Genomic DNA, 57,671 nt, shown 5'->3' with positions numbered 1-57,671 from the left:
GTCATCTTCGGCACCCTGATGATTCCGCTGGTGCCGTTGGTCGCCGGAACGATCGGGTTGAGTGATCACCAGACCGGGCTCTGGGCCGGGGCCTCGGTGCATGAAGTCGCACAGGTCGTGGCTGTCGGCGGCACGGTGAGTTCGACGGCACTCGCCGCCGCAGTCATCGTCAAGCTCGCCCGCGTGCTGATGCTGGCTCCTGTGCTCACCGTGGTCGGGCTCTGGCGCCGTGTCGGCACCCGTCGCGCAGCAGCGACCGGCCTCGCGGCGTCTGACGAGAGCCCGACTGGCCGGGGCATCCGCCAGACGCATCGGCCACCCATCATGCCGCTCTTCGTCGCAGGGTTCATCGCCATGGTGGCGATACGGTCGCTCGGCATCGTGCCGCCTGCAGTGGTGGCCGCTGCGAGTGTGGCGCAGTCGGTGCTGCTGGCTGCGGCGATGTTCGCCTTGGGCGCAGGTGTGAAGATCAGCATGTTCCGACGCATCGGGCCGAAACCCTTCATCCTCGCGGTGATCGCCACCCTCGTCGTCGGCGGCATCGGGCTGGGAGGGGTGCTGCTGTTCGGATGATCGCGTCTGTCTGCGTGGCGGTCAAACGGAGCCGTCGAGCTTGGCCAGCTGCGCCAACACAGTCTCGGGCACCGCATCAACCGGCACGTGACTGAACCTGAAGCTCTCGCCGTCGGCCAGGCGATCGGGCTGCGCGTCGGGCGAAGCCCAGTAGGCGTCGGCGACGACCTGTGCACGGGCAGACTCCTCAGCGGTGCCGTCAGCGGTGAGCAGGCCGAGCCCGCCGTCATGATCGTGCAGCAGCAGCAGCCAGCGGTTGTGATCGGCCACGTTGAACACCGGCGTCCAACGATGGGGATCGCCGGATTCGGGCGCATCGCCCGGGCCCTGCCAGCGATCGTCGATCAGCAGTGCGGCGAACGGCACCGTCTCAAGGCCGTGCAGCCAGTTGGCGTAGTAGGCCGCGTAGTTCTCGACCATTTCGGCGGTGAGCACGGCGGCATCATCGTGCCCGGCCGCCTGATGTGCCACACCGAGCCAGACGCGCGGTGACGGCAGCCGAATGATCAGGGGGGCTCCTGCGGTCTTGGCGATGATCGAGGCGAGCTCGGCGGCATCGTCCCGAAGCGCATCGTCGCCGGCCATGGCCTTGAAGGCGTACCCCGGGCGGCTGCGCTCCGCAAGCCGCTGCCGCAGTCGCAGGTCGGTCTTGAGCCGGTGCGCGACGAACCCGCCGAGGTCGAACACAATGGCATTGGAATGCATGAGGCTCTGCGCCTGGTCGAGCAGACTGGCGAGTTCCAGGGGGTTCTCCCACGGCACCTCGCGGCCTTGGATGAGCACGGCCTGTGCATAGTCGAGACTATCGAACACCGCGGGTGTCGGTCGCGTGCTCGCCGCAGGGCTGAGCATGGCGGTGAGATCGGTGGTGGGCATGAGAACCTCCTGGCTGAGAAGTGCGGGGCTCGTGAGAGCGGGTGAGATGCGAGAGATGCGGCGCCGACCGGGACGCCGGCGCCGCATCCGGATGCCTGCGTGCGTCGCAGGCGCACGGCAGGCGTCAGCGCAGCCGATGCTGGTGATCGTCGTGCCGGTCTTCGAGTTCGCCGACGCGCGCTTTGAGCTCGGCGATCTCGAGATCTTTCGGGTCTGGCATCAGAATGATCGGCAGATCCTCGACCTTGGCGACGATGCGCTGCGGGCCCTCATTCGTGAAGTGCGTCGCAACCAGCTCGTCGGTGTCATCGCCCCACGAACCGTAGTAGAGCAGATCTTCGGCGGGCCCTTCGGTGACGAACTCCTCGACGAACTCGTGGTAGGGCCTGCCTCGGCTGATGCGTGCGGCTCGCTCGGCGTCTCGCAGCCGCTGCGTCTCGGCGACGTCGATCACGAAGTTCGACGGATCCCAGGCGACCTTGTAGATCTCGGTGGCGACCTTCGGCGAGATGCGGTCGAGTTCGAGATCGGCGATCACCATCTCTGGCTCGCGGTCGAGCGGGTCGCCGTAGCCGCCGCCGGTGCCCTGACTGATCATGTAGAGCTCGCCGTCTTTGGCGATGTCGAACTGCAGACCCATGTGACTGGTGGAGTAGTCGGCACCTTCGAACGGCTGCTCGTTCATGACCTTCTCGATCGAGAGATCGAACTTCGAGGGATCCTTGCGCATGATGTCGTAGACGTTCACGCCCTTGACCCGACTGAGCGGATAGGTGTTGCAGCCGTAGCCGCCGAACGACCCCGAGATCGAGGGGAACTTGGCACCCGAGGTCACCGTCATGAAGCCCCACATCGGGGTGTTCTCGGCAGCGACGATCATCTCGTAGCCCATGCCGCCGCGGAACTTGCCGAAGCCCTGATTGTCTCGCACGATGCGCTTCGACACCAGCTGCATGAACGGCACCTCCTCTTCCATGACCTCCTGCTCGGCCGTGTCGGCCATCGCGCAGAACAACGGTGAGACGGCATCCTCCCCGTCGCGGAACGCCTTGGCCCCGCCGCCCATGCCGTTCAGATCGGCGCAGAGATTGCCCACCTGATCCCCGTGCTGGGTGACTCCACCCCAGAGGAACGTGTTGATCTGGTTGAACCACGGCGCGATGACGTTCGAGTACTTCTCGGGGGTCGAGAACTGGATCTTCGCCCACGGATTCTGCAGGGCCGAGAACGCGCGGAACGACGCCTGCAGAGACTGGCCCATTGGTGCGTCGTAGCCGGCATCTGTCCAGGTGTGCTCGTCCGAGATGATCTCGATCGGCGACATCGATGAGGTCGACCTCGGCAGATCAGGCCACCAGAAGGCCAGAATCGCCTGCATCATCATCGATTTGACCGAGCAGAGCGGAGAGTTGATCGCTCGGTTGAGAATCTCCGACCCGCTGCCTCGCAGATCGACGGTCATCTTCTCACCTTTGATCGTGATCTTGGCCGAGACCTTGAGCAGCACGTTCTCACGCAGGGTCGAATCCATGAACTGGTTGAATCGCACCGTGCCGTCGGGCAGTTCGCGGATGCGTCGACGCACCTCGGTCTCGACATCCTCGACGGTGAGGCGCAGCGCCCCGACGAATTCCTCGGTGCCGACCTCCTCGATGATGCGATCGACACGTTCGATGATGCGATTCACCGAGCCGATCTTGACCTTCAGGTCGGCCAGCTGCAGCTTGGGATCACGCACGGAGTGCTGCAGGAAGGTGAGCAGATCGCGACGCAGCTCACCACGCTCGACGATCTTGAACGGTGACATGCGCAGGCCGTCGTCGAAGGGCGTCTGCGATCCCGACGGCATCCCACCCGGCTCACAGGCGCCGTTCTCGCCCTCATGAATCGTGGCGGCGACCCAGGCGATGATCTTGCCGTCACGCATGATCGGGCTGATCATCGACTGGTCGGTGTTGTGCACGTTGCCGTAGCGCGCGTCATTGTGGATGAAGCCGTCGCCCGGGTTGATGCCGACGGTGGGCTCGTCCTTCCAGTACTTGTTGATGAAGCGGATGGGGTGGTGCAGAATCGCCGAGAATGCGATCACCCCGTGACACGAGAGGTAGGCCACGTCGCCCTCGGCCGTGTAGATGGCCGTGGTGAGGTCACCCCACTTGGCGCCGGGTGCGGCGCCGGTCGCCTCCATCATCTCGAAGCCCTCGTCGAGGGCTCCGGCGATGCGCTTGCGGATGCGGTCGACGCGCAGCGGATCGATGCCACCGTCGATGCACCGGTCTTCGAAGTCGGTGCGATCGGTGATGTGGTGCGAGCGCATGATCTCGGGGTCTGGGCCGAGAAACAGGGTGGTCTCGTCCATGAACTGGTCGACCCACTTTTGCTCCTGTTCGCTCAGTTCGCGTTTGGGACGCTGCGTGGTCGTGCTGGGATCGTTGATGATGGTCATGATCGGCCTTTCGCGTTGTTCGTCGAGACGGTGACGGATGCCTTCGCATCGCCATGCAGGAACCAGACCGCACCCTGCGGTGTCGGCTCGAGTCGCCAGTCGGCCTCGACGAGATAGGAGGTGTTCTCAGTGGTCACCAGGGCAGGGCCGTGGATCACGTGCTCGTGGGTCAGGGCAGACGCATCGTAGATCGGCGTCGACACGGGCTTCGACTCACCCACGAAGTGCATGGTGCGTTCGCCCACCGGCTGAGCCTCGGTGCGTTCGCCATCCCAGATCAGCGAGTCGAACTCGACGCGATCACCGTCGACGTACGAGGCCACACGAAGCGTCTGCACACGGATGCCGGCCTCGGGCGCCTGCGAGCCCGCGCCGTAGCGCAGACCGTAGATGTCCGAGAAGGTGCGAATGAGGTGCAGCACGTCAGCGACGCCGTGAATGCGGGTGATGTCGAACGACACGGCGGTGGTGACGAGCTGATTGCCGTAGCGCAGATCCATCTCGAGGCGATGCCTGACCTGATCGGGTGAGACTCCCTGGCGTCTCAGATCTGCCAGACCCTGCCGCTCCAGCGTTTCGACGATCTCGTTGAAGCCCTCGTAGTCGTCGTACAGCCCGCGTGACGATGCGTTGTAGAGCACGATGTGCACGCCCTTCTCATGAAAGTGCAGCTGCTTCATGTTGCCGGCGCCGCAGGCTGAGAAGACCGATGCGAATGGCGGCGCGAGCACCCGATTGATGCCGGCATGTCGGGCGACGCCGCACGCGTGCAGCGGACCATTGCCGCCGTAGGCGAGCATCGTGAAGTCTTCGGGAAGATACCCGCGCACGCGAAGCTCCTTCGCGATGCCGATCGCCATCTGCTCGTCGACGGCGTCTTTCACGACCTTCGCGGTCTCGATGACGTCGAGGTCGAGGTTGTCAGCCAGCTCCTCTTCGAACGCGAACTCGGCCCGGCTGCGATTGAGCTTGATGTAGCCGTTGGCGTAGTTGTCCGGATCGAGATAGCCCAGCACCAGGTCGGCGTCGGTCACGGTGGGCTTGAGCCCGCCGCGATCGTAGCAGGCGGGGCCCGGGTTCGAGCCCGCCGACTCCGGGCCGATCTTGACGGCCTGATAGATGCGGTCGAAGCTGGCGATCGAGCCGCCGCCGGCACCCAGGGTGAGCAGATGAATCATCGGCACGCTGACCAGCCAGCGATCGATCGTGGGCTGAAAGTCATAGTGCTTGACGCCGCCCTCGGGGATCAGCCCGATGTCGAACGAGGTGCCGCCCATGTCAGTCGTGATGATGTTGCCGATGCCGGTGGCCTCGGCCAGACCCTCGCCCGCACCGACCCCGGCGATCGGGCCCGAGTGAATCGTCTGCAGCGCGTCGGTCGAGTTGGTCTGCGCCATGCCGCCCGAGTTGTGGATCACGAGCATGGGCTTCTCATAGCCGGTGTCGCGAAGGTTGCCCGAGAGCTGCCCCATGGCGTGAAACATGATCTCGTGCAGAAAGCCGTCGATGATCGTCGACGTCGAACGCACGTACTCGCCCTTGCGGCCAGAGACCTGGTGACCGAGCAGCACGGGAATCGCCCCCAGCTGGTGCGCGGGAAACTCCTCGAGAATGATCTCCTGAATCTTCCGCTCATGAGTGGGATTCTCGGTGGCGTTCACCAGCGATACGACGATCGCCTGCGCGCCGGCGTCGACCAGTTCACGCACCTGCGTGCGCACGTCATCCTCATCGAGGGGCACCACGACTCGGCCCGCCGAGTTCACCCGCTCGCGCACCGAGCGAATCAGGCCGCGTGGCACCAGCGGCTCTGGCCGCTCGGCGCCGGGCAGATTCTGCTGCGCCGACGGGTCGAGGCCCTCGCCGTATCCGCGCCCTCTCGAGAGCGGAATGGTGTCTTCGAACCCGTGCGTGACCAGCGCTGCCACGCGAGGGCCCTTGCGCTCGATGAGCGCGTTGGTTCCCAGCGTGGTCGCATACCGCACTGAGTCGACCTCTTTGAGCACTCGTGCACGGTCGAGACCGGCGCGCTCGCAGGCCAGGTCGAGCGCGGAGTTGAATCCGAGAGCCAGATTCTGATGGGTGGTGAGGGCCTTCGCCTCGACATACTTGTCGTCCCAGACGAAGAAGCAGTCGGTGAAGGTTCCTCCGATGTCAACCGATACGCGTTTCATGCTGCACCTCCCTGTGAAGCGTGACTGTGCCGTGCGCCCTCGGGCTCGCTGCCGTCATCGGGGCCATAGGTGATCACCTGTTCGGGGTCGACGCCGCGGGCCTGCCACTGCTCGCGCAGCGAGTCGATGTCCCACAGCATGTCGACCGTCGGCGGGTGACCCGGCGGCAGGTACTCGGTCTCGAGCTGCACACCGCACGAAGGGCAGTAGTACTCGAGAATGCGGCAGTAGGTCGGGTCGGGAGCGAAGGTGAACTCGTATCGCTCGGGATCGATGATCGACTGGTGAATCTCACGCGGGTCGCGGTCGTAGACGAGCGTTCCCTCTTTGTAATTGCCCCGGGCATCGCCCAGGCTCTGCTCGCAGACACGACACTCCCATAATTCGGTGTCGAGGTTGATGCGCAGGTACTCGGTCATCGGCACTCGCATGGTGAATCTCCTTTGATTCGTGGATGGTTGATGGTGAGACGGTCAGGCGCTCGGGGTGGTGTCGGTCAGCAGCAGGTCGCCTGCTGTCGTGACGCGAAAGTCCCAGCCCTTGAGCACCCGTGCGGTGAAGAAGGGCCCTTCGACGATTGCCGGTCCCGACGCTCGCGCGCCGGCCGGCTGATCGACCAGCGTGTAGACGGGAACCTCGTCGACGCGATCGGCGGTCGAACGGATGGTGCGGTGCGCGGTCGGCACGGCATCCACCGGCTCGCCTGCGCTGTCGGGCGCGATGTGCACGTGGGGGAGCTCATGCGTGGCGGTCAGCGTGAGCGTGGTCTGTGTGTTCGGCTCAGGAGCGATCTCGTCACCGGGCGCATATGCCGATGAGCTCGGCTGCTCGCCGTCGCGCTCGACGCTGATCACGCTCTCGATCGTGCAGTCTTCGAGGTCATGGCCCTCTTGGTAGAGATCGCGACGTGCGCGGGCGAGCATCTCATCGTACTTTGCCCTCACGGCGTCGGCGCTGCCGTCATCGATGACGACTTCGTAGGATTGCGAAACGTCTGAGAAGCCGATGCCGAACGCAGAGAACACCGCGGCGAGCTTCGGGACGAGCACCTGACGCACGCCGTTGATGCGAGCGGCGCCGGCGGCACTCATCGGGCCGGCACCGCCGAACGCGGCGACGGTGGTCGTCGACGCATCGGTGATCGCATCGGCGAACGACGCGGCGATCGCTTCGAAGTAGGCGTGCTCGGCCTGTACCAGCGCCTCTTCGAGCGAGATGCCGAGCGGGTCGGCGATCGTCTTGCGAATCACCGCTGCTGAACGCTGCGGGTCGAGCGTGAGAGCCCCGTCGAGGTAGGTGTCTGCGTCGAGCACACCGAGCAGCAGGTTCACATCGGTGATCGTCGCGTGCTCGCCGCCGAAGCCGAAGCAGGCAGGGCCGGGAGCTGCCCCGACGCTGCGAGGGCCGACCTGGATGCGCCCGTCGACCACGGCGATGATCGAGCTGCCGCCCACACCCGCAGACTGCACGTCGCTGAGCGGAAACGACACCTCGACTCCGCGCACCTCGCCGCGCCTGCGCGTGGCGATCTCGGCGTTCTCGACCACGCCGACATCGGTCGTGGTGCCGCCCACGTCGATCATCAGCACGGTCTTGAGGTCGTAAGCCTCTGCCAGTGCCTTGGTGCCCTCGAGACCGCCACGCGGCCCCGACGAATAGGTCTTGAGCGCGACCGACTTGGCCACTCGTGACGAGGCGCCGTCATTGCGATAGATGAGCAGGGGGTTGCGCACGCGGTGCCCGCGCAGCCGATGCTCGGTGTTGTAGAGAAAACGCTCGATGGTCGGGTGCAGAAAGCTGTTGATGATGCTCGACCACACGCGCCGCGGGTGGTCACGGTCTGCTGCGAAGTCAGACGAGTAGAGCACGGGCACCGAACCGAGCAGATGCCGGGGAAACGCGCGCAGCAGCACGCTGCGCACGCGACGCTCCTGTGCCTCGCCGTCTGAGACCAGGCCGACGACCAGTCGCGCCGCTCCCTGGGTGGTCAGCCGGTTCACGACCTGCACGAGACCTTCGGCGAGTTGCTCGTCGTCGACAGCGGTGTCGATGACGGCCGTTCGGCCGCCGACCAGTCCCGAGAAGAGGTCTCTCTCGACCTCGGTGCGGTTCATCTGGTCGACGAGGGCGTCATCATCGGTGATCAGGCCGATCTTCGGACCCTTCCGCTCGACCAGGGCGTTGGTGCCCTGTGTCGTCGAGTAGCGAACGTGGCGTGCACCGCTGAGAAATCCGGCCAGGTCGGTCACTCCGGTGGCCTCTCCAGACACCTTCTCAATGCCGTCGAACAGGCACTGCGACAGATCGAACGGAGTGGTCAGCGTCTTCGTGTACGAGACGCGGTCGCCATCCCAGACGCAGATGTCGGTCAGAGTGCCGCCATTGTCGATATTGATGAGTCGTCCCATGTGAGCTCCTTTGCTCAGATCAGATGTTGCGCGATGCCCGGGCAGACCAGGGATCGCTGTGAACCAGTGTCGACAGCTGCCGCAGACGGCGAGTGTCCGATTTTGAGACGACTTCGCGTCTGACGCCTCGGACCACCTCTTGTTCGCTGTCTCTGCGCCGTCTGCGTCGAGCTCTGTCCGAGACTGTCTCGGCTCATCACCGCTGTCGTGCAGCGGAAAACAATACGATCCGGGCGCGAGCTTTCGAGATGGGGACACGCCTGCCTAGGCTGCAAGGCAGCACGATGTGGACGAAGAAGTCCCAGGACGAAGGAGTCCAGAATGCCGGTACAGCAGCCGATCACCAGCAGCGCCGTCGCGCACACACACCGTGGGTCGCATGCGGCGAGACACACCCGTGGGCCTGACACGGTCGAGTTCGTGCTCGCATCATGGCGACGCTCGCAGCAGGCCGGTGTCGAACGCACCGCAGAGGGCGCCCCCTACCTCGGGGTCATCGACGAGTCGCGTCTGCTCTCGTGCTCGCAGCCGGTGCTGCACCGGCTCACCGAGTCGGTTGCAGAGCTCGGGCTGAGCGTGGCGCTGAGCGACGGCTCGGCTCGCGTTCTCGCCCGATTCGACACCGATCGACGCACTGCCGAGGCCCTCGATGCGGTGGAGCTCGCCCCAGGGTTCGACTACAGCGAGGCGCAGGTCGGCACCAATGGCGTCGGCACGGTGCTGGCGTCTGGCCGCGGGGCGCACATCACCAGCACGAATCACTTTCAGAATCAGTTCGTCAACTTCACCTGTTCCGGTGCGCCGATTCGTAACCCGCTCACCGGCCGCATCGACGGCGTGCTCGACCTCAGCGGCGTCGTGGACGACTCGTGCGTCTTCATGCACTCGCTCGTGCACTCGGCCGCACGTGAGATCGAGCAGGCGCTGCTTGACGATCGCAGCGTGGTGCAGCGTACGATCTTCGATGCGTTTCTGCTGACCGATGCGCGCGCGGCGACCACCGTGCTCGCTCACGGGTCGAGCGTCTCAGTGGCGAACGCTCGTGCACACCTGGAGTTCGACGCCGACGATCAGCAGGCGATTCGAGCTCAGCTCGATCTGCTGCTCGAACGCGGTCGTGACGAACAGCTCGAGGTCACATTGGCTCGGGGTGATCGGGTTCGTCTGCAGGTCACGGTCGTGCACGTCGCCGGTCGTGCAGTTGGAGTCGTGGCACGGGTGCGCCGCGTGAGCACGAGACCGAGAGCCGTCATCACTGCGCAGCGCGAGCCGATCACGTCAGCCGGCGCACAGCATGCGGGTGCGCACGAAGAATCGCTGCTGCTGCGTTCGCCGAGCGCGAGCACACTGAGCACCACACCCGCGATGATTCAAGCCTGCACCGAGCTGGCAGCGGCCCTCGCCGCGGCGACGCCGGCCATGGTGATCGGAGAACCCGGAACCGGCAAGCTCTCGATGCTCAAAGAGCTCAGTCGTGAGGTGCCCGAAATCGTGCACACGATGGTGGTCACTCCGCATGAGCTGGCAGCGGGCGACGAACGCGATCTGCACGTCGCACTGAGCGCGATCGAGGGGCGAGCGCTGGTGGTCTTCCGTTCGGTCAACGAACTCTGCTCGACGGGCGCTCGGCGGCTGATCAGCCTGCATGGGCGGGTTCAGCGCGGCGATTACGGCGAGGTTCAGCTGGCAGCTACCTCGGCCCCGGTCGACTTCGCGACGCTCCAGCCCGATGTGCGTTCGGTCTTCGACGCCTTCGACTTCTCGGTGACCGCTCTGGCGCTGCGCCAGCGGCGCGATGACATTCCCCGCATCGTCGAGCGGATGCTCGCGGAGCGCTGGCGCGGTCGGCCGCGTGTGGTCGAATGGACCGCTCTGCGCGCACTGGGCGCCTACATGTGGCCGGGAAACCTGCACGAGCTCGAGCAGGTGATCTCGCACGTGCTGCGTGTGCGACCGAGCGGCAGCATTCGTGTCGATGACCTGCCCGTCGAGTGTCTGCAGCAGGGAACGCGCACAGCCGGCGAGCTGGAACGTGCCGAGCGAGACACCATCATCACCGTGTTGCGCAGCGTGCAGGGCAACCGGCGTCGGGCTGCCGAGCATCTCGGCATCTCGCGTTCATCGCTCTATCGCAAACTCGAGGCCTACGGCATACGTGGCGTCTAGGCTTCTGCAGCGGGTGCTGAGAGCTCATGGCGCAGCTCTTGGCCGAGGGCCTGAGCCTCTTGCCTCAGCAGGTCACCGATCCAGGCGCCCCGCTCGCCGCTGAGCCGCTGTTCGATGCCGGTCACTGAGAGGGCCCACTCCGGTCGGCCCTGCGCGCTCAGGACTGCGGCGCCGATGCCGTAGCTGCCGTTGACGATCTTGCCGGGATTGAGCGCATAGCCGCGACGTCTGGTCTCAGCCATCTGCTCGTGCACGGTGTCGAGGTCGAAGGCTGTCCCGTACGCTTCGCGCTCGTCTGCGCTGGCGGCGAGCATCTCATCGGCCTCAGCGTCTTCGAGTCGAGCGATGACGGCCATGCCCGCGCTGGCGACCCCCAGGGGAAAACGCGAACCGACCTGCAGAACGAACGAGCGGATCGGGAATGCGCCCTCTTCGCGGGCCAGGCAGACGGTGAAGGCGCCTCGCCGCACCGAGAGAAAAGCGCTCTCTTCAGTCAGATCGGCGATGCGGCGCAGATGCGGTCGGGCTCGTGCCTCGACCTGCACGCGCTGCGCAGACAGCGTGCCGAGCACATACAGCTCTGGCCCGAGCAGCCAGCGCCTGCCGCTCTCATCGCGTTCGAGCATGCCCAGCCGTTCGAGCGAGGTGAGCAGGCGGTGCGCCGTCGGACGGGTCAGAGCCGACGCCCCGACGAGTTCGGCCGTGGTCATGCCTTGGCTGGGACGGGTGGCGATCAGACGAAGCAGCGCGATGCCACGTTCGAGCGTCTGCGATCCGGGTGTCGAGGTGGTCATGGCGCCTTTCTACATGCTGATCACAATGTGAGCATCTGTGAGGGGTCTCAACTTCTGCTGCAGACTGTCGGCAGGCCATCTGCTCGAATATCATCTTGACCCTTGTGCTCTCTGTCAATACCATAACCGCACCGAACACAGAGTGGTGTTCATTATATGGACAAGGAGGTGCCATGATGCTGCAGAAAGTGGATGCTGCCCAAGCGTTCGCCAGCCGTGTGCGCGACGGCGATGTCATCGCGGTCGGAGGCTTCGGTCTGAGCGGCGCGCCGTTCGACCTCATCGATGCGCTGCGCGACACCGGCGCGCGACACCTGACGATCATCTCGAACAATATGGGCATTGCCGGCTGTGGGCTGGGCATTCTGCTCGACGGCCGTCAGGTCGATCGGGTGATCTGCTCATATGCCGGCGAGAACGCGGTCTTCGCCGAGCAGTTTCTCAATGGCGATGTCGCGGTCGAGTTCGTGCCGCAAGGCACGCTGGCCGAGCGTCTGAGGGCCGGGGGAGCAGGAATCGCCGGCTTCTACACGCGAACCGGAGTCGGCACACAGGTGGCCGCGAACAAAGAGACCCGAGAATTCGACGGCGTGGCTCACGTGCTTGAGCTCGGTCTGAAAGCCGATCTCGGACTGGTGCACGCGCACACGGCTGACGGCGCAGGCAACCTCGTCTATCGAGCTGCTGCACGAAACTTCAACCCACTCGTGGCCGCCGCCTCGCGGTTCACCATCGCCGAGGCGGAGCACATCGTCGACACAGGCACACTCGGTACCGAGGTCGTCGTGACACCCGGCGTGTTCGTCAACGCCATCGTGCAGAGCAGCAACCGCGACAAGCCGATCGAAGTGCGCACCGTGCGCGCACGGGCGCTGGTCTGAGAGGAGCGATCATGACCTGGACACGTGAAGACATGGCGGCGATCGCCGCGCTCGAGCTGCGCGACGGCGACTTCGTCAATCTCGGCATCGGCATTCCGACACTGGTCGCCAATCACATTCCCGACGGAGTGCATGTGACCTTGCACTCTGAGAACGGCATTCTCGGGGTCGGGCCATTTCCCTGGGAGGGAGAGGAAGATGCTGACCTGATCAATGCGGGAAAACAGACCGTCACCGTGCTGCCCGGCGCGACCTACTTCGATTCAGCGGTATCGTTCGGCATGGTGAGGGGCGGCCACATCGACATCGCCGTGCTCGGCGCACTGCAGGTCGCAGCCAATGGAGACCTCGCCAACTGGACGATTCCGGGCAAGATGGTCAAGGGCATGGGCGGTGCCATGGATCTCGTCGCGGGCACTCGACGCATCATCGTGCTCACCGATCACAACGCCCGTGACGGCAGCGCGAAGATCAAGCAGCACTGCGATCTGCCGCTCACGGGTGCAGGCGTGGTCGATCGCATCATCAGCGACATCGCCGTCTTCGATGTCACGCCACAGGGGCTGAGCCTCGTGGCCCATTGCGCTGACGCTGATGTCGACGAGATCACGCGTCGCACCGAGGCGTCCTTCAGCGTCTCGGGCGAGCTGCGCACCATCGGTCATCTGGCTGCTGAGTCTGACCCCATTCCCTGAAAGCCGTCATTCCTCCCGAGGTCTGCGAGGGAGCATTACGACACGACGCTGCACAGTGCGACGACGTCCCGCACGCGTCACCACATCGATCACGACCGCAGGGCGAGCTGCACTGAGAGAAGAGAGACCATGAACGCACCCACCCCCTTCATCGCCACATCCGCCGACCCGCTCATCACGGGCTGGGCCCACACCAGATTCGGTCGCCTCGACGACGACCTCGAAAAGCTCATCGTCACGGTTGGAAGGCAGGCCCTGGCGAGCGCCGCCGTCGAGCCCGCAGACATTGAAGAGATCGTCATCGGCCATTACAACTCTGGCCTCGTTCCCGTCGGGTTTCCGTCTTCACTGGCATTGCAGATTCACCCCGATCTGCTCTTCACGCCGGCGACGCGTGTCGAGAACGCCTGTGCCTCGGGATCGGCCGCGGTCGCCGCTGGCCTGCGCGCGGTTCGCGCGGGCGACGCGCGACACGTGCTGGTCATCGGTGTCGAGAAGATGACATCGGCGTCAAGCGAGCAGGTGGGAGCCGCCCTGCTGGGGGCGAGCTATGAGCTTGCCGGCGAGGAATCGACCGGTGGCTTCGCCCAGATGTTCGCCGATATCGCCGACACCTATGTCGAACGCTATGGCGACGTCGAAGACGCTCTGGCGATGATCGCCTCGAAGAATCATGCGAACGGTGCCCGCAACCCACTGGCGCACCTGCGCAAAGAGCTCGACGTCGATTTCTGTCGCACGGTCTCTGATCGCAACCCCATTGTTGCCGGCCGGCTGAAGCGCACCGACTGCTCGGCCGTGTCTGACGGCGCAGCGGCGCTGGTGATCTCGCGTCGGGATTCGGCACCGCAGACCGAGCACGGCTCGGTGCTGATCAGGGGGTTCGCGCAGGCGAATGACTATCTGCCGAGCGACCGACGCGATGCGACGGCGTTCGCCGGTACGCGCGCTGCCTGGCAGCGCGCCATGGCCAGCGCAGATTACGAGTTGCGCGACCTCAGCCTGCTCGAGGTGCACGACTGCTTCACGATCGCCGAGCTCATTCTCTACGAGGCGCTGGGTCTGAGCAGGCCCGGCGAGGGGCACCGCGTGCTCGATGACGGAACGGTCTATCCTGATGGTCGTCTGCCGGTTAATCTCAGCGGAGGGCTGAAGGCGAAGGGGCACCCGGTCGGGGCCACAGGAGTCTCGCAGCATGTCTTGGGCGCCATGCAGGTGACTGGCACGGCCGGGCCGATTCAGCATTCTGATGCACGATCGGTCGGCATCCTCAACATGGGCGGCACAGCGGTCGCCAACTACGCGAGCATTCTCGAGCGGGCCTGACCGTCATTCACGATCGTCGAGCCGGTGACTGTGCTAGTATCTGAGGTCGGCGAGCACACATGCTCGCCCGCGTCGTAGAACGCCTCTTGAACTCTTCACGAGTTCGCACTGCACACATGGTTCTGTGTCTGCCGTGCAGAGATCTCTTTCATACGGCGAACGGATGCGCCGACCGGCGCCTTCGCCACATCAGTCACCAGCTCGATGCTGCCGCGCTTGACCGCGCGGCCACGCGTCTGTGCACGGTGACGCATGCGGTCTGCATGACCGCAGAAAGTCACACACATCATGACGACTCAGAAGACCTTCGCCGAACTCGGCGTTCCCGCACCGCTCGTCTCGGTGCTCGAAGCCGACGGCAAGACCGAGGCCTTTCCCATCCAGGCAGACACCCTGCCTGACACACTGCGCGGTCGAGACGTGCTCGGCCGCGGCAAGACCGGCTCGGGCAAGACCCTCGCATTCTCGCTGCCCCTGGTGTCTCGCCTGGCCGGCGAGCTGGCGGGCGGCAAGCGCCGTCCCGGCCAGCCCGTCGCACTCGTGCTCGCCCCCACACGTGAGCTGGCGACGCAGATCGAGACGGTCATCGAGCCGCTCGCCGACGCATACGATCTGCGCGCGACCACGATCTTCGGCGGGGTGAAGCAGCAGCGGCAGGTCAGCGCGCTGAAAGCGGGCGTCGACATCGTCGTCGCCTGCCCCGGTCGCCTCGAAGACCTGATGAAGCAGGGTTTCGTGAGTCTCGACGCCGTGGAGATCACGGTGCTGGACGAAGCCGACCACATGGCCGACCTGGGCTTTCTGCCGGCAGTCACCCGCATCCTCAATGCGACGCCCAAGAACGGCCAGCGCCTGCTCTTCTCGGCCACCCTCGACAACGGCATCGACAAGCTCGCCAACCGTTTTCTGCACGACCCGATTCTGCACTCGGTCGACGAGGCGAACTCGCCGGTCGCCAAGATGACGCACCACGTCTTCGAGGTCAGCTCGCCCGACATCAAGAAGGCGGTCGTCGAGCGGCTCGCCTCGGGAACCGGCCGGCGCATCCTGTTCATGCGCACCAAGCACCACGCCAAACGGCTCGCGCGGCAGCTCACGGCCAACGGCATTCCCGCCGTCGATCTGCAGGGCAACCTCTCGCAGAACGCCCGTGAGCGCAACCTGGCGAAGTTCGAGTCGGGTGAGGTCAAGGTCATGGTCGCGACCGACGTCGCGGCTCGTGGCATCGACGTGCCCGAGGTCGAACTGGTGATCCACGTCGACCCGCCGGCAGAGCACAAGGCCTATCTGCACCGCTCGGGCCGCACCGCCCGCGCCGGGCACCAGGGCGACGTCGTGACGATCTGCCTGCCCGAGCAGCGCCGCGACCTCAAGGGCATGCTGCGACAGGCCAAGATCTCAGTCGAGCCGATCACGGTGACCGCTGAGTCGCCCGAGGTCGTGGAACTGGTCGGCGAGGCGGCGCCGTATGTCGCGCCGAAGCCGCCGGAGACGCCCGAGGGCAACCGTCGTCAGGGACGCGGCAAGTCGCGTCGTCGTCGTGGAGACGTGCAGGGATCGGGCCAGCGTGACGGCTCACATGAGTCTCACGGCGGACGCGGGCACAGCTCGCACGGCGCAGACTCGCGTGGCGACCGGAACAGCTCGGATGCACGCGGGCGTCGAGATGACACTCGTCGTGACGGTGGTCGTGCGGCGGAGTCACGTGGCGGTCGTTCGCGTCGCTCGGGCGACGGCATCGCCTCGACACACGGCTCGCGCCGTCGCGGCGGCTCGTCGTCGTCGAAGCAGGGCGGGCACCGCTCCGGCGGCGCCGCGCAGTTCTCGAGCAAATCAGGAGTCGGCCAGCTCGCCGGGTCGCGCGGCAAGGGCGGTCAGCGCCACGGGCGGTAGCCGCTCGGCTGTCGGTGGCAGCCGTTAAACTTCCGGCATGAGATTCCTCGCCACGGCAGACTGGCAGCTCGGCATGACCGCAGGCTTTCTCGAGCCCGAGGCACGGCCCAGATTCGCCCAGGCGCGTTTCGACGTGCTGCAGCGCATCACCCGCCTCGCGGCCGAGCGGGAGGCGCAGTTCGTCGTGGTGTGCGGCGACGTCTTCGAGACCAACCAGCTCGATCGTTCGGTCATCGCCCGCACCTTCGAGGCACTGCGCGACTCCACGGTGCCGATCTACCTGCTGCCGGGCAACCACGACCCGCTCGACTCCGCCTCGATCTACGACTCGGAGGAGTTCGCGGGCCGACGACCCGAACACGTGCACGTCATTCGCGACAGCACTCCGGTGGCTGTGGCGGCAGACGTCGAACTCATCGGGGCACCCTGGTTCTCGAAACGGCCTGATGCCGACCTCGTCGCCGCAGCCTGCGCCGGTCTGGTGCCCCCGGCGTCCGGCGTCACACGGGTTGTGGCCGCGCACGGGGCCGTCGCGACGCTGAACCCTGACGCGACCGACCCGGCGACGATCGACGATGCCGCACTCAGCACCCTGCTCGCCTCGGGACTGGTGCACGTCGCCGTCTTGGGCGACCGTCATGCGACCACAGAGGTCGCCAGTGGCATCTGGTACCCGGGCACGCCCGAGGTGACCGCGCGCCGAGAGACCGACCCGGGCAACGTGCTGGTCATCGACGTCGACCCCCATGCCGATCTGGCGCAGCGCGTGCAGGTCGAACGCGTGCACGTGGGCGCGTGGCGATTTGAGACGATCGCCGAGACTCTGCAAGATCTCGACGACCTCGCTCGACTGAGCGCTCGCCTCGAGCAGATCTCGAACAAGGCTCGAACCGCTGTGTGGCTGACGCTGCAGGGCACACTCTCGACCTCGTCGCGCGCTCGCCTCGATGCGCTCATCGACGAATTCGGCGATCTGTTCGCACTGGTCAAGATCTGGGAGAGTCACAGTGATCTGGTCGTGCGACCCGACGGCAGTGACTTCTCAGATCTGCACCTGACCGGCTTCGCCTCGGCGGCGCTGGCCGAGCTGATCGGACGAGCCGATGACCCGTCGGCTGACCCGTCGAGCGCCGACGAGGCGGGCGGGCGCGGCGGTGGCGGTGAAACCGCGGTCGGGGAGGCCGACGGCGACGGTGACAGCGAGTCAGATTCCGAATTCGACCGAGCCGTCGAAGCTGCGCTGAATGCTGCCGGCGGCCACGAGGCCGACGAGGAGCCCGCATCGGGTGCCAGAGCCGCTCAAGACGCGCTCTCGCTGCTGTACCGGCTGACCGGGGGTGCGCGATGAGACTCACCCAGATCGAGCTCATCAGCTTTCGTGGCATCAGTCATCGCACGATCGCTTTCGCGCCAGGCGTCACCGTGGTCGAGGGCCCCAACGAGGTCGGCAAGTCGTCGGTGCTCGAAGCCATGCGGCTGGTGCGCGAGTTCAAAGCGAGCTCGAAGCATCGTTCGATCAAGAACGTGCAGCCGGTGGGCCGCGATGCCGGGCCCGAAGTCGCCATCGAGATGCAGACCGGCCCGTACACGCTGTCGATGCGCAAGCGCTGGCTCGTGCAGCCGATCACCGAGCTGACCGTGACCGCTCCAAGACGTGAGTCACTCTCTGGCGACGATGCGCACGATCGCTTCGTGCAGATTCTGAGCAAGACGGTCGATCTGGGGCTGCTCCATGCCCTGGAGGTGCAGCAGGGCGACTCGCTCGACCAGCCCGAGCTGGCGCAGCTGCCAGCCCTGCAGACCGCCCTCGAGACCTCGTCCGACGACTTCGACGGCTATGACGAGCTGGTCTCTCGCGTCGATGACGAGTACGTCAGGTACTTCAGCCCCACGGGCCGACCGGTCAAGATGGTCAGAGACGCTCGTCAGCAGCTGGCAGATCTGGCGCAGCTATATCGCGATCTGCACGATCGCAGCCGCGAGATGGACGAGACCGCTGACGCCCATGCCGCCTGCCGGCGTCTGGTCGCCGACGTCACCGAGCGGCTGGAGCAGGCACGCACAGACGTCGCCGCGCTGACCCGCAGCAGTGCAGAGCTGCGTGTTCTGCAAGAGGGGTCGGCCGCTGCCGAGCGGGAGCGGGAAAATGCACAGCAGCGTCTGAACGCGCTGCACGACCGGCAGACGGCGCGGCGTGCCCTGAACGATGAGCTCGACGATCTGAGCGAACAGGCCGAGAGGCAGCGTCTCGATGCGCAACGGCTGGAGCAGAGCCGTGCCGAGGCACAGGCGCATGCCGAGCAGACGGCCGACCGGGTGGCCTCGGCGACGACGGATCTGGCTGTCGCGCGCCGAGAGGCACGTCGCTGCGAACGGGCGCTGAGCCGACGGCGCGACTATGACGAGCTGACTCGGCTCGACGCCCAGCTGGAGCGTGCGACCTCGTCAGAGGCGCGGCTGCGTTCGGCCGAGGCCGTGCTGCGGGTGCAGCACATCGACGATAAGTTGCTCAAACGGCTGACGAAGCTGCAGACCGAGGTGCATGTGGCGACGCGAACGCGCGACGCGGCGGCCGCACAGATCACGGCCACACGACTCGGCGACCATGAGGTAAGGCTTGACGGCACCATGCTCGACGCCGACGAGAGCCGTGAGATCGCCGTGCACGATCACGTGCGCATCGAGGTCGACGGCATCGTCAGCGTCGATGTCGCGCCGGCGGCCAAGGCCAGTGAACTCGACGCCGATGTGCAGCGCGCGCAGTCAGCCCTCGAACGCGCTCTGCGCAGAGACGGCGTCGCCACCTGCGAAGACGCCGAGAAGTCTGCCGAACTGCATCGCACGGCAGCCGCCGAACGGCAGCAGGCCGAGACCGAGCTGCGGGCGCTGCTCTCGGTCGACGCGGATGTCTCGCTCGCGATCGCCGAACTGCGCACTCGCGTCGAAACACTGCGTGCCCGGCTGCAGAGCGAAGACGAGCAGAGTGCAGACGAGCAGAGTGCAGATGAGCAGAGCAAAGACGAGCCGAGTCAAGCCGCAGAGCAGGCCGAACCCGCAGACCGGGTTCGGCCCGATGCGGTCGATCTCGCCGAACTCGAAGCGCGCTCGTCGGCGGCAGATGACCGGCTCGAAGACGCCGAGCACGAGCTCACCCTCGCCCAGCAGGCGAACACGCGTGCGCAGGAGCGACTGACCGAAGCGGCGACAGCGTCGGTGAGAGCCGGTGAATCGCACAAGGCCGTGGTCGGCGAGCACGATCGTCTCACCGCCAGAGTCGAGGCCGACCGGCGTTCGCTCACCGACGTCGCCCTCGACGAGTGCGTCGATCGGGCAGGCGAGTCTCTGCAGACGGCAGTCGAAGCGGCCGAACGGGCGAAGCGGCGTCTGCAGGACGCCGACGCCGAGCAGATCGAGCTGCGAGCCGAGAACGCGCGACGGCTGGTGCAGAGCACCACCGCCGAACTCGACGACGTGCGCACCCAGCGAGACGAGCTGCAGGGCAGGCTCAAGCTGCTGGCGGCAGAAGGCATCTACGACCGCCTGCAGGCGGTGCGAACCGACCTCGTGACGGCGCATGAGCACCTGGTGCGAATCGACCGCGCGGCGCAGGCGGTGTTCGCCTTGCGCGAGACGCTGCTGCGTCACCGCGATGAGGCCCAGCAGCGCTACGTGGCACCGTTCCGAAAGCAGATCGAGCAGCTGGGGCGCAGCGTCTTCGGGCGTGACTTCGCCGTCGAGGTCAGCCCGTCGCTGCAGATCACGTCGAGAACTCTCAACGGGCGCGAGATCGATTTCGACTCACTGTCGGCCGGTGCGCGAGAGCAGCTGGCGCTCATCGGCAGACTCGCCTGCGCGCAACTCGTCTCATCAGACGATGGCGCGCCCGTCGTGCTCGACGATACCCTCGGCTTCGCCGACCCTGACCGGTTGGAGATGCTGAATGTGGTGCTCAGCCAGCTGGGCGGTTCGGCACAAGTCATCGTGCTGACCTGCCAGCCACGACGCTTCGCCCGCATCGGTGGGGCGAAGCAGGTGCATCTCACTCGCGCGGAGCACTCGGCAGATCGTTGATCGCCCTGATCAGCTGGAACAGGTGACCGATCTGTCTCGGGTCGGGGGTGAGCATGAGACGAGGCAGATCGATCTTGTCCTGGTCGCGCACCTCGGGCCGCAGCGGGTCGGTCGGGCAGATGGCTGCATCCGGCGTCAGATACGAGAACCGCCGGTTCAGATCATCGATCTCATCGTCGGTCGGTGCGTTGCGCAGCCGCAGAATCAGCCGGCCTCCCACCCAGCGCAGCGAGTCGTAGTTGTTCCAGAAGTGCGCGATCTCGCGCACCGCCTCGTCGACCGAATCGGTGATCAGCACGCGGTCGAGGTCGTCTGGCGAGACGACGCCCGACGGAATGAGCTGCTCGTCGACGAAGCGCCGCAGGCCGCCCCAGAACGCGCCGATCGGTCGTGGGGGAGTCTCGGCGTCAGCCGGGTCGTAGCCGATGCTGCTTCGAAGGTGCGGCGCGTCTGCCCGCGCCGTCTCGGCGGGCCGGTCGAGCAGCACGATCGGCGTGGGAACCGACTTGCCGGTCTGCTGCAGAGTCAGCAGTTCGAAGAGCTCGTCGAGTGTGCCGAAGCCGCCCGGGATGCACACGAAGCCCTGCGACTCTTTGACCAGCATGAGCTTGCGAGTGAAGAAGTACTTCATGCTCACCAGGTTGGTCTCATCCGTGAAGGTCGGGTTCGGCGACTCGAACGGCAGGCGGATGGCCACGCCGATCGAACTGTGCGGCCCCGCGCCCTCGGTGGCCGCCTGCATGATGCCCGGACCGGCTCCGGTGACGACGAGCCAGTTCTTCGCGGCCAGGCGTTCGGCGACGTCTCGGGCCATCTGATAGAGCACATCGTCGGGCTTGGTGCGCGCTGACCCGAAGACCGTCACCTTTCGGCGTCCGTTGAAGCGTGCGAAGAGCTGGAAGGCCTGCCGCATCTCAGAGACGGCGCTTGAGGCGATCTTCAGATTCAGCCGGTCGGCGCCGTCTGCGCCGAGGCCGAGGCTGTCGACGATGATGCGCTCGACCAGATCGGCATCATCCGTGATGCCGCTCTCTGCGATGAGATCACGCACCTGCTGCAGGTGGCTTGCGAGCGTCGCCGGGGAACCGTCAGCCGACGGAGCGACGGTCTGGTGGATTGACTGTGCACACATGCCTCCAGCATGGCACGACCAGCTGACCGGCGGGTGAACGACACCGTGGCAGCAGACGCGGCCGGGGTGTTCGTGTCGGCACTGCTAGTGCGGTGATTCGGCCAGGCCACGCAGCTGAGCGATGCGCAGGGCCAGGTACAGCTCGGTGAGACAGCCCGGCGTGCGCCACGAGCTGCCGAGCAGTGCATCGACGCGGTTGAGACGTTGGCGCAGGGTGTTGGGATGCACCCCGAGTCTGCGTGCCGTCTCTGCCGACGCGAGGTTCTCGTCGACGAAGACGGCCAGGGTCGATACGAGCGCCGTGCCTCGCGACGAGTCGTACTCGAGTACCGGGCCCAGCGCACGCTGCACGATCTCATCTGAGAGCTCGGCATCGGTGACGCCGAGCAGCAGACCGACGCCCCCCAGGCCGGCCCGATCGGCCACGACATCCTGCCGCCCGAGACGATGCAGGGCGTCGACGATGAGATGCGCCTCATGATGCGCCTGCCGCAGCCTCGTCACGTCGGTCGCCGGCTCGCTGACGCCCACCGTCGTGTGCAGACCGAGCTCCAGCAGCCGCTGTCGCATCGTCTCGGCACGATCGCGCGCATCCGGCTGCGTCGTGATCACGCAGACATGATCGGCATGGGCGCTGACCAGCGCCTGACTGACGTACATGCGGCGCAGCTCGAAGAGTCCTCGCAGACGGCCGCCCGCGCCGAAGTCGACCACGAGCACGCTCATCTGCTGGTCAGGGCGCAGGTCGTGACGTTCAAGACGCTGCTCGATCTCTGCCGTCACCCGCAGGTCTTTGCCCAGCAGATCGTCGATGAGCTCCGACTCGTGGTGCAGCTGCGCGTTGGTCAGGGAGTGCTCGTGCGTGATCGAGATCGCGATGAACGCCGCCGCCCGGTCGAGCACGGGATCAGTCACCGTGGGGCCGGCCGTTGTCAGCAGCGTGCCGATCTGCTCGTCGCGCACCATGATGGGCCGTGCCGTGACCGCGCCCTCGGCCGACGTCGACGACCGCCAGAGGCGGAACAGATCGTCCGAACCCGCCAGAAGATGCTCACGGTGGTCGGCAACGGCGATCTCCGCGCCCAGCACCTCGTTCAGCGTGCGCAGCAGATCGGGCAGCTCGCCGCCGTCGGCGAGGTCGGTCAGACATCGCGTCGTCAGGGCGACGGCAGCCTCTTGCTGGGCGCCGGTCGCTCTGCTCTCGATCAGCTCGGCACGGGCCGCGGACAGTTCGTCGGTCAGCTCGCTGAAGATGCGTGCGTTCTGCAGGGCCACAGCGGCATGGCTGCCCATGGATTCCACCAGCGAGACGTCTTCAGGGCTGAACATGTGCTCGTATCTGTTCGCCACGAGCAGGGCACCGATCACCCGGCCGCTGACGACCAGCGGCACGCCCATGATCGACTTGACTCCCTCTGCAGCGACCGCCGTGTCGATGTCGGGAATGCGGCTGATCGAGGTATCGCTCAGGTAGTCGACTGTCTGCACCGGTGCCGATCCCGTGGCGACGCGACCGAGCACTCCAGTGCCCAGGGGCATGCGGATGCTGCGATACGCCTGCGTGACCACGCCGTCGGCCATGCGGATGAAGGTCTCGCCCTGCACATGATCGTTCAGGCTGAGGTACGCCATGTCACTGGCGAGCAGCGACCTGGTTCGACGCACGATCGCCTTGAGAATCGACTCGACGTCGCGTATGGCGGTCATCTCTGTCGCCGTGTCATAGAGCAGGCGACGCAGCGACTCACGGCGTGTGGCGATCTGCTGCTGGATGCTGACCTGGCGTATGGAGTCGATCAGGTCTGCGTGCGTGCCGGCTGCCTCAGCCTGCTCGACTGCCCGTTGGAATGCCGTGCCAGTGGCGCTGCGGGCGAGCATCTGCAGTAGATGGGCGAGCGGCTGCATCTCGGAGTGTGTCATGAGCACATGCTATATGCAGATCTATGTGGTCAAACACATTGTCTGCCTGATGTGCTCCCGCCATAATGATGTTCAAGTTCGAGCTGATCGAGCTCGTCACGACAGGCAAAGGCGGTTGTTATGACAGACGAGATGAAGGTGCACATTCTGTCGACTGGGGTCATGGAGTGCGACTATACGTGGCTGCTCTTGAAAGCTGGGAGCACCATCGCCGACCGCAACCACAAGGATCAGAAGCCGCGCTGGGACGACTGCCCGACGCACGCCGTGCTGGTCGAGCATCCCGAGGGCAGACTCCTGTGGGATACCGGCGTTCCGCGTGACTGGGAGACCCGGTGGCAGCCCACAGGCTTCCAGGACTTCTTCCCGGTGAAAGAGGATCCGACGGGCCCGGGGTATCTCGACAGCGCGCTGGCCGATCTGGGGCTCACCCCGGACGACATCGATGTGCTCGTGCTCTCGCATCTGCACTTCGACCATGCGGCCAATACGAAGCTGTTCAACCCGGAGCGCACGCGCATCGTCGCCAACGCCGATGAGATCGCCGGCGCGTTCGCCATCGACGGCGTCTTCAAGGGCGCGCACCTCGTGTCGGACTACGACGGAGTCAAGATCGAGGCCGTCTCGGGTGATGAAGAGATCTGGCCCGGGGTCTCGGTCATCTTCACGCCGGGGCACACTTGGGGCACCATGTCGCTGCGAGTCGACCTGCCGAACGACGGTACGAAGATCTTCACCTCTGACGCGGTCTATCTGGGCGAGAGCTACGGCCCGCCGGCGATCGGAGCGGGCATCGTCTGGGACAGCGTCAAGTGGCTCGAGTCAGTGGAGAAGCTGCGCGGCATCGCCGACCGCACGCAGGCCCAGCTGATCTTCGGGCATGACCCCGAGCAGCGCAAACAGCTGCGGCTCGCTCCAGAGGGCGGCTATTACAGCTGATGATCCTCTACGACTTCCGGTGCACGCAGGGACACGACTTCGAGTCGTTCGTCGATGAGCACACGAGCGCCGACCCGGTCTGTCCAGACTGCGGTTCGTCGGGGGCGCGAGTGCTCGCGTCGCCGCTGGTCACCGGCAGCTGCGGCCCGGGCCCGGCTCAGGCCGAGCTGCCTCAGACCTGGCTCGCGGCCGACCGAGGCGACCGCGAGACGATCGATCACTGGCGCGCACAGGCGCAGCGACGCGAACGGCTGGAAGAACGCTACCCGGAGCTCGCGGGCGACCGACGGCCGGTGCTGGCCCATGAGGGCGTCTTCGAGCAGCGCCCGCTGCGAGCTGGCGAAGACGTCGCGCAGGCTCTGCGCGAGGCGCAGGACCTGCGACGCGAACAGGCCGAGCGTGACATGTTCGACGAGCTGAACGACTGAACTGAACTGAACTGAACTGAAGTGAACGACCGAACAGGAGTGAATCGATGAAGATCAAAGGTGCTGTGCTCGAAGAGATCGGACGCCCCGGCCCCTATGCCGAGACTCGGCCGATCACCATCTCTGAGCTGGAGCTCGACGAACCCGGCCCCGGCGAGCTGCTGGTCAAGATCGAGGCGGCCGGGCTCTGCCACTCCGATCTCTCAGTGGTCAACGGCAACAGGCCGCGCCCTGTGCCGATGCTGTTGGGGCATGAGAGCGCGGGACGCATCGTCGAGGTCGGCGCGGGCGTCACCGATGTCGAACGCGGGCAGCGTGTGGTGATGACCTTCCTGCCGCGCTGCGGGGAGTGCGAGGGCTGCGCCACCGACGGCAAACTGCCATGCGTGGTGGGCACCGAGACCAACAACGCCGGAGAGCTGCTGGGACACGAGATGCGCCTGCACCGTGACGGCAGGCCGGTCTTTCACCATCTGGGCGTCTCAGGGTTCGCGACCTACGCGGTCGTGAACCGCAAGTCGGTCGTTCCCATCGAAGACGACGTGCCTCCGGCGATCGCAGCCGTTCTCGGCTGCGCGGTGCTGACCGGCGGCGGAGCTGTGATCAACGCCGGCAAGCCGAAACCGGGAGACGATGTGATCGTGGTGGGGCTGGGCGGCGTCGGGGTGGCTGCTCTGCTGACCGCGCTGTCTCTGGGCAACGGCAAGGTGATCGGCGTCGACGCGCTGCCGGCGAAGCTCGAGCAGGCGTCGAGCTTCGGCGCCGACGAGGTCTACACGCCCGATGAGGCAATCGAGAAGGGCATCAAGGCGCCGGTGGTGATCGAGGCAGCCGGGCACCCGCGTGCATTCGAGACCGCCGTCAGACTGACGGGTGTGGGCGGCATCACCGTCACCGTCGGTCTGCCCGCGCCCGGGGCGCTGGCCGAGATCGAACCGCTCGGCATCACCGGTGAGGCTCGCACGATCACCGGCAGCTATCTGGGGTCGGCCGTGCCCGCGCGCGACATTCCCAAGTATGCTCAGCTCTGGCGCGAGGGGCGGCTGCCTCTGGAACACCTGATCAGCTCGCACAAGCCTCTCTCACAGATCAATGAGGCGATGGACGAGCTGGCCTCCGGGCGGGCGATTCGCCAGATCATCGACTTCCCAGACGCGTGACGGTCAGCGTCGCGGGCTCGGGTATCCTGCATGGGCAGGAGGCCCGGGCTCGTCTGCTCAGCGGTGTTCGCACGCTCAGCCGACTCGTCGGCGCGACACTCGGGCCGGCAGGGCGCAACGTGATCGTCGAACTGCCCGACGGTCGCGTCATGTCGACCAACGACGGCGCGACGGTCGCGCGCAGCGTGCACCTCGCCGACCCCGTGGCAGACATGGGTGCCCGGTTGCTCCGCACAGCATCCACGACCGCCGATCATGCAGCCGGTGACGGCACCACCACGGCGACGCTCCTGGCCGAAGCGCTCATCGGTGCCGGCGAGCGTCGCATCGAAGCCGGCTCAGACCCGCTGACCGTCGCCCGCCGTCTGCGCGAGGCCGCCGAACGCGCAGTCGCGCTGGTCGGTGTGCAGGCACAGCCCGTCGAGACCACTGCGGCAGTGGCCGAGATCGCGACGGCGGCATCTGGCGACGCGAACGTGGGCCGAATCGTCGCGCTGGCACTGGACCGTGCGGGCAAGGAGGGCATCGTCACCGTCGAAGAGGGCGCCCTGGGCGTCGGCGTCTCGACACTGGCCGCTGAGAGCGCGGGGCTCGAGTGCGAGACAGCTGCCGGCATGGCTCTCGACATGAGACTGGCCGATGAGCGCTTCGAACATCTCCCGGCACGCGGAAGCGGCTTCGCGGCTGCGTCTCTCGCCGGCGAGCTGAGCCTGGACGAACCACTGATCGCGGTCGTCGACGCAGAGATCGCCAGCGGCGAGCAGCTGATTCCCGCTGCCGCCATCGCACACCAGAGCGGGCGTGCACTCGTGATCGTGGCGCACGGCTTCAGCGAGGATGCTCGGGCGATGCTGTGGGCGAACGCACGTGACGCCGGTCTGCAGCCGGTTCCACTGGTGGCTCCGAGCCTGGGCCTGCGGCGGTCTGACCTGCTCGAAGACCTGGCCACAGCCGTGGGCGGCAGGGTCCTGGGCAGCGGGGTACTCGGCGGTCATGACCGGCCTCTGCGAGGCTGCCGCACCGACGATCTGGGCAGCGCACGTCGAGTCGTGGTGCCGAGAGCAGCCACCACCGGTGTCCACGCCGGTGACCGAGCGGGCGTGTCACGTGCGAAGGCCACCTTCACAGGGGGAGCCGGAGCCCCCCACCGCATCTTGGCGCGCGTGCGGCAGCTGCGCGGCGATCTGCGTCATCAGCGCCTCACGCACGGCGATCCATATGATGTCGAACAGCTCCAGGTCAGACTGGCCAGACTCGCGGGGCGCACCGTCGTGCTGCGCGTTCACGCCCCGACGCAGTGGGAGCGCACCGAGCGGGTGCTCCGTATCGAGGACGCCCTGCACTCGGCCCGTTCGGCGATCCGCCGTGGCGCAGTGGTCGGCGGGGGCGTGGCGCTGGCCGCGGTGTCCCGTGCACTGCGCGACGGCGACCCATTCGCAGAGGATTTCGCCGATGCGCTGCTCGTTCCTCTGCGGCGCATCGCCGTCAACGCCGGCCGTGACGGGGATTCGATCGTGCGACGGCAGCTCGAAGAGCTGGCCGCGATTGACGCATCGATGGCCGGCCGGCTGCCGGGAGCGATCGGCTACGACGCACGGCGCAATCAGTGGTGCGATCTGTGGCAGGCGGGTGTGATCGACTCAGCAGAGACCGTGCGGCAGGCGATCATTTCTGCCGCATCGGCGGCGACCACGCTGCTCACCTCTGAAGCCGTGGTGCCGATGCAGGCGCAGAACGTTCGATTCACCGAGACAGCCACGGGGCATGCGCATCACTGAGTCTGTGCGTTCAACTCGATCGAGCGATCGGCGATCGTAGCCGCCCATCGATGATCGTGTGTGGTTGCGAGAATGGCGCCTCCTGCAGCGGTGAACGAGCGGACCACACCGTCGAGCCGATGCATCGCGGGCTGATCGCGGCCGATGGTCGGCTCGTCGAGCAGCAGCACCCGGGGCTGCAGCAGCAGCGCCGAAGCGATCACGACGTCTTTGCGCTCGGCCGGGCTCAGATCATAGGGATGCGTCAGTGCGTGCCCGGTCATCCCGATCATCTCGAGCACGGCGTCAACGGCTGCTGCGCGCTGCTCGTGCAGCGCGCGGCGAGACGCCCGCTGTCGAGAGCCCTCCTGCCGAGACCTGGCCCGTCGCGATGGCAGCGGTGTCGAGCGCGTCAGCTCGGTGCGCACGGTAGAGGCCGAGAGCTGCGCCCCGGGATCCTGCCCGACCCAGCCCAGATAGCCGGCGCGGCGCTCGGCGGGCATGCGTTCGAGGGCGACCATGCCACTCGCATCGGGGTCGCCGACGAGGATGCTTCCCGAGACTCTGGCGTGTCGGTCGCGTCGCAGCAGGCCGCAGAGCGCCCGCAGTAGAGTCGACTTGCCCGAGCCGTTCGCGCCGCGCAGGGCGACCACTTCACCGGGGGCGAGCGTCAGGTCGAGATCGGTGAGCACCGGCGTCTGCAGCCGAACGACGCTGAGCCCGCGCACGCGCAGCAGCGCCGTGCTGGCGACGTCGGACGCCTTGCCGTGCGACGATGTCTTCGCCTTCGCCTTCGCCTTCGCCTTCGCCTCGGGCGGTGACATGCCTGTGGCGCGTTCAGGTGCGGCATCGGTCGTGTGCACCGGCATCAGCGAGTTCCAGACGCCGTGAGCGGTGAACGTCGCGTCGTCAAGAACGCCTGGGTCATGGGCAGGGGTGAGACGGCCAGCGTCGAGAAAGCGCACCTGTGACGCCGCCGCGCTGAGCTCGTCGTGCTGATGCCCGGTGACGAGCACGGCGCCACCAGTCGAGCAGTGCTGCTTCAGCGCGGTCACGAGGTGAGCACGTGCCCTGCGGTCGAGAGACAGCGTGGGCTGGTCGAGCACCAGCACACGCGGGCGCAGCGACATCAGCGCTGCGAGAGCGACCAGCTGCCGTTCACCGCCTGAGAGCGTATCGAGGCGCCTGCCCTGCAGATGAAGGATGTGCAGCGCGTCGATCGCCTCTGCCGCCGCCTGCCGGGCATGATCCGGTGCGACTCCGTGCAGGCGGCACGGCAGCTGCACCTCGTCGTCGACGAAGCTCGTCAGGCCGGTCAGCTGCGTCTCAGGGTCGTCGCCGAGCATGCCGATGGCGATGCCCTGAACAGCCGTGGTGCGCACGCGGCGCGCGCCCGACATCATGGCCGAGTCAGCATCCGTCAGCCCTGCTATCAGGCGGCACAGCGTCGTGGTGCCCGAACCCTGCGGGCCGAGCACGGCCAACATCTCGCCGGCAGACAGACTCAGACGCAGGTGCTGCAATATGAAGTGCTCGGCATCGGGGTGTCGGTATGAGACATCGCTCAGCGAGACCAGGGCGTCAGACCCGCCTGGGTCGGCAGTCTGGCGCTCGAAGAGGGGAGCGCGGGGGTCAGACATCGAGGCCTCCGAGCAGCTCTGAGGTCAGGGGCAGCGGCAGCCAGCCGGCGGCCGACACGACGACCAAGACGACTGCGGCGGGCAGCGCCGCCCAGCGCAGCACTCGCTGCCCCCGCGAATCGTGATGATCCTGCAACGGGGTCGGTCGTGCCGATGCACCCAGGCCGCGCTGCGTCAGCGTCTCGTGCCGCTGATCGAGCTGCACGAGAGACGAGGTGAGCAGCCCGGCGAGAATGCCCGGCAGCAGCGCCACGCGGGTGCGCAGCCGCGACACCCGCCAGCCGCGTGCGGCACGAGCCTCCACCGCTCGCGACGTCTGCGTCTGAAACAACGGGATCAGGCTCAGCGCTGACGAGCAGATGTAGGCGACGCCGACCGGCACGCGCAGGCCGAGCATCCCGTCGAAGGCACGCGCCGCATCTGTGCCGAAGGCGAAGAGCGCGCACACCGCGACAGTCGCGGTCAGGCGCAGCCAGAGCTGCGCCGCCACAGCGAGACCGTCGACGGTGACCGCGATCGGGCCCCACTCCCAGAGCCGAGCACTGTGCTCTCCGGGATAGAACAGCCCCTGAATGATGCCGACCATGAGCAGGATCGGCCCGGTGATCACGAGCAGCGTCAGCATCCAGCGCACGACGCGCACTCGGGGCGACCAGATCGCGGTGACGAGGCTGACGACGAGGATGAGCACGGGAACGATCGGCGACGAGATGCCGTAGACGACCACGAGCGTGCAGACGACCAGCACGATCTCGGTGCTGGGGTGCAGGCCCGTGGTCGCGGCGGGGCTGGAGGGAACCGTCACCGGTCTGCCGAGGCTGCCGCCGCAGACTTCGGCAGCGACCAGCGGGTGAACGGGTACCGTCGCAGCACCCGCTGCGGCAGAGTGCGCAGCAGCACGCAGGCCAGCACGAAGACGATCGCCTTGTCTGCCGTGTCAGAGATGAGGCTCTGCACGGTCGTCGCGTTGAGCATTTCGAGGCCTGCCGCCTGCAGGGTGGCGACCAGGCCGCCGGTGCCGACTCCGAGCCCGCCCCCGTAGACGTAGGCGGCGACCGGTGCGGCGATGGCTCCAGTGGGGATGCCGATGACGGCGCCGGCGATGATCGCCGACCAGAGGTGGCGGAACGCTCCGAGACGGGCGGCCCAGCCTGCGGCGGCACCGACGAATGCGGCGCCGGCGGTGAACGGGATGACCGACGGGCCGAGGGTCACGCCCCAGATGAGGTTGCTGAGCACGCCGGTGAGCGCGCCGGCTGCGGGCCCGGCCAGCACGCCGACGATGACGGTGCCGATCGAGTCGAGATAGAGAGGAACGGGGGTCATCGTGCCGACGACCTGGCCGATGACGACGTTGAGGGCGATGGCGACCGGGATCATGCCGTAGACACGGCGGGGAATGAGCGGCACGGTGCCGGCGACGATCAGGGCTGCGCCGGCGAGGTAGCCGAGCATGACCCAGAGCGTGGTGTCGCCGAGATCCTGCCCCAGCGTTGCGGGCTGGGTGAGCAGGACGGCGAAGTAGGTGATGAGAATCACGAGGCCGCCGGCGCCGACGAAGGCGAGCGGCCATTTGGGGGCCGTCGCGAAAGAAGTCTGCGGTGCGGCCGTCGGCGAGAGCGTGGATTTGCGGTCGGGGGATGAGGTCTGGGGTGTTGCGGAGGTCGTCGAAGCGGCGGCCTCCTGCCCAGACTGTGGTCTGCGGGCAGAGGTGTCGGGTCTGGTCATGATCGTGCAGGGCCTTTCTTCAGGGTGGTGATGAGGTGGTCGAGAAACGGCTCGGCGTCGATGCTGCGAATGAGCTCGGCGTTGACGGGGCGGTTCCAGCGACCGAGCCAGTCTGCCACAGTCTCGCCTCGAGTCAGCGTTCCAGTGAGCTCGACGTCGACTGCTGCGGTCTTCGTCTGGGCCCAAGGGATGCCGTGCTCGGGCGCGCCCAGCGCGAGAGCCTGCGCCCGAGCGGTGTCTGTGCACCCGCGATGCGCCGCAGAGGAACCTCGGTGTCGCCGTGCCCATTCGATGGCGGCGGCCATGACATACGGGTCGTGGATGTGCGCGAGATAGCCGTGGCCGTCGGCCTCGTGAAACTCGAAATAGAAGCGCAGCGCCTCGCCGAGCTGCACGAGCCAGCTGTTCCATGCGGGGGATGCAGCAGCTGGGCTGGGCTCGCGGGCTGCGGCTGGTGCGCTGGCCGTGTCGGCCGCGAGGGAAGCGGTCGGAGAGGCGGGAGCCGCGGCTGCGTCAGCCTGCCCCGGCGTGAGCAGGCGCTCGAGGCGCTCGGGCGTCATCACGACCGATTCCGTCGCCTCGATCGGTGCGATCACCGGCAGGTGCGCGGCCGTGCCGAATGCGGCCAGCACCTCGGCGGTGGATTCCGGGTCGAACGTGACGTTCCACTCGGTGGTGGGCCAGGTGTTGCCCCGGTAGTTGAACGCTCCGCCCATGATGAACAGGCGTTTGATCAGGTGCGGCAGTTCGGGTTCGATGCGCAGAGCCAGCGCCAGGTTCGTGGCGGGGCCGATCACCACGCCGACCAGCTCGCCCGGATGCTCACGGGCGGCGGCGACCCAGGCATCCGCCGCAGGCACCGCGCTCGCGGCGAACGACGGCTCGGGCAGCTGCGCGTAGCCGGCGCCGGACGCACCATGCGTGTCGTCGGCGTAGTCGGGCTCGGGGGAGTGCTCGGCGGTGGGCCAGGCGATCGGGCGATCGGCGCCGCGATGCACCGGGATGTCGCCGCGGCCCGCCAGCTCGAGCCAGCCGAGCACATTGCGCAGCACGAGGTCTGTTGAGACGTTGCCGGCGCTCGCGGCGATGCCGGTGATGTCGACGTCTGACTGGCAGAGCAGGTAGCCCAGTGCGATCGCGTCGTCGATGCCTGGATCGCAGTCGACGAAGATCGGCAGGGTGCGGGGCGTGGGGAGTTCGAACATGGGTCTATTGTGCCCGCTGCGTGAAAGCGGCGCGTGCGAAGAGACATCGACGTGAGAACGCTCGCAGGCGCATCGAGTTTGCAGAGAAGCTGCTCATGAGTGTTCGACAAGACGCACTTCTGCAAACTCGATGAAGGCTCTGGCACCCCAGGTGCGGGCGGCACCGGGATTCGCGGCCGTGCTGCCGCCGCTTGAACGGGGGTGAACCCGTCTGCTTGGATAGTCTCGGCAGAGAGTACGCCCAGCGAGAGGAACCCCATGCCCTTGCCGAGAGTCGGAGCATTCACCGCCGCCCTGCTGCTCGCGGCAGGTGCTTTGGCTGCCTGCAGCGCAGGCGGACAGGACACTTCATCTGAGCAGAATGCAGTTTCCGAAGAGCGCACCTCGCCGAGCAGCTCAGGTGAGGAGTCACGCACTGCTGCGCCAGCATCCTGCGCTGACCTGCGTCTTGACGCCGAGGGGGTCATCGCTGGTGCCCAGCTCGGGCCGTGCCTGGCCGACGGACTCGCACAGGCGGGCACGCTGCGGTCGACCCAGTACAGCGCTGGCGAGCAGACCGGGCACAGCGATGTGGTCATCGTGCCTGAGCTGGCCATTTCTGGCACCAGCTCGGTCGGGGGCACCGAGAGTCGGGTCGTCTCGGTCGGTGGCGAGACGTGGGCAGACCTCGGCGACGGATGGGTGCACGGTGATGAGTCGTCGAGCAACCCGGTCGAGGTCATCGTGGCACAGGCCGGGCAGGTGGCTCTGGCGACGATGAATCCTCAGGCGATCGCCGACGGCATCGCGTCGTGCCCGTCGTGGCGGGTGGATGCCCAGCGCGCGGAGCTGCGCTCAGAGGGCGGCGTTGAGGCCGGGGCCGTGCCGGTCAGGTGCGAGGGCACGCTGACGCTGGGCGGCGTGCAGGTGCAGGATGCTGCAGTCTTCTTTCGGCCTGATTGGACGCCGCTGGGCACCGAGGGCACTGGGGTGTTCGCCGGCGTGAGCAGTGCGTTCGCCGCGCACTACTACGATCACGGGGCCCAGATCTCTGTGCAGCCGCCAGTGGGCCAGTAGCTAGATACATCATGACTGATGGGATACGCCCGACTTCAGTCTTCACACATGACATGTGTCGACGGATCGGCGCAGGCGACGATCGAGGGTGACGCCGCAGCGGCACCCGCTGTAGACACGACGACGGGCAAGCTGCACTGGGAAGACACGCTCGCTCCGGGGCAGACTGCCACGATCACCTACCAGGTGACCGTGAATCAGGATGCCAACGACGCTGACAAGATCGTCAACGTCGTCACCGGCGGCGGCGATGTGCCTCCGGGTGTTCCTCCAGTGGTGCCAAACTGCGTGCCTGACACCGCCAGCCAGACGGCTGACTGCACGACTGAGCACGTTCCGTCACCGCCGGCACCGGTGACGCCGACGCCTGTTGAGCCGACGACGCCTGCGACGCCTGCCGAGCCGACTGGCACAGAAGGCAGCAAGCTGGCCCGAACCGGCACCGACACCGGTGCAGCGGGGCTGGCCCTGATCGCTGGCCTGGTTGCGGCTGCAGGTCTCGGCCTTACCGCTGCTGCTCGTCGGCGCAACGAGAAGGCTGGTGCACGCGACTGATCGCGGCATGAGAACGTGGTGAGATCGTGGCTTCGGCCACATCGCCGTGAGGGCAAGGGCCCAGGACCTTGATTCGTCGAGATCGTGGGCCCTTCTTCTGTTGCCCCCCGGCTGGGCGAGATTGAATCGATGGAGAAACTTGTCGTGTGCGCGCATCGAGACGTGGAATGTTCCATGCCTGGATGTTGCTGGACGGCATTCAGCATGATTCGATGCCCGCTTGGTGACATTTTCCGTAATTCTGTGGGCGCAGAGTTCAGTGGGCGTGAGGCAGAGCGCCGACTCCGATCAAATCCAGGCTGATCAGTGAGCAAGTTGAAATGTGCCCCGATGACCAATTCTCCATTGTCAGTGAGCTGTCGAATGTAGAGTGTCTCCATTCGACCGCAGCTCAGCGTGATCAGACGATGATCCTCAGCACGTCTGTTGGTCGTCGGGAGCGCGCTGACCGTCCAGAGCTGCCCGGCAGTGGTGATTGGTGCGGGCACCGTCTGATCGACGTATCGGGCGAGTGTGGTGCCCAGCGCGGACCAGTCGTCACAGGCTTGAAGCTGCCACGCGCGCCTCCTTCGACTATCGCACTCGTCTGCGACGGTGGTGCGGCGTGCGCGCTTCCACGGCAGCGTTACACAGATCTCTTCAGCAAGGGCCACGGTCAGGTCGCCGCCACCGCCCGGCAGGTCAGCGAGCAGTGTGTTGCGCAGCTGATGATGTTGTTCCTGCTCATGAGTAACGGAGCGCTCGGCCTGGTCGAGTTCGTCGGACGGGCACGGGGCGAATCTGAGTGCCACAACATCACCGTGGTGCCGGCGGTGAGCGGCGTACCGGGTGACGATGTCGACGGTCTGCCCCACATAGCGAGCCTGATCGGCGAACTCGAGGATGTAGATGCCAGTGCGTGGTGCATCCTTCGTGGCGAACAGGGGGGGGCTGGCCGACCCCTGCTCGCTCATGTCGAATCGTGTGAAATGAAGCGCCTGCATTCTGCATTCCTCGCTGTTTGTCGGACCGATCATGTATTCACTCGGTTAGACGTTACGAGCAGCTTATGGCTTCGCCTGGTGTGAATCGGCTTCGGACGCGGTTCTGGCGGTACGGGCCCTCACAGAGAACGGCTTGCGGAGAGCTTCTTTGCGGCTGACGGGCGGGGTCGGACCTCTGATGTGTGGACTTGCCGTGATAACCCACGCGTTCCTGGAGGTCTTCACCTGAGGCGAGAGTTCCTAAAGCCCCGATGAATGACACGCTGTCGGCCCGTGCACTTTGCAGTACGGGTTTGGACTATCGCCCGCTTGAGCCCGGGGCCTGGGACGCGGGCGTGTTGCGATGCTGCGTCGCAGGTACTACCGCTGCCTGAGAGGGGAGCCCCATGGTCGGCTCGACGCCGACCCGGACGGTTTGGGATGACCCCCGCCTGAGCGGGGAGCACTGCGGCGGCGCGCAGACGTGCGAGCACGTCACGGGGATCACCCCCGCCTGAGCGGGGAGTACACCTCACGGTCAGAGACCACCTGCGAAGAGAACGGATCACCCCTGCCTGAGCGGGGAGCACGTGGTGCTCTTCGGCGTCAGGCTCAACAACCGGGGATCACCCCCGCCTGAGCGGGGAGCACTATATGTCGCGAGGACAAGCTTCCCTTCTGCGCGGATCACCCCTGCCTGAGCGGGGAGCACTCCTGATGCAGGTGCAGGGTGCCGTCGTGCTTCGGATCACCCCCGCCTGAGCGGGGAGCACAGACCAGAGCCATTCGCGAGCTCGTAGACCAGCGGATCACCCCCGCCTGAGCGGGGAGCACCGGGCCCCCGGTGACGTCGCCGTCATCGACACGGGATCACCCCCGCCTGAGCGGGGAGCACTACTGGTTCAGGTCGATCAGCCAAGGCTCCCCGGGATCACCCCCGCCTGAGCGGGGAGCACACGTGACAATGACGGTCGATGACCTGCTGACCAGGATCACCCCCGCCTGAGCGGGGAGCACAAAGGCCGTGAAGCGCTCCGAGTCGTCTCGACGGGATCACCCCCGCCTGAGCGGGGAGCACGCGCTCGAAGGTCTCGGCGTATTCCGTGGCTCCGGATCACCCCCGCCTGAGCGGGGAGCACACGAGCTGGACGTGGACGAGGTGGGGCCGTCGCGGATCACCCCCGCCTGAGCGGGGAGCACGCCGGCCGCCCGCCCGGTTGTGCGTGCATGCTGGGATCACCCCGCCTGAGCGGGGAGCACTCGACCATCACCCGCGACTTGCCCGGCACGGCAGGATCACCCCCGCCTGAGCGGGGAGCACTCGAAACCGGAGATCGCCGCCGTGCAGTCCTACGGATCACCCCCGCCTGAGCGGGGAGCACCGTCTGACAAGTTCGCAGAGGCCATCCGTGGTCGGATCACCCCCGCCTGAGCGGGGAGCACCTTAGAATCGTGGTCATATGCAGAATATTGTAGGGATCACCCCCGCCTGAGCGGGGAGCACGTCTAAACGTTCACACCCATACTCTGATGGTGGGGATCACCCCCGCCTGAGCGGGGAGCACTCGGGTGGTGGTTCAGGTCGTGCACAAACTCAGGGATCACCCCCCGCCTGAGCGGGGAGCACGATGGTTTGTGAGAGGTCGTAGGCTATGACGCGGGATCACCCCCGCCTGAGCGGGGAGCACCGCGGCGAGGTGACCCCGTCGATCGCCTATGCGGGATCACCCCCGCCTGAGCGGGGAGCACCTGTCGTTGCCGGGTGAAGCCCCGGTGGTCGACGGATCACCCCCGCCTGAGCGGGGAGCACAAACGCGCTCGAATGGGGCCGCACGGCGTCCGAGGATCACCCCCGCCTGAGCGGGGAGCACGCCGTCGCCTTGGTGAAGTAGCCATCAAGCGTGGGATCACCCCCGCCTGAGCGGGGAGCACGCCGCGTCATACGTCAACCACCGGAACAGGCGGGGATCACCCCCGCCTGAGCGGGGAGCACAGCTCACGCACCTCAAGAAGCGCGTTTTTGCCGGGATCACCCCCGCCTGAGCGGGGAGCGCTACGCAACTAGCGGCAAGCACATCACCCGGAAGGGATCACCCCCGCCTGAGCGGGGAGCGCCATCGCCTCGGTGTCGAAGGCCTCGTGCCGCAGGGATCACCCCCGCCTGAGCGGGGAGCGCGTGGGCGCTGCGCCCGAGTGCCTGCGCTACCGCGGATCACCCCCGCCTGAGCGGGGAGCGCTTGCGTCGAGTGGTCGAGCCCTTATCACGCCACGGATCACCCCCGCCTGAGCGGGGAGCGCTCACTCACCCCCCCTGGTACGGTCGCCGACCCGGGATCACCCCCGCCTGAGCGGGGAGCGCGGGCATTCAGAAAGCGGGGGAAGATGCAGCTGGGGATCACCCCCGCCTGAGCGGGGAGCGCTCATCAACCTTCGCGGTTAGAATGACCCTCGTGGGGATCACCCCCGCCTGAGCGGGGAGCGCTCCGTGGCCGTGCAGCTCGAGGGCCGCAAAGAGGGATCACCCCCGCCTGAGCGGGGAGCGCTTCCTCGATTACGCGAAGCAGCTCGGACTGACGGGATCACCCCCGCCTGAGCGGGGAGCGCCGAGCCCTGATCTCTGAGCGAGCTGGTCGATTGGGATCACCCCCGCCTGAGCGGGGAGCGCAGACCTCCAGATCTCTGTTCAGGCCCTCGCTGGGGATCACCCCCGCCTGAGCGGGGAGCGCCGCGTCACCGACGAGCTCATGTAGACGTAGACGGGATCACCCCCGCCTGAGCGGGGAGCGCCCCGCGCGAGGTTCCGTGACAAAGACGGTGTCGGGATCACCCCCGCCTGAGCGGGGAGCGCTCGATGACGTTGCTCGGTGGTGCGGCGGCCGCGGGATCACCCCCGCCTGAGCGGGGAGCGCGCCGATGGCGTGGCGGGTGCACGCGAGCCGGCGGGATCACCCCCGCCTGAGCGGGGAGCGCCGCCAACCACTCTGGCGACCCATCCGGGAAACGGGATCACCCCCGCCTGAGCGGGGAGCGCAGGCGCGGGTGCGCGACACGCCCGGGATGTGACGGATCACCCCCGCCTGAGCGGGGAGCGCCGCGATGGTAAGCGCGGGCGGTGGTTGGTTTACGGATCACCCCCGCCTGAGCGGGGAGCGCTGCTGCGATGTCGGCGGCACGCTTGTGCGCGTCGGATCACCCCCGCCTGAGCGGGGAGCGCTGGCCGCGAACGTCGACGACTTCGTGAAGGGCAGGATCACCCCCGCGCGAGCGGGGAGCGCATTAGGTGCAGTTCGCTGACTGGCGCGTGAGCGTGGATCACCCCCGCCTGAGCGGGGAGCGCTTGCGTTCCACAATCACACCATAGACTTCGCCGGGATCACCCCCGCCTGAGCGGGGAGCGCTTCATGAGCTTCGCGGCCTTCTCGCTGCGAGGGGGATCACCCCCGCCTGAGCGGGGAGCGCCTCGCAGCGGGCGTGCTCGTCGCGGTGAACAAGGGATCACCCCCGCCTGAGCGGGGAGCGCGGTGGGCGGCAGCTCGTTGGGCACGCCCCACCGGGATCACCCCCGCCTGAGCGGGGAGCGCAGGGGCGCGGCCTGCCCGAGAGCAACCGCGATCGGATCACCCCCGCCTGAGCGGGGAGCGCGCAGGCTACGACTTCACGGGCATCGCTGTGCCGGGATCACCCCCGCCTGAGCGGGGAGCGCGCGCGGAGCGGCCCAGTGAAGTCATACGTGATCGGATCACCCCCGCCTGAGCGGGGAGCGCGCCGCCGTCACCGACTCGAAATGGTCGCCAAACGGATCACCCCCGCCTGAGCGGGGAGCGCACGATCGTCCAGTGCTCCTCGGCGTCGAGCGGGGGATCACCCCCGCCTGAGCGGGGAGCGCACCGACCTGCTGCCGCTCGGCAACAGCGTCAAGGGATCACCCCCGCCTGAGCGGGGAGCGCGCCTGCACGGCGGTGAACACTTGGTAGGCGGCGGGATCACCCCCGCCTGAGCGGGGAGCGCTGAGCGGTTTCCCTACTGCTGTTTCTGATGGAGGGATCACCCCCGCCTGAGCGGGGAGCGCAGGTCGGTGACTCGCCCGCGAAAGATGACCCTGGGATCACCCCCGCCTGAGCGGGGAGCGCCCCTACTGCTTCTTCGGGCCCTCTGGCGGTGTCGGATCACCCCCGCCTGAGCGGGGAGCGCCTGCGCAGTCGGTGACGGCCGCGCAGCAGCTGCGGATCACCCCCGCCTGAGCGGGGAGCGCTCCTTGCGAGCGCGACGCACGCCGCGCCCCACGGGATCACCCCCGCCTGAGCGGGGAGCGCTTCGGCTCCCGTGAGTGTGCTGTGCTCTGAGCCGGATCACCCCCGCCTGAGCGGGGAGCGCGTGACTGTTCTTTCGAGGCGGTTGCGCGATGCGGGATCACCCCCGCCTGAGCGGGGAGCGCTGAGCTGCGCGCTCGTATGCGGTGTCGCTGATCGGATCACCCCCGCCTGAGCGGGGAGCGCAACACCTACGGCGACGTCGCGTTCCCGTCGCCGGGATCACCCCCGCCTGAGCGGGGAGCGCGAAAGAATATGGCAGACCACAAGATCATTAGAGGGATCACCCCCGCCTGAGCGGGGAGCGCACGGTCGCGGCGCTGACCGACTCGGCGAACTGCGGATCACCCCCGCCTGAGCGGGGAGCGCTCGTAGCGCTGGGTGATCGTCACACCGGCCGAGGGATCACCCCCGCCTGAGCGGGGAGCGCGAGTTCGAAGCGGCCATCCAGAAAGACGACCGGGGATCACCCCCGCCTGAGCGGGGAGCGCATCCCGACGTGGTCGGTGGCAGCGGAGGCCATGGGATCACCCCCGCCTGAGCGGGGAGCGCCCGGCCATGCAGTCGCTCGCCGCCCCGGTCGCGGGATCACCCCCGCCTGAGCGGGGAGCGCCGTCGACCTTGACGATGACCTGCCCAGCCATAGGGATCACCCCCGCCTGAGCGGGGAGCGCAGGCCATCCGGCTCATGCGTGACAACGGGTTCGGGATCACCCCCGCCTGAGCGGGGAGCGCCAGTTCTGGATGATCAAGCCATAGATCGTCCAGGGATCACCCCCGCCTGAGCGGGGAGCGCGTCTGGCTGGTCTGTGTCTGCCGGGGTGGCCACGGATCACCCCCGCCTGAGCGGGGAGCGCCCCTGGGCGGGCAGTGCCTCGGTCGAGAACAGGGGATCACCCCCGCCTGAGCGGGGAGCGCCGAGGCTCCGACCCGCACCGAATCGGGAGCATCGGATCACCCCCGCCTGAGCGGGGAGCGCGTGAGACCGGCTATCGCCGCGGCAAGCCGCTTGGGATCACCCCCGCCTGAGCGGGGAGCGCGGCGTCAAGATCGATCTGCTGGCTCCTGACCCGGGATCACCCCCGCCTGAGCGGGGAGCGCTTCGCGGAGGAGCATGGCCTTGGCGTTGTCGCGGGATCACCCCCGCCTGAGCGGGGAGCGCAAGTTGAAATCGCTCTGCGCGATCAGTTTCCGGGGATCACCCCCGCCTGAGCGGGGAGCGCGTCGACGTGTAGCGGAACCACACCGTGTTCGCGGGATCACCCCCGCCTGAGCGGGGAGCGCCTGCTGATGTTCGCGCCGATGTTCGCGCAGAAAGGATCACCCCCGCCTGAGCGGGGAGCGCCTGAGACCGTAGCGGATATGGTGTCCGAGCTCCGGATCACCCCCGCCTGAGCGGGGAGCGCCTCGCCCACGCCGGTCGGATATTACGCGATATGGGATCACCCCCGCCTGAGCGGGGAGCGCAAGCAGCAGATTACAGAGGACTACAGCCCGGTGGGATCACCCCCGCCTGAGCGGGGAGCGCTCGCGCGAGCACAGGACTCGTTTGGTGCCAGCGGGATCACCCCCGCCTGAGCGGGGAGCGCAAGACCGTCTGCAAGTGGCTGGAAGAAGCTAAGGGATCACCCCCGCCTGAGCGGGGAGCGCAGAACAAGTCTAGAGCCCTGTGACCCTCTCGAACGTGCCGTTTTGTTCGGTTCGAGCCGCGATCAGTCGTCATGCGGCATCGCCGCATCATGTCGGCGGCATCAACTACACTCAAGATGGGTTAGGAATGAGTTCCTGACGGGGGAGAGAAAACGGATGGCTTCTACGATCAGGGCATCGAAGACTGACTCACCTTGGCCTGCTCTTTCTGCTTCGGCCGCTTCCGTCTGGGCGAAGTCGAATCAGTGGGATGAATCCCACCCGGACGACTACCTTCAGCTCTGGCAGCATCTGCAAGACACTGCAGAAACGGCGGGGTATGTTTGGGATGAATTCCTTGCGCCGCATGTCCGGCAGCTTGTCGTCGAAGACTTGGGCATCTCCACCGACGAAGCAAAGACGCTCTTCCAATTCATCGCAGCCGTGCACGACGTGGGCAAGGCCTCGCCCGCATTCGTCATACAAGATCGCAACGGCGCTGAACGTGCGTTCTCAAGAGGTGGACTTCATGCGCCAGCAGAGTTCAACACACCCATGCGAAGCAAGGTTCGTCACGAGCTCGTGGGCGCGATGTCTCTTCAAGCATGGCTGCAGCGTCAAGTCGGTTTTCAACCCGCAGCTGCAGAGGCTCTCGCCGTTGTGGTGGCAGGTCACCATGGCACGTCGCTGACGAGTGGAAAGATCAATACGTTTCAGACACAGCCTGATCTTGTCGGCACCGGGGTCTGGCAGCATGTGCGTGATGAGTTCTTCGAGTGGGCGGCGCGGGGCACCGGCGCAGATGAGCTGCTGCCGAGGCTAGGCAGCACCCTCTTCACCAAACGCATTCAGATTCTTCTGACCGGCACGCTGATCTTTGCCGACTGGGTCGCCAGCAACGACGAACTCTTTCCGCTCAACCACGATCAGCGAGATGAGCAGCACTTCGACGCAGTCGCCCGAGCTGAAACCGCGTGGCAGCAGCTGTCGCTTCCACGAGCATGGCGACCGCCGGATGCGCCACCCGACCCCGACGACCTGTTCAGACAGCGCTTCAACCTGCCCGGCGCATCCCTGCGGCCGAGCCAACGCGCCTTCGTCGAGGCAGCGCAGGCCGTCGAGCGGCCCAGTCTAATGATTCTCGAGGCCAACATGGGCGAGGGCAAGACTGAGGCTGCGCTGCTCGCTGCCGAGATACTGGCTCAGAAGTTCGGTCTCGGCGGCGTCTATTACGCGCTGCCGACGCAGGCGACCGTGAACGCCATGTTCACCAGATACCTGCGTTGGATTGAATCGTTCCCCAGCGACCACAGGCTCGATACGACTTCGGTCTTCCTCGCGCACGGCAAGCGCAATCTCAACGAGCAGTATGCACATCTGAGCAGGCCATGGGCCACCAGCAACATCGCGACAGACGAATCACGAAACGAGCAGATCGGCCTTCGGGCTGTGGCCGACGCCTGGCTCTCTGGTCGTAAGAAGGGCAATCTTTCGAGCTTCGTCGACGGCACGATCGATCAGGTCTTGATGACCGGGCTGAAGGCCAAGCACGCAGTGCTGCGCCACTTGGCTCTTGCCGGCAAAGTGGTCATTCTCGATGAAGTGCACGCCATCGACGCGTACATGAACGCCTATCTCGACACAGTGCTCTCGTGGCTGGCCGCTTACGAGGTGCCTGTGATCATGCTCTCGGCGACGCTGCCGCAGAATCGGCGCGAGGCATTCCTCGCTGCATATGAGCAGGGGCGCAGTGAAGGCGTGACTGGGAGAGGTGCTGAATTCGCTGCGGCTGCCGACGAAGAAGATCTGTTCCCAGACCTTGACGACGAAGAAGACCTGTTCCCAGATCTCGACGCTGAAGACGACGAAGACCCCGTCGCTGAGGCTCTTGCAGACGAGAGCTCCGACGCCAAGCTGCGACCGCCAGACGCCTTCGAGACCGCATATCCACTCATCAGCATCACGGCAGACGCCGGCGATCGCCGCACGTTACGCCCATCTTCGTCAGGTCGACATACCGACATCACGTTGTCCGTTCTCGATGAGCACGTCGACGGTGAAGAAACCGGGGATGTCCTGGTCGCTGCACTGCGCACCCGACTGGCCGATGGCGGTTGCGCAGTGGTTATTCGCAATACCGTCAGGCGAGCGCAGAAGACCTTTCATCTGCTTCGCGCGAGCTTTCCCGAAGCAGATGTGACGCTTGACCATTCGCGCTTTCTCGCGTTCGATCGCGCGCGTATCGACGCAGGCCTGGTCGCGCGTTTCGGGCCAGATGGCGGCTCTCGAGCCGGCATGCACATCGTCGTGGCGACACAGGTGATCGAGCAGTCACTCGACGTCGACTTCGACGTGATGGTCTCTGATCTGGCGCCGATCGACCTGCTCATGCAGCGTTCTGGTCGACTGCACCGTCATGCGCGGGGGCCGGGTCAGCAGCAGCGACCCGAGCGGTTGCGGCAGGCTGAGCTGCTGATCACGGGGGTCGACTGGCAGGCTGAGATGCCAGAACCCGAACGCGGGTCAGCATTCATCTATGGTGACCACCTCCTGCTGCGCACGCTGGCAGTGCTCGACGTGCGGCCCGATCAGTCGCGCACGTGTAGAGTGCCAGATGAGCTTCCGTCTCTGGTGCAGCGGGTGTACGGCACTGCCATGATCGGGCCAGCCGCCTGGCAGGATGCCATGGCTGAGGCCGCCGAAAAGTGGCGGCAGAAGCAGGCCGACCGTGACGCGCGCGCGAGACTGTTTCGCATTGATGCCCCGCAAGACGGCATTCCGGGCAGCCTGCTCGGCTGGCTCGACGGTGAGGCCCCAGATCCTGAGTCTGTCGCCGGGCATGAGGCACGCGCCAGCGTGCGCGACAGTGAAGACTCCGTCGAGGTGTATGCCCTGCGCAAGCGCGACGGGCAGTTCTGGCTGGTAACAGACGACGACAACCCGAACGCTCAACCGCTGCCGACCTCATTCGGCGTGCCGAACCTGCGTCAACGGAATCAGATCCTTCGCAGCAGCATCGCGTTGAACCGGGTCAACACGCAGATGTCGGTGGGTGCACTCATACTGGCACTCGAAGACAGCCAGCCAGAGTTCATCCGCACCGACTGGCAGAGTTGCCCAGCACTGGCGGGGCAGCTGTTCGTCCTGCTTGACGAAGAAGGGGAGTTCACATTGACCGCAGAGAACCGACGTGGGAGCACCACACGGTGCTTCCGCTACACAAGCGCCGAGGGGCTGCAGCTTCTAGAGGATGGCCAACATGAGTGAGCGGCCGACATTCAACCTGCTCGACGAGCCGTGGATTCCGGTGACCCTGACCAGTGGTGAGTCTACAGAGCTCTCGATGGTCGACGTGCTGCAGCGGGCCCGTGAGATCACCGCAGTCAACGGTGACTTGCCGATTCAGCGCTTCGCTCTGATACGTCTGCTGCTCGCTGCGATGTACGCGGCTATACCTGGTGGGCCAGCCAATCGAGCTCAACCTGAGTACGTCGAGAAGCATGGGCCGAACGCTCCATTCAGTAAAGTCTGGTCTTTCCTTTGGAACAATGGCATTCACGATAGGGTCATCGAGCACCTGCGGCGTCACCATGATCGCTTCGATCTGCTCGACCCAGAGCAGCCGTTCTTCCAAGTCGCAGATCTGCACACGGCGAAGGGAGAGGCCTCGGGGCTCGAGAAGCTCGTGCTCGACGTGCCGAACGGCGATCCGTTCTTCACCACGCGCATCGGCGAAGGTCTCGACAGCCTCAGCTTCGCTGAGGCAGCACGATGGCTGGTCACGGTTCAGGCGTTCGATCCCTCTGGCATCAAGACTGGTGTGGTCGGTGATCCTCGGGTGAAAGGGGGCAGAGGATATCCCATCGGGGTAGCCTGGACCGGTCAGCTGGGTGGTCTGCTCATCACCGGCAAGACACTCGCGCAGACGCTGGCCCTCAACTTCGTGGGTCAGGGCGGTCAGAGCGCCACCTGGAACGTCAAGGACCAGAAGCCCGCAGGCGACAGGCCCGCCTGGGAACGCCCGCAGACGACCGCAGCGGTGACGCCTGGGCTCGATCAGACACTCGACAAGGCTGCGAAGATTGATCAGACGGGTGAGATTCGCTACTTCCACGGGCCGGCGACGCTCTACACCTGGCAGAGTCGCCGCATCCGCCTCTTTCACGATAGCGGCAGAGTCACCGGTGTGATCATCGCCAACGGCGACCGGCTGAAGCCGCAGAATGGGCAGAAGTACGAACCGATGACTGTCTGGCGTCGCAGCCCGACTCAAGAACGTTCGTTGGGAATGCCTCTGGTCTACATGCCGCTGCAGCACAGCGCTGAGCGCAGCCTGTGGCGTGGCGTGGCCAATCTGCTGCCGGTCGACAATGCTGAGCAGCAGCCAGATCGCCTGCCTTCCCTGGCCTCGCAGTGGCTCTCGTCGCTGTATAGCACGGGGGCGTTGTCGCGAGACGAGTTGGTCACAGTGCAGGCCTTTGGCCTTGTCTACGGATCGAATGACTCCGTCGTCGCCGAGCAGATCGACGATTCGCTCGATCTGCACCTGAGCGTGTTGGCTTCGACTGATGTCGCGCTGCGGGGACTGCTCGAGAACGCGACCGCATTGGCCGACGAAGGCGTCAAGCAGGTTCGCAGTCTTGCCGGCAATCTGGCCAGTGCCGCCGGACTCGACCCCGCGGCGGCGCGCGTCAGAGCGGGGGAGCGCGGTTACAGCAGCATCGACGGGTTGTTCCGGCAGTGGCTGGCAGAACTCACTGTGCAGACCGACCGTGTGCAGGCGCTGGCGGCTTGGCGTGCCACCGCCCGTGACGCGATGCTGCAACTCGGCAGTGCATTGGTCGACGAATGCGGGCCTCAAACATGGACAGGCCGAGAGGTGAAGATCGGCTCATCACTGCGCTTCGTCAACGCGGCGGTCGCTGATCTGCGGTTCCGCACGGGCATGAAGAAATACCTCGGCGCACCAGATACGACGGTGGCCACCCCACTTGCAAAGGAGATTGCATGAGCGGCACAGTACAGCAGACAGGCGAGCAGACGGTCGAGCTGGCACCGTTTCCCGCCTATATCGACCGGCAGGTGAAGAAGCTGGCCGGCGGGTATTTGCAGGATCGATCGGTCAGCGTCTCAGCGTTGGCCAGACTTCGTCGAAACACCGGCAGTGAGGTCGGAGACGACCCCAGCATCTTGGAATGGACCATTGCCGATCTTCCTCAACGCGCGCCCAGAGGCGAGGCAGGCAACGAGCCGACTGTTCGAGAAGAGGCGTCGCACACAGCGCTCACCCTCTTCGCAATGCATCAGCAGTCAGTCAAAGACATGTCGATGCATCGTCTTGGTGTGAGTTTCGGGCAAGCATGCGGGCGTCTGGCAGCTGTGCAGCCAGAGAAGATCAAAGGCATTCAGCGGCGTTTCGATGCATTGCAGACAGCAACAGACTGGAACGAGACCGTGCGTCATGCTCGAGGTCTGATTCAGCTGCTTCGCGGGGCGCGCATTCCGCTGGACTACGCTGCCTTAGCGCAAGATCTCATCACTCTGCGTGACGAGAACCGCGCGAATGGCGTGCGTCTGCGGTGGGGGCGTGACTACCTCTCTGCCCAACGCCCATCTTCTCATGAGACAAAGGCCGAAGCCTGAGAGCTTCTCGCACGCTTACACACCAGTTTTCACAGCATCAGCATTTAAGGAGAATCACCCATGTCTAACCGCACGATCATCGACTTCAGCATTCTGCAGACTGTGCCGCCCAGCAACCTCAACCGCGATGACACCGGCAGCCCGAAGAGCGCTGTGTACGGTGGCGTTCTCCGTGCACGTGTCTCGAGCCAAGCCTGGAAGCGCCCGACCCGACAGGCCTTTCGAGACACGCTCGACGCGAGCGATCTCGGGTTGCGCACGAAGCGTGTCGCCGAGGTCCTGGCAGAACACGTCGCCGAGATCTCAGACCTCACCGAGCAGCAGGCAATCACACTGGCTGAAGAGACGCTGAAGAGTGCCGGCATCAAACTCGACGCGTCGCGTAAGACGAAGGCAGCCAAAGCAGCCAAAGACTCAGACGAGGCCGTTGCGGCAAAGGCCGAAGAGACCACGTACCTGTTCTTTCTCGGCGAGCGTCAGTATGCGCGACTGGCTGAGCTCATCGTTGAGATGGCCGAGGCTGAAGACTCCTCTGCTGAGGTGAAGGGCCGCAAGAAAGACATCAAGAAGATCCTGAAAGAAGACCACGCAGTCGACATCGCCCTGTTCGGCCGCATGGTGGCCGATGACACCGACCTCAACATCGACGCGGCCGCCCAGGTCGCTCACGCCCTGAGTGTTCACCGAGTCAACGCAGAAGCCGACTACTTCACTGCGGTCGACGATGCCAAAGACCGAGCAGCCGATGAACAGGATTCAGGCGCTGCGATGATCGGCACCGTCGAGTTCAACTCGGCTACGCTCTATCGATACGCCAATGTCGACGGTGACCGCCTGCTCGAGAACATCGGCGACATCGAGGCTACCAAACGCGCCGTCGAGGCGTTTGCCAAGGCATTCGTCACCAGCATCCCCAATGGCAAGATCAATACCTTCGCGCACAACACTTTGCCCGAGCTCGTCGTGATCAGCGTGCGCGACACACAGGCGGTGAACTTGGTCGGCGCATTCGAGCGCCCGGTCACTGGTGCGTCTCGTGTGCAAGAGGCGACGGGCCGTCTGGTCGATCGTGCGAAAGAGATTGACGCCGCATACGCCACCACTCCGGTTCAGACCTGGGTGGTGCGTCTGGGCGACGAGACTGAACGAGCTGACGAACTCGGCGCGAAGGTCTCTCTGGCGCAGGCGGCCGATCAGCTGGGCGCACTCGTCGCGTCGCGCCTGCGCGACCGGACAGGGCGACAGGACTGACATATGCCATACGTACTGACACTGCGACTTGCGGCACCGCTGCAGTCGTGGGGAGTGCGCAGCCGATTCTCTCGCAGACTGACACAGCCGCTGCCGACCAAGAGCGCGGTGATCGGCATGCTCGCCGCAGCCGCGGGAGTGCGGCGCACAGATTCACTCGAGCGATTCGAGGGGCTGCGTTTCGGCGTGCGCGCAGATCAGCCAGGCACTCTGATGCGCGACTTTCACACCACACATGACGACTCGGGGCATCCGATGCCGCTCTCAGAGCGGTATTACCTGCAGGATGCGGTCTTTCTGGCCGCGCTCGAGGCAGATGACCGGGAGCGTCTCGAGACGATCGCGCAGTCGCTGCAGAGCCCGTACTTTCCGATCTTCTTGGGGCGTCGGTCATGCCCGCCAGACGGGCCGATCGAGGCTGAGGTGGTCGAGGGCACGCTCGAAGACGTTCTCTCGACACATGCGTGGACTGCGACGGCACGGCACCAAGACGAATACCGTCACGGTCGATCGTCCGGGCGCTCTCGCGCGGGCGGCCTGACCGTTCAGATTGAGCCGTCTGCAGGGGCCGCTGATGACGCTATCGAAATTGTCGACGATGAACCGGTGAGTTTCGATCCGCGCAGACGACTCTGGAGAGGGCGGCGCGTGACCACGCTGCCCATTGTTGACCCGCTGACGCTGGATGGCAGCACCCCCGTCGAAGAGACGGGCAGCGATGACGCGGCCAGCGCTGTACAGCACGACCCCATGAGCGCGGTGCTCGATGCTGCTGACAGCGCAGAGGCAGGCACTGTGCATTTCGAGAATCAGGAGGATCGGCGATGACCCGCATCACACGATTCAGCTTTTCGCCCCGCACCCGCCAAGCCGTCAGAGCCCTCGCTTCGCCACAGGTGCTGCATGCGATCGTCGCCCACTCGACAGAGACCGCTGACGGCACGCCGAGAGAACGAGTACTCTGGCGTCTCGACCCCGGTGCCGAGCGGCACACGCTGTTCATCGTGAGCGATCAGGTACCCGCGGGCGAGGTTCTGGCCGGCGAACTCGGCGGCAGCATCGAGCAGCTGCTGAGCCTTGACTACGCGCCATTGCTCAAGCGGCTCACGGTTGGCGACGAATGGCGGTTTCGTCTGAAGGCGAACCCGACAAGATCGGTTACCACCCCCGGGCAGAAGCGTGGCCGGCGTGTCGGGCTGGTCAAGGGCGCTGACCAGCTGCAGTGGCTGACTGATCGTGCAGGTCAGCTCGGGGTGCGGTTCCCGACCAATCGTTTCGACCTGCCCGAGGTGATGATTCAAGAGCGTCAGACGCGCGAGTTCGAACGTCGCGAAGACCACGTCACACTGGCCACGGCGATCTATGACGGGTTTCTGATCGTTGAAGACCCAGAACTGCTGCGAAAGGCGCTGACCGGGGGCATCGGGCGCGCCAAGGGCTACGGGTACGGTCTGCTCACCCTCGCCCCGATGCGAGCGGAAGGCTGATCCGTGGCTGACATCCCGGGCGTGCGCCCGCCAGACCTGCCTGAACTGGTGCGCGCTCGGGATCGGCTCAGTTTCATCTACGTGGAGCACTGCGTGGTGAACCGCGAGAGCAATGCGATCACCTCAACCGATTCCCGAGGCACGGTGCACATTCCCGCGGCAGCCCTGGGGGTCTTGCTGCTCGGACCCGGCGCCACAGTGACCCATGCGGCGATGTCACTGCTGGCCGAATCTCGCTCGACCTGCGTCTGGGTGGGTGAACAGGGCGTGCGCTACTACTGCCATGGTGAGAGCCTCGCGCGTTCGACGGCTCTGCTCGAGGCTCAGGCACGCCTGGTGTCGTCGAAGCGGTCGCGCATGAAAGTTGCGCGTGCCATGTATGCCATGCGGTTTCCAGGCGAAGACACCTCAGGCCTGACCATGCAGCAGCTGCTCGGCAAAGAGGGCACCAGAGTGCGGCGCGCCTATGCTCGAGAAGCGAAGCGCACCGGTGTCAAGTGGCAGGGACGCACATACAAGGTCACCGACTTCGAGGATGCCGACGCGATCAACCGCGCTCTGAGCGCCGTGAGCACCTCGATCTACGGTGTGGTGCACGCCGTGATCGTCTCGCTGGGCTGCTCGCCGGGGCTCGGATTCGTGCACACGAGTAACGAGCGCAGCTTCGTCTTCGACATCGCCGATCTGTATCGCACCGAGATCACCCTGCCGCTGGCCTTCGACCTGGCCGCTGAGGAGCACCCTGACATGGGCACAGCTGGACGCAAGGCCGTGCGCGAGCTCATGCGGTCGGGGCACTTCATGCAGCGTTGTGTCTCTGACATTCGCGCGCTGCTGCTGCCCGTGGCGGAGGCAGACGCTGGTGACGTCGAATTCGCCGATGCGCTGCAGACGGATGTCACGCATCTGTGGGCAGGCAGTCATGGGCTGGTCGCCGGCGGTAGAAACTACGCTGATGGGGCGGTGGGGTCTTCTGCAGACGCCATCGCCGAGGAGTAGCGCACCCATGGTTGTGATTGTCATCACCGTGAGCCCGCCCAAGCTGCGCGGTCACCTGACCCGATGGCTGATGGAGATCTCGCCCGGGGTCTACGTCGGCAGGGTGCCCGCGCGTGTGCGTGATCTGCTGTGGGACCAGGTGCTCGAGAACATTTCGTCAGGGCGAGCGATCATGGCGTACAACGCCGACAACGAGCAGGGCCTGGCGTTCAAGACCCATGGGCAGGAGTGGACGCCGACCGACTTCGACGGCATAACACTGATGATGCGTCCCAACTCCAACGCCGAGCAGAAGCACAACTCACGTCGCAGCGGCTGGAGCAAAGCGGCACGTATGCGCAGGTACGGGCACTGAAGCATCGGGCCGGGCCACCCACGCGCTACAATGACTCTCGACCCCGCGGGGGCCCTCGGCAGAGGGCTGAGACCAGACTGAGACCGTCTGACACCGCTGAACCTGATCCGGTTGACACCGGCGTAGGAAGAGAGGACAGCGGATGACCGCGCCCAATTCACCTGATTCATCAGCACCGTCGAGCGCTGGAGGCGAGCAGTACCATACGCATTCGCCGGCCTGGATCGAAGATGCCGAGCACGGCATCCACGTGCCGGTGACCGAAATCGCACTCGAAGACTCGAACGGGCATCCCAACGCGCCGGTGCAGGTGTATCGCACCATGGGGCCGGGCAGCATCCCCGAACACGGTCTGCCGCCGCAGCGCGAGGCATGGGTCGACGCCCGCGCAGACGCCGAGACTTACGCTGCTCGGGGGCACCGGCTCGAAGATGATGGCCGGCGCGCCTTGCGACGCGGCGCAGCATCCCAGCGCTGGCAGGGGAGACACCCCGCCCCGCGCCGCGCAAAAGCGGGCCGCACGGTCACCCAGATGCACTATGCCCGGCGCGGCATGATCACACCCGAGATGCGCTACGTGGCCCTGCGTGAAGGATGCGATGTGGAGCTGGTGCGCTCCGAGCTTGCCGCTGGGCGAGCGATCATTCCGGCCAATGTGAATCATCCTGAGAGCGAGCCGATGATCATCGGCCGGGCGTTCCTGGTCAAGATCAACGCCAATATCGGCAACTCAGCAGTGACCAGCTCGATCGCCGACGAGGTGGAGAAACTGCAATGGGCCACCAAATGGGGCGCTGACACGCTGATGGATCTGTCGACTGGCAATGACATCCACACGACACGCGAATGGATCATTCGCAACTCGCCCATTCCGATCGGCACCGTCCCGGTCTATCAGGCGCTCGAGAAGGTCGACGGCGATGCGAACGCACTGACGTGGGAGATCTACCGCGACACGGTGATCGAACAGTGCGAGCAGGGCGTCGACTACATGACGGTGCACGCCGGTGTGCTGCTGAGGTATGTGCCACTGACCGCCGACCGCGTGACCGGCATCGTCTCGCGCGGCGGGTCGATTCTCGCAGGATGGTGTCTGGCCCATCATCAGGAGAACTTTCTCTACACGCACTTCGACGAGCTGTGCGAGATCTTCGCAGCCTACGACGTGGCATTCTCATTGGGCGACGGCCTGCGCCCGGGATCGATCGCCGACGCAAACGACGCGGCCCAGTTCGCCGAGCTCGACACCCTCGCCGAGCTCACCCACCGCGCCTGGGAGCACGACGTGCAGGTGATGGTGGAAGGCCCCGGCCACATTCCGCTGCACCTGGTGCGCGAGAACGTCGAGCGGCAGCAGCGCCTCTGCGATGGCGCACCCTTCTACACACTGGGCCCGCTGGTCACCGACATCGCACCGGGCTACGATCACATCACCTCGGCGATCGGCGCCACCGAGATCGCACGCTACGGCACCGCGATGCTCTGCTACGTGACGCCCAAGGAGCATCTGGGACTGCCCGATCGCGACGACGTGAAGACCGGTGTGATCACCTACAAGATTGCCGCCCATGCTGCCGATATCGCCAAGGGGCATCCGGGCGCGGCGGCCCGGGATAACGCACTGTCGAAGGCTCGATTCGAGTTTCGATGGCGCGATCAGTTCGGGCTCGGGCTCGACCCCGAGACCGCGTCGGCATTCCACGACGAGACGCTGCCGGCCGAGCCCGCCAAGACGGCGCACTTCTGCTCGATGTGCGGGCCGAAGTTCTGCTCGATGCGCATCTCTCAGGACATCCGCGACGCCTACGGCAGCGCCGAGGCCCAGGCGGCGATTGCCGGCATGCAGGCCAAGAGTCGTGAGTTCGTGGCTGCGGGCGGCCAGGTGTACCTGCCCGACCCCGTGGTGCGGGAATAATCCTGCCTGCTTGCCTGCCCGCCTGCCCGCAAGGGCGCGCGGCGTGCTCGCGTACGTGTGCGCCTTCGTCAGGTGTGCGGGGCGAGGCTTGAGGCGCGAGAGCTGAGGTGTGCGGCGCATCTGGCGTGCGGCCTTGTTCGCTGCTGCACGCCAGATGCTGCACCCGAGACGGCCGTACCGATCTCGCGTGCCGTGCCGACGCCGGTTGATCGCGACTCGGCAGGGAACTGCCTGCTCAGGAACGAGCCCTGGGCAGAGAACTTCATCGGTGCGAGCACGCCGGTTCCGAAGCCGATCGCGAGACTACCGACTGCGGTTCGGCCGTGCGCGGCAGGGCCAGGAAGACGCAGGCGAACGCCGACCCCAATAGGCCGCCGCAGATGATGACGCGTTTGCTCCCCGCACGGCCGCACAGGCTGCCGAACAGGGGCACGGTCACGAGGGCGACGAGCCCAGCGACGGTCACCGCCGTGGAGCTCAGATCGGTCGACACCTGCCGAAGTCGCGTGACGTAGGCCAGTGAGAAGGTCTTGAAGATGTAGCTGAGCGCGTTGTATCCGATGCTGGTGCTCCGGCGGTGCTCGGGGCGCGGGCGCCGGACGTTTCGGCGATCGGGGGTTCGTTGTGGCTCACGGTCAGTACCTCGTTGTCTTTCGCGTGGGGATGGTGATGTGGGAGAAAAATCTCGTGGTGCAGATCAGACGTTCAGGTCGTGCTCCTGGGTCGCCTGGGCGACGATGTGCTCGGCGATCGCCATCGACGAGGTCGCTCCCGGAGACGGGGCGTTGCGCACGTAGGTCGTGTGCGCACCCGCGTGCCTCATAGAGCGAGTTGCGCATGTAGGGCTGTTTCTGGCCTGGGTGCACCGTGGTACACGCTGGTGGCAGGATGCTGAATGCAGGGCAGAAATCGCAGGTCCGCGGGTAAGGTGTCGCCTTCATGCTCAATGGGCCCTTTGCTCAAAGAGGTTTTCCCGGTGAGTCTGTGGCACACAGCCTCTCACGGTGCCATCGCAAGGATTCGGCGCGAGGCGTGCGCTCACTTGGCAATAAGAGGCTGAACGGACGGCGCGCGTGATCGTCTGTGGAACGAAGCGTCAGTGATTTGGAAGCGTGTCACCACCAAGCGCTACGATGCTCGTACGAGGGTCATCAGCAAGCAGACATGTCTGTGTCTGTGTTTCTTGGGGGGAGAGATGAAATGGGCGTTACTCAGCGTGTGTTCGACGAGGTAGAACGCAGGTACGGCAAACACTGGAGTTGGGCCGTCTGGGGCGAAGCTGCGGGCACCGTCGCGATTGATCGACAGAGCGATTTGCGTTTTCCTGCTGACGAGCCCGGCATCCTCGACACACTGCACACCAACACTGTGCTCGTCGGGCTCAATCCTGGGAACGCCTTCACCGCTGGGGTGTGGGAGACCTTCCATACCGGGTCGAAGCACAATGATCATCGCTTGGCAGAGGCCATTCGTGGCACTGATGCTTGGGGCGGGCTCATGGCCGATCTCATCGATACGGTGGAGAGCAATTCCACATTGATCGATACGGGCAACCAATTCGACAATGAGACTCGGGTCAGAGACTTGATCGGCCGCATGCGCGATGCGGGGATCGATACTCGCGGGCAGACCTGGATTGCGATAGGAGGGAAGACTCAGCAGGCGCTCGACGCTGCACAAGCGATTTTGCGGCATGAAGAGATCAGCATCCTTGCGATACCGCACTACTCAGGCGCAGCCAACGGGGCCATCGTGCGGAGATTCGCACAGAGCCACAGCGTCACGGAGGACGCGCGGGACCTCAGCGTTGGCCAGGAGTTGAACGTCGATCAGAAGTATCGATTGCTTGTGCAGGATGTCTTGGAACCCATCAAGTAAGTGGGTGGTGCAGGGATGGTGGATCCTTGCAGACGTCGATCGAGGGTATCGGCAGGAGGTGCTGCTCAGTGAGTCATTCACTGCGCTGCCCGGTCGCAAGGCTCTGTCTGATGTGATCTCGAACTTTCTTGGCGTGTATGTGCCCGAGGGAAATCACCGGGAGCGCATGGCCGCGAAACGCCACGTGGACAAAGAAGACCTGTTCGCCCTTGAATCTCTGAGCGATGCCGACCTGGCCTCACGGCTTGAGCAGGCGCTGACAGACAGTGATCAGGGAATCCCGGATGACAGTCGATCGACAGGTGCCAGCGCGTCCGCACCGAATCTTGGACGAGTACGACAGTCATCAGCTGGCGCGCCACGTGGGGCTTTCTCGATATGAGAGCTGGTGGGTCAGGCGCTGGAAACCTGGATTTGTCAGCTGACCTGCAATGTGGCGATCGGCAACAACGATGCCCACGCACAGAATGTCGCGCTGATGCATTCGGCGTCAGGCACAGAGCTCGCGCAACCGCTCCGAGGCGGGCATGCGGTGTCGCGAAATCACGGCGATCTCTGGGGCGGCAACGTGCTGTACGACAGTGGCGCGACCGGGGTGACGCTGATCGATCCGTATGGGCAGGGCGGCCATGCCGAGACCGAACTGGCGTCGCTTGCGGTGTTCGGGCTGCCGCTGCGTGAGGATGTCGTGGCCGCGTACGACGAGGTGTCGCCGTTGGCCGATGGTTGGGAAGAGCGCGTCGGGCTGCATGAGCTGGCGATGGCGATCATGCATGCGTACAAGTACGGCGGGGGATATGTCGGGGCGTCGCTGCGACTGGCCCGCAGATACGTGTGACGGCAGGCGGCCGCTCGGTCAGTCGCGCTCGTTCAACAGCGAGCGGACGACCTTGCGATACGGGTGATGCTCATCGCGACGGGAGGATGGGAGAGAGCGCGGCGAGGCGCTCGCCGTCGAGCCAGACGGTCAGCTCATGGTCATTCATCAGAATCACTCTTCGGTGATGTCGCGTTCTGCGGCTGCAGCGTCAGCTGCACGGTGGCTCCGAGCACGTCGAGCACGTCGAGGATGCGTCTGGCGTCTGCGGCGGGCTTGCCGTTCTCGACCTGTGACAGCCAGGGCACTGAGACTCCGGCCAGGTACCGACAGCCACAACTCGTGAACGTGATACCGATGGTAGACGATGCTGCCGACGCTGGTCGATTGCTACGCTGACCGCATGAGCACGCAGAGCAACATGCAGCGAGTCTTCGACATGACCGTCGCGTCGGTCTACAAGCTGTACGTGGCTAAGGTCGAGAGAAAGGGCAGAACGGTCGACGAGCTCGATCAGGTGATCTGCTGGCTCACCGGTTTCGACGCCACCCAGTTGCAGGCGTTGCTCGAGACCGACATCACCTTTCGTGACTTCTTCGCCCAGGCGACGCTGCCGGCGGATGCTTCGAAGATCACCGGTGTGATCTGCGGTGTTCGTGTGGAAGAGATCACCGACCCGCTTGCGCAGCAGATCAGATACCTCGACAAGCTCGTCGACGAGCTGGCGAAGGGCAGGGCGCTGGAGAGGGTTCTGCGGGGCCGAGAGAGGGATCGCGTCACGGCTCTGGGCGCCTGTTGGCTGGCGAGGTTCACGGAGCACAACAGTCAAAGAAGAGCAAGGCGGGGAAGACCACAGGTCTTCCCCGCCTTGCTCTATTCAAGTGCTGGACGGGTTACCAACAGCACTATGCGCTGTGGCTCAGTACTGAGACACCTCGACGACCTTGAACTGTGCGTTCTTCATGGCGTCGATCTTGTCGGATGAGACGAACTGGAATTCCTTGAAATCCTGTGACTGGCCAGCACCGAGGCCATCGGCGTGGAGGTAGTCGTCGAGAATTCTGGTTCCCTGTGCATCGACGGCTTCGATGTGAATTGAGTAGGAATGCGACTCTGTAGTCTTGTTCGTGACATGCACGGGCAGACCAGTGTCGGTGATGCCGTACTGGCCCGTTGTCGCTGTGAACTGCCCTAGCTGCACATCGACTGCCGTGCCCAGCAGCTCATCCGTCTTGTCACCAGTGGCGGCGTCCAGGCTGGCGCTGACCTCGTCGAGGCCCTCGCTCACTTTATTGAGCGCGGCACTGTAGAAGGCTTGCGACGCAAGAACGCCGATGCCCGAGACAACGCTGATCACGATCGCGGCGATTGCGAGACCCTTCCCGCCATGCTTGCCCTTTGAAGCCCCGACAAGCCCGATGATGCCGAAGATCAGCCCCACGACCGCCAGAACGAACGCGAAGTTGTTGACGATCGGTACGAAGCAGAGCACGATTGCCACGATTGCAAGAACGAACCCGGTGATGACGAGGCCACCAGCGCCCTGATGCTGCGGCTCGCGGGGCCGCTGCGGGGCAGGCGTCGGAGGTGTATAGGTGGGCTGCGTCATTGAGGATCCTCCCTGATGATTCTGAGTGGTGCTCATCACCACACATGTGCGGTCCGATGACCGCTTGAATAACCTAGCAGTTTCCTGTGATTCAGTGGTGATCGGGCGGCGGCCAGTCGTCGACGCAGGTGGCACGGTCGGCCGCGCGCCGTGCATCATCCGAGTCGAGTTGCTTGATCGTTCGGACCAAGTACGAGCAGTATTCGAGGGGCGAGTCAGTAGAGTGCGGCGGCGCGGCTTGTACACGATAGCCTTCCGCGGTCGCCGACTGAACTTTGGTGGCGTGCCCGGCGTAAACCTCTGGCGTGCGACTGGTCAACTGCTCACAGGGGTGGTCGCGGCCCAGATATGCGACCGATGCCACTGCAGGTACGCGGCGCGGGGCCGTGCGGACGTATCTGGCACACGCAGGTGCGAGAGCATCCCCGAGTCACCGAAATTGTGAGCGACTCGACCATCAGCGTGCACGGCGGCTTCGAGTGTCGGCGCGCGCACGATGTGCAGATCATCGGCCACGGTGACCAAGCCTTGGTCGAAGGCCGCGTCGTGCGTGGGGCATGCGGCGATCCCGTTTGCCGCGTCGAGTCGCTCTCGGCTGGTCGCGTCGCGCCATGGCTTCACATGGCTGGCGACGAGCATGCGACGGCTGCCCGGGATGGCATCGGTGCGCAACCCGCAGAAGGCGCAGGTGCGCTGGTAGTTGCGCAGCACATCCTTGGCGAAGCGCTGCTGACCAATGCGCTGCCCGGCGACGGCCAGGCGCTCGGTCTCGGCAGTGGGAATGTCAGGGGCCTTCTGACGCCAGGAGTCGAGCTCGATCTGCACGGCCTGCTCCATCTGCCAGTCGGGCACGGTGTCGATCTCGAAGAACGAGCCGATGTCTGCGGGGGTGCCGTGCGGCACCAGGTCGAGGAAATCGGGCAGCTGGTCGGCGGTGATGCCCGCAGCGCGCGCGGCGAGCAGCAGCCGCTGGTAGATGGCGAGGTAGGCGGG

General features: G+C 65.8%; 44 protein-coding genes, 3 CRISPR repeat arrays and 1 riboswitch (2 of these 48 only partly in view). Of the genes, 28 read left to right on the top strand and 16 right to left on the bottom strand.

The genetic code is table 11. The features are described from left to right. On the top strand, window positions 1–573 hold the 3' portion of the coding sequence (locus tag LRX77_RS01740) for a YeiH family protein (RefSeq protein ID WP_231831134.1). It extends 570 nt beyond the left edge of the window; only the last 573 of its 1,143 coding nucleotides appear in the window; the start codon falls outside the window, past its left edge; its stop codon occupies window positions 571–573. A gap of 21 nt (window positions 574–594) precedes the next feature. Here the strand turns inward: LRX77_RS01740 and LRX77_RS01735 are convergent, their stop codons facing one another. The 5 genes from LRX77_RS01735 to LRX77_RS01715 form a co-directional block, all read right to left on the bottom strand. Next, window positions 595–1,449 carry a hypothetical protein gene (locus LRX77_RS01735; RefSeq protein WP_231831133.1) on the bottom strand — a complete coding sequence of 285 codons (855 nt, stop codon included), beginning with the start codon at window positions 1,447–1,449 and terminating at the stop codon, window positions 595–597. A 124-nt stretch (window positions 1,450–1,573) separates the two neighbouring features. Beyond that, window positions 1,574–3,895, bottom strand: a complete 2,322-nt coding sequence (locus tag LRX77_RS01730) for a hydantoinase B/oxoprolinase family protein (RefSeq protein WP_231831132.1) — start codon at window positions 3,893–3,895, stop codon at window positions 1,574–1,576. Then, entirely contained in the window at window positions 3,892–6,069 is a 2,178-nt protein-coding gene (locus tag LRX77_RS01725; protein WP_231831131.1) for a hydantoinase/oxoprolinase family protein, read from the bottom strand. The genes LRX77_RS01730 and LRX77_RS01725 overlap by 4 nt, the downstream gene beginning before the upstream one ends. Continuing rightward, window positions 6,066–6,500, bottom strand: a complete 435-nt coding sequence (locus LRX77_RS01720) for an acetone carboxylase subunit gamma (protein WP_231831130.1) — start codon at window positions 6,498–6,500, stop codon at window positions 6,066–6,068. Before LRX77_RS01720 ends, LRX77_RS01725 begins: the two co-directional genes overlap by 4 nt. A gap of 42 nt (window positions 6,501–6,542) precedes the next feature. Beyond that, complete coding sequence (locus tag LRX77_RS01715; RefSeq protein WP_231831129.1) at window positions 6,543–8,477, bottom strand: hydantoinase/oxoprolinase family protein; 1,935 nt, start codon at window positions 8,475–8,477, stop codon at window positions 6,543–6,545. A 321-nt stretch (window positions 8,478–8,798) separates the two neighbouring features. On the opposite strand from LRX77_RS01715, the gene LRX77_RS01710 reads away from it, so the two are divergent. Next, the gene (locus LRX77_RS01710; RefSeq protein ID WP_231831128.1) at window positions 8,799–10,643 is read left to right on the top strand and encodes a sigma-54-dependent Fis family transcriptional regulator; all 1,845 of its coding nucleotides are present in this window, start codon (window positions 8,799–8,801) and stop codon (window positions 10,641–10,643) included. Here the strand turns inward: LRX77_RS01710 and LRX77_RS01705 are convergent. After that, entirely contained in the window at window positions 10,640–11,437 is a 798-nt protein-coding gene (locus tag LRX77_RS01705; protein WP_231831127.1) for an IclR family transcriptional regulator, read from the bottom strand. The two genes, LRX77_RS01710 and LRX77_RS01705, sit on opposite strands and share 4 nt — an antisense overlap. Window positions 11,438–11,610: 173 nt before the next feature. Here LRX77_RS01705 and LRX77_RS01700 point away from each other — a divergent pair, with 173 nt between their 5' ends. The 6 genes from LRX77_RS01700 (at window position 11,611) to LRX77_RS01675 (ending at window position 20,303) form a co-directional block, all read left to right on the top strand. Then, complete coding sequence (locus LRX77_RS01700; protein WP_231831126.1) at window positions 11,611–12,318, top strand: CoA transferase subunit A; 708 nt, start codon at window positions 11,611–11,613, stop codon at window positions 12,316–12,318. Between the two features lie 11 nt (window positions 12,319–12,329). Next, window positions 12,330–13,013, top strand: a complete 684-nt coding sequence (locus tag LRX77_RS01695) for a 3-oxoacid CoA-transferase subunit B (protein ID WP_231831125.1) — start codon at window positions 12,330–12,332, stop codon at window positions 13,011–13,013. 129 nt (window positions 13,014–13,142) lie between these two features. Then, the gene (locus LRX77_RS01690) at window positions 13,143–14,339 is read left to right on the top strand and encodes a thiolase domain-containing protein (protein WP_231831124.1); all 1,197 of its coding nucleotides are present in this window, start codon (window positions 13,143–13,145) and stop codon (window positions 14,337–14,339) included. A gap of 288 nt (window positions 14,340–14,627) precedes the next feature. After that, window positions 14,628–16,232 carry a DEAD/DEAH box helicase gene (locus LRX77_RS01685; protein ID WP_231831123.1) on the top strand — a complete coding sequence of 535 codons (1,605 nt, stop codon included), beginning with the start codon at window positions 14,628–14,630 and terminating at the stop codon, window positions 16,230–16,232. 37 nt (window positions 16,233–16,269) lie between these two features. Then, window positions 16,270–17,580 carry a metallophosphoesterase family protein gene (locus LRX77_RS01680; protein ID WP_231831122.1) on the top strand — a complete coding sequence of 437 codons (1,311 nt, stop codon included), beginning with the start codon at window positions 16,270–16,272 and terminating at the stop codon, window positions 17,578–17,580. Then, on the top strand, window positions 17,577–20,303 hold the full coding sequence (locus LRX77_RS01675; RefSeq protein ID WP_231831121.1) for an AAA family ATPase: 2,727 nt from the start codon (window positions 17,577–17,579) through the stop codon (window positions 20,301–20,303). Before LRX77_RS01680 ends, LRX77_RS01675 begins: the two co-directional genes overlap by 4 nt. Here the strand turns inward: LRX77_RS01675 and LRX77_RS01670 are convergent. Both LRX77_RS01670 and LRX77_RS01665 read right to left on the bottom strand, forming a co-directional pair. After that, entirely contained in the window at window positions 20,272–21,435 is a 1,164-nt protein-coding gene (locus tag LRX77_RS01670) for an LOG family protein (RefSeq protein ID WP_231831120.1), read from the bottom strand. The two genes, LRX77_RS01675 and LRX77_RS01670, sit on opposite strands and share 32 nt — an antisense overlap. An 84-nt stretch (window positions 21,436–21,519) precedes the next feature. Beyond that, complete coding sequence (locus LRX77_RS01665) at window positions 21,520–23,355, bottom strand: helix-turn-helix domain-containing protein (RefSeq protein WP_231831119.1); 1,836 nt, start codon at window positions 23,353–23,355, stop codon at window positions 21,520–21,522. Window positions 23,356–23,475: 120 nt separating this feature from the next. On the opposite strand from LRX77_RS01665, the gene LRX77_RS01660 reads away from it, so the two are divergent. Genes LRX77_RS01660 through LRX77_RS01645 form a run of 4 tightly spaced genes read left to right on the top strand, consistent with a single transcriptional unit; the run spans window position 23,476 to window position 27,660 of the window. Next, entirely contained in the window at window positions 23,476–24,294 is an 819-nt protein-coding gene (locus LRX77_RS01660) for an N-acyl homoserine lactonase family protein (protein ID WP_231831118.1), read from the top strand. Beyond that, the gene (locus tag LRX77_RS01655; RefSeq protein WP_231831117.1) at window positions 24,294–24,722 is read left to right on the top strand and encodes an FmdB family zinc ribbon protein; all 429 of its coding nucleotides are present in this window, start codon (window positions 24,294–24,296) and stop codon (window positions 24,720–24,722) included. Before LRX77_RS01660 ends, LRX77_RS01655 begins: the two co-directional genes overlap by 1 nt. 47 nt (window positions 24,723–24,769) lie before the next feature. Beyond that, window positions 24,770–25,882: an alcohol dehydrogenase catalytic domain-containing protein gene (locus LRX77_RS01650; protein WP_231831116.1), complete on the top strand. Its 1,113-nt coding sequence runs from the start codon at window positions 24,770–24,772 to the stop codon at window positions 25,880–25,882. Beyond that, window positions 25,879–27,660: a TCP-1/cpn60 chaperonin family protein gene (locus tag LRX77_RS01645; RefSeq protein WP_231831115.1), complete on the top strand. Its 1,782-nt coding sequence runs from the start codon at window positions 25,879–25,881 to the stop codon at window positions 27,658–27,660. The genes LRX77_RS01650 and LRX77_RS01645 overlap by 4 nt, the downstream gene beginning before the upstream one ends. On the opposite strand, the gene LRX77_RS01640 is transcribed toward LRX77_RS01645, so the two are convergent. Genes LRX77_RS01640 through LRX77_RS01625 form a run of 4 tightly spaced genes read right to left on the bottom strand, consistent with a single transcriptional unit; the run spans window position 27,654 to window position 32,212 of the window. Beyond that, entirely contained in the window at window positions 27,654–29,279 is a 1,626-nt protein-coding gene (locus LRX77_RS01640) for an ATP-binding cassette domain-containing protein (protein ID WP_231831114.1), read from the bottom strand. The two genes, LRX77_RS01645 and LRX77_RS01640, sit on opposite strands and share 7 nt — an antisense overlap. Then, the gene (locus tag LRX77_RS01635) at window positions 29,272–30,084 is read right to left on the bottom strand and encodes an energy-coupling factor transporter transmembrane component T family protein (protein ID WP_231831113.1); all 813 of its coding nucleotides are present in this window, start codon (window positions 30,082–30,084) and stop codon (window positions 29,272–29,274) included. Before LRX77_RS01635 ends, LRX77_RS01640 begins: the two co-directional genes overlap by 8 nt. After that, complete coding sequence (locus LRX77_RS01630) at window positions 30,081–31,007, bottom strand: histidine kinase (RefSeq protein ID WP_231831112.1); 927 nt, start codon at window positions 31,005–31,007, stop codon at window positions 30,081–30,083. The genes LRX77_RS01635 and LRX77_RS01630 overlap by 4 nt, the downstream gene beginning before the upstream one ends. Beyond that, window positions 31,004–32,212, bottom strand: a complete 1,209-nt coding sequence (locus tag LRX77_RS01625) for a nucleoside hydrolase (RefSeq protein WP_231831111.1) — start codon at window positions 32,210–32,212, stop codon at window positions 31,004–31,006. Before LRX77_RS01625 ends, LRX77_RS01630 begins: the two co-directional genes overlap by 4 nt. A gap of 258 nt (window positions 32,213–32,470) precedes the next feature. On the opposite strand from LRX77_RS01625, the gene LRX77_RS01620 reads away from it, so the two are divergent. The 12 genes from LRX77_RS01620 to thiC all read left to right on the top strand — a co-directional run bounded on the left by LRX77_RS01620 (window position 32,471) and on the right by thiC (window position 52,374). Next, window positions 32,471–33,268: a hypothetical protein gene (locus LRX77_RS01620; RefSeq protein ID WP_231831110.1), complete on the top strand. Its 798-nt coding sequence runs from the start codon at window positions 32,471–32,473 to the stop codon at window positions 33,266–33,268. Between the two features lie 48 nt (window positions 33,269–33,316). Further along, the gene (locus tag LRX77_RS01615) at window positions 33,317–33,823 is read left to right on the top strand and encodes a DUF7927 domain-containing protein (RefSeq protein ID WP_231831109.1); all 507 of its coding nucleotides are present in this window, start codon (window positions 33,317–33,319) and stop codon (window positions 33,821–33,823) included. A 320-nt stretch (window positions 33,824–34,143) separates the two neighbouring features. Then, on the top strand, window positions 34,144–34,890 hold the full coding sequence (locus LRX77_RS01610) for a hypothetical protein (protein ID WP_231831108.1): 747 nt from the start codon (window positions 34,144–34,146) through the stop codon (window positions 34,888–34,890). 333 nt (window positions 34,891–35,223) lie between these two features. Further along, window positions 35,224–35,985: a CRISPR direct-repeat array (repeat unit 29 nt). Window positions 35,986–36,076: 91 nt separating this feature from the next. Then, window positions 36,077–36,350: a CRISPR direct-repeat array (repeat unit 29 nt). A gap of 93 nt (window positions 36,351–36,443) precedes the next feature. Next, window positions 36,444–40,745: a CRISPR direct-repeat array (repeat unit 29 nt; unit sequence GGGATCACCCCCGCCTGAGCGGGGAGCGC). Between the two features lie 156 nt (window positions 40,746–40,901). Further along, on the top strand, window positions 40,902–43,991 hold the full coding sequence (gene cas3, locus LRX77_RS01605; RefSeq protein ID WP_231831107.1) for a CRISPR-associated helicase Cas3': 3,090 nt from the start codon (window positions 40,902–40,904) through the stop codon (window positions 43,989–43,991). Beyond that, window positions 43,984–45,735 carry a type I-E CRISPR-associated protein Cse1/CasA gene (gene casA / locus LRX77_RS01600; protein ID WP_231831106.1) on the top strand — a complete coding sequence of 584 codons (1,752 nt, stop codon included), beginning with the start codon at window positions 43,984–43,986 and terminating at the stop codon, window positions 45,733–45,735. The genes cas3 and casA overlap by 8 nt, the downstream gene beginning before the upstream one ends. Further along, on the top strand, window positions 45,732–46,367 hold the full coding sequence (casB, locus tag LRX77_RS01595; RefSeq protein WP_231831105.1) for a type I-E CRISPR-associated protein Cse2/CasB: 636 nt from the start codon (window positions 45,732–45,734) through the stop codon (window positions 46,365–46,367). The genes casA and casB overlap by 4 nt, the downstream gene beginning before the upstream one ends. Before the next feature lie 60 nt (window positions 46,368–46,427). Further along, the gene (gene cas7e / locus LRX77_RS01590) at window positions 46,428–47,618 is read left to right on the top strand and encodes a type I-E CRISPR-associated protein Cas7/Cse4/CasC (protein ID WP_231831104.1); all 1,191 of its coding nucleotides are present in this window, start codon (window positions 46,428–46,430) and stop codon (window positions 47,616–47,618) included. 3 nt (window positions 47,619–47,621) lie between these two features. After that, window positions 47,622–48,446, top strand: coding sequence for a type I-E CRISPR-associated protein Cas5/CasD (cas5e, locus tag LRX77_RS01585; RefSeq protein WP_231831102.1), 825 nt, complete (start codon window positions 47,622–47,624; stop codon window positions 48,444–48,446). Continuing rightward, window positions 48,443–49,105: a type I-E CRISPR-associated protein Cas6/Cse3/CasE gene (gene cas6e / locus LRX77_RS01580; protein WP_231831100.1), complete on the top strand. Its 663-nt coding sequence runs from the start codon at window positions 48,443–48,445 to the stop codon at window positions 49,103–49,105. Before cas5e ends, cas6e begins: the two co-directional genes overlap by 4 nt. A gap of 3 nt (window positions 49,106–49,108) precedes the next feature. Next, window positions 49,109–50,104 carry a type I-E CRISPR-associated endonuclease Cas1e gene (gene cas1e, locus LRX77_RS01575; RefSeq protein WP_231831099.1) on the top strand — a complete coding sequence of 332 codons (996 nt, stop codon included), beginning with the start codon at window positions 49,109–49,111 and terminating at the stop codon, window positions 50,102–50,104. 7 nt (window positions 50,105–50,111) lie between these two features. Continuing rightward, the gene (gene cas2e, locus LRX77_RS01570; RefSeq protein ID WP_231831097.1) at window positions 50,112–50,459 is read left to right on the top strand and encodes a type I-E CRISPR-associated endoribonuclease Cas2e; all 348 of its coding nucleotides are present in this window, start codon (window positions 50,112–50,114) and stop codon (window positions 50,457–50,459) included. A 35-nt stretch (window positions 50,460–50,494) separates the two neighbouring features. Beyond that, window positions 50,495–50,605: riboswitch (TPP riboswitch) on the top strand. Continuing rightward, entirely contained in the window at window positions 50,602–52,374 is a 1,773-nt protein-coding gene (thiC, locus tag LRX77_RS01565) for a phosphomethylpyrimidine synthase ThiC (protein WP_231831096.1), read from the top strand. It overlaps the preceding riboswitch by 4 nt. Window positions 52,375–53,071: 697 nt before the next feature. Here thiC and LRX77_RS10310 read toward each other — a convergent pair. Continuing rightward, window positions 53,072–53,197 (bottom strand): hypothetical protein, encoded by a 126-nt coding sequence (locus LRX77_RS10310; protein ID WP_269453598.1) that lies wholly within the window; start codon window positions 53,195–53,197, stop codon window positions 53,072–53,074. A gap of 377 nt (window positions 53,198–53,574) precedes the next feature. On the opposite strand from LRX77_RS10310, the gene LRX77_RS01560 reads away from it, so the two are divergent. From LRX77_RS01560 to LRX77_RS01550, 3 genes are read left to right on the top strand one after another with little or no spacing between them, the layout of a single operon-like run. Continuing rightward, window positions 53,575–54,252: a hypothetical protein gene (locus tag LRX77_RS01560; RefSeq protein ID WP_231831094.1), complete on the top strand. Its 678-nt coding sequence runs from the start codon at window positions 53,575–53,577 to the stop codon at window positions 54,250–54,252. Continuing rightward, complete coding sequence (locus LRX77_RS01555) at window positions 54,230–54,634, top strand: hypothetical protein (protein WP_231831092.1); 405 nt, start codon at window positions 54,230–54,232, stop codon at window positions 54,632–54,634. Before LRX77_RS01560 ends, LRX77_RS01555 begins: the two co-directional genes overlap by 23 nt. A 6-nt stretch (window positions 54,635–54,640) precedes the next feature. Then, the gene (locus LRX77_RS01550) at window positions 54,641–55,090 is read left to right on the top strand and encodes a fructosamine kinase family protein (protein WP_231831090.1); all 450 of its coding nucleotides are present in this window, start codon (window positions 54,641–54,643) and stop codon (window positions 55,088–55,090) included. A 140-nt stretch (window positions 55,091–55,230) separates the two neighbouring features. Here LRX77_RS01550 and LRX77_RS01545 read toward each other — a convergent pair whose 3' ends face one another. After that, on the bottom strand, window positions 55,231–55,377 hold the full coding sequence (locus tag LRX77_RS01545; protein WP_231831089.1) for a hypothetical protein: 147 nt from the start codon (window positions 55,375–55,377) through the stop codon (window positions 55,231–55,233). 95 nt (window positions 55,378–55,472) lie between these two features. Between LRX77_RS01545 and LRX77_RS10460 the strand changes: the two genes are divergently transcribed. Next, window positions 55,473–56,054 carry a DUF2200 domain-containing protein gene (locus tag LRX77_RS10460; RefSeq protein WP_331716121.1) on the top strand — a complete coding sequence of 194 codons (582 nt, stop codon included), beginning with the start codon at window positions 55,473–55,475 and terminating at the stop codon, window positions 56,052–56,054. On the opposite strand, the gene LRX77_RS01535 is transcribed toward LRX77_RS10460, so the two are convergent. Together LRX77_RS01535 and LRX77_RS01530 are read right to left on the bottom strand one after the other, a co-directional pair. Next, window positions 55,989–56,924, bottom strand: coding sequence for a DUF4190 domain-containing protein (locus LRX77_RS01535; RefSeq protein ID WP_231831087.1), 936 nt, complete (start codon window positions 56,922–56,924; stop codon window positions 55,989–55,991). The genes LRX77_RS10460 and LRX77_RS01535 overlap by 66 nt on opposite strands. A gap of 69 nt (window positions 56,925–56,993) precedes the next feature. Continuing rightward, on the bottom strand, window positions 56,994–57,671 hold the 3' portion of the coding sequence (locus tag LRX77_RS01530; protein ID WP_231831085.1) for an HNH endonuclease. It continues 339 nt past the right edge of the window; the window shows 678 of its 1,017 coding nt (coding positions 340–1,017); its start codon lies off the right edge, out of view; its stop codon occupies window positions 56,994–56,996.

The sequence above is a fragment of the Pseudoclavibacter sp. 13-3 genome, assembly GCF_021168475.1.
GTDB lineage: Bacteria > Actinomycetota > Actinomycetes > Actinomycetales > Microbacteriaceae > Pseudoclavibacter_A.
The sequence above is the reverse complement of the archived record's forward strand: the minus strand, read 5'-3'. Positions and strand labels throughout refer to the sequence as shown.

Bases quoted from the DNA above. Each gene is read 5' to 3' on its own strand.
- LRX77_RS01735 (WP_231831133.1), bottom strand. From the start codon at position 1,449: ATGCCCACCACCGATCTCACCGCCATGCTCAGCCCTGCGGCGAGCACG.
- LRX77_RS01730 (WP_231831132.1), bottom strand. From the start codon at position 3,895: ATGACCATCATCAACGATCCCAGCACGACCACGCAGCGTCCCAAACGC.
- LRX77_RS01725 (WP_231831131.1), bottom strand. From the start codon at position 6,069: ATGAAACGCGTATCGGTTGACATCGGAGGAACCTTCACCGACTGCTTC.
- LRX77_RS01720 (WP_231831130.1), bottom strand. From the start codon at position 6,500: ATGCGAGTGCCGATGACCGAGTACCTGCGCATCAACCTCGACACCGAA.
- LRX77_RS01715 (WP_231831129.1), bottom strand. From the start codon at position 8,477: ATGGGACGACTCATCAATATCGACAATGGCGGCACTCTGACCGACATC.
- LRX77_RS01710 (WP_231831128.1), top strand. From the start codon at position 8,799: ATGCCGGTACAGCAGCCGATCACCAGCAGCGCCGTCGCGCACACACAC.
- LRX77_RS01705 (WP_231831127.1), bottom strand. From the start codon at position 11,437: ATGACCACCTCGACACCCGGATCGCAGACGCTCGAACGTGGCATCGCG.
- LRX77_RS01700 (WP_231831126.1), top strand. From the start codon at position 11,611: ATGATGCTGCAGAAAGTGGATGCTGCCCAAGCGTTCGCCAGCCGTGTG.
- LRX77_RS01695 (WP_231831125.1), top strand. From the start codon at position 12,330: ATGACCTGGACACGTGAAGACATGGCGGCGATCGCCGCGCTCGAGCTG.
- LRX77_RS01690 (WP_231831124.1), top strand. From the start codon at position 13,143: ATGAACGCACCCACCCCCTTCATCGCCACATCCGCCGACCCGCTCATC.
- LRX77_RS01685 (WP_231831123.1), top strand. From the start codon at position 14,628: ATGACGACTCAGAAGACCTTCGCCGAACTCGGCGTTCCCGCACCGCTC.
- LRX77_RS01680 (WP_231831122.1), top strand. From the start codon at position 16,270: ATGAGATTCCTCGCCACGGCAGACTGGCAGCTCGGCATGACCGCAGGC.
- LRX77_RS01675 (WP_231831121.1), top strand. From the start codon at position 17,577: ATGAGACTCACCCAGATCGAGCTCATCAGCTTTCGTGGCATCAGTCAT.
- LRX77_RS01670 (WP_231831120.1), bottom strand. From the start codon at position 21,435: ATGTGTGCACAGTCAATCCACCAGACCGTCGCTCCGTCGGCTGACGGT.
- LRX77_RS01665 (WP_231831119.1), bottom strand. From the start codon at position 23,355: ATGACACACTCCGAGATGCAGCCGCTCGCCCATCTACTGCAGATGCTC.
- LRX77_RS01660 (WP_231831118.1), top strand. From the start codon at position 23,476: ATGACAGACGAGATGAAGGTGCACATTCTGTCGACTGGGGTCATGGAG.
- LRX77_RS01655 (WP_231831117.1), top strand. From the start codon at position 24,294: ATGATCCTCTACGACTTCCGGTGCACGCAGGGACACGACTTCGAGTCG.
- LRX77_RS01650 (WP_231831116.1), top strand. From the start codon at position 24,770: ATGAAGATCAAAGGTGCTGTGCTCGAAGAGATCGGACGCCCCGGCCCC.
- LRX77_RS01640 (WP_231831114.1), bottom strand. From the start codon at position 29,279: ATGTCTGACCCCCGCGCTCCCCTCTTCGAGCGCCAGACTGCCGACCCA.
- LRX77_RS01630 (WP_231831112.1), bottom strand. From the start codon at position 31,007: ATGACCAGACCCGACACCTCTGCCCGCAGACCACAGTCTGGGCAGGAG.
- LRX77_RS01625 (WP_231831111.1), bottom strand. From the start codon at position 32,212: ATGTTCGAACTCCCCACGCCCCGCACCCTGCCGATCTTCGTCGACTGC.
- LRX77_RS01620 (WP_231831110.1), top strand. From the start codon at position 32,471: ATGCCCTTGCCGAGAGTCGGAGCATTCACCGCCGCCCTGCTGCTCGCG.
- LRX77_RS01615 (WP_231831109.1), top strand. From the start codon at position 33,317: ATGACATGTGTCGACGGATCGGCGCAGGCGACGATCGAGGGTGACGCC.
- LRX77_RS01610 (WP_231831108.1), top strand. From the start codon at position 34,144: ATGTGCCCCGATGACCAATTCTCCATTGTCAGTGAGCTGTCGAATGTA.
- cas3 (WP_231831107.1), top strand. From the start codon at position 40,902: ATGGCTTCTACGATCAGGGCATCGAAGACTGACTCACCTTGGCCTGCT.
- casA (WP_231831106.1), top strand. From the start codon at position 43,984: ATGAGTGAGCGGCCGACATTCAACCTGCTCGACGAGCCGTGGATTCCG.
- casB (WP_231831105.1), top strand. From the start codon at position 45,732: ATGAGCGGCACAGTACAGCAGACAGGCGAGCAGACGGTCGAGCTGGCA.
- cas7e (WP_231831104.1), top strand. From the start codon at position 46,428: ATGTCTAACCGCACGATCATCGACTTCAGCATTCTGCAGACTGTGCCG.
- cas5e (WP_231831102.1), top strand. From the start codon at position 47,622: ATGCCATACGTACTGACACTGCGACTTGCGGCACCGCTGCAGTCGTGG.
- cas6e (WP_231831100.1), top strand. From the start codon at position 48,443: ATGACCCGCATCACACGATTCAGCTTTTCGCCCCGCACCCGCCAAGCC.
- cas2e (WP_231831097.1), top strand. From the start codon at position 50,112: ATGGTTGTGATTGTCATCACCGTGAGCCCGCCCAAGCTGCGCGGTCAC.
- thiC (WP_231831096.1), top strand. From the start codon at position 50,602: ATGACCGCGCCCAATTCACCTGATTCATCAGCACCGTCGAGCGCTGGA.
- LRX77_RS10310 (WP_269453598.1), bottom strand. From the start codon at position 53,197: ATGAGGCACGCGGGTGCGCACACGACCTACGTGCGCAACGCCCCGTCT.
- LRX77_RS01560 (WP_231831094.1), top strand. From the start codon at position 53,575: ATGGGCGTTACTCAGCGTGTGTTCGACGAGGTAGAACGCAGGTACGGC.
- LRX77_RS01555 (WP_231831092.1), top strand. From the start codon at position 54,230: ATGTCTTGGAACCCATCAAGTAAGTGGGTGGTGCAGGGATGGTGGATC.
- LRX77_RS10460 (WP_331716121.1), top strand. From the start codon at position 55,473: ATGAGCACGCAGAGCAACATGCAGCGAGTCTTCGACATGACCGTCGCG.